The organism is Streptomyces spororaveus, assembly GCF_016755875.1.
In the GTDB taxonomy this organism is placed as follows: Bacteria; Actinomycetota; Actinomycetes; order Streptomycetales; family Streptomycetaceae; genus Streptomyces; species Streptomyces spororaveus.
In genome coordinates, this window is the sequence record NZ_BNED01000005.1 from 6,591,893 (window position 1) to 6,648,991 (window position 57,099).

51 protein-coding genes and 1 tRNA gene (2 of these 52 only partly in view) are annotated in these 57,099 nt (G+C 71.6%); 26 read left to right on the forward strand and 26 right to left on the reverse strand.

What is annotated here, in order from left to right:
• Positions 1-197: the 5' end (the start) of a serine-threonine protein kinase gene (locus Sspor_RS32285; protein ID WP_237404124.1), read on the reverse strand. 1,177 nt of this gene lie to the left of the window's left edge; the window shows 197 of its 1,374 coding nt (coding positions 1-197); its start codon is at positions 195-197; its stop codon lies off the left edge, out of view.
• Between the two features lie 84 nt (positions 198-281).
• On the reverse strand, positions 282-1,535 hold the full coding sequence (locus Sspor_RS32290; protein WP_202202248.1) for an exo-beta-N-acetylmuramidase NamZ family protein: 1,254 nt from the start codon (positions 1,533-1,535) through the stop codon (positions 282-284).
• A 95-nt stretch (positions 1,536-1,630) separates the two neighbouring features.
• On the opposite strand from Sspor_RS32290, the gene Sspor_RS32295 reads away from it, so the two are divergent.
• The 3 genes from Sspor_RS32295 to Sspor_RS32305 all read left to right on the forward strand — a co-directional run bounded on the left by Sspor_RS32295 (position 1,631) and on the right by Sspor_RS32305 (position 4,772).
• Entirely contained in the window at positions 1,631-2,395 is a 765-nt protein-coding gene (locus tag Sspor_RS32295) for an SDR family oxidoreductase (RefSeq protein WP_372499606.1), read from the forward strand.
• Positions 2,380-4,098, forward strand: a complete 1,719-nt coding sequence (locus Sspor_RS32300) for a class I adenylate-forming enzyme family protein (RefSeq protein WP_202202250.1) — start codon at positions 2,380-2,382, stop codon at positions 4,096-4,098. The genes Sspor_RS32295 and Sspor_RS32300 overlap by 16 nt, the downstream gene beginning before the upstream one ends.
• A gap of 68 nt (positions 4,099-4,166) precedes the next feature.
• A complete protein-coding gene (locus Sspor_RS32305) occupies positions 4,167-4,772 on the forward strand; it encodes a TetR/AcrR family transcriptional regulator (RefSeq protein ID WP_202202251.1) in 606 nt (201 codons plus the stop codon).
• A gap of 86 nt (positions 4,773-4,858) precedes the next feature.
• On the opposite strand, the gene Sspor_RS32310 is transcribed toward Sspor_RS32305, so the two are convergent.
• From Sspor_RS32310 to Sspor_RS32345, 8 genes are all read right to left on the reverse strand, one after another.
• Positions 4,859-6,058: a S8 family peptidase gene (locus tag Sspor_RS32310; RefSeq protein ID WP_202202252.1), complete on the reverse strand. Its 1,200-nt coding sequence runs from the start codon at positions 6,056-6,058 to the stop codon at positions 4,859-4,861.
• A 189-nt stretch (positions 6,059-6,247) separates the two neighbouring features.
• Positions 6,248-7,480, reverse strand: coding sequence for an acyl-CoA dehydrogenase family protein (locus Sspor_RS32315; protein ID WP_202202253.1), 1,233 nt, complete (start codon positions 7,478-7,480; stop codon positions 6,248-6,250).
• Positions 7,481-7,491: 11 nt separating this feature from the next.
• Positions 7,492-8,559: a phosphotransferase family protein gene (locus Sspor_RS32320; RefSeq protein WP_202202254.1), complete on the reverse strand. Its 1,068-nt coding sequence runs from the start codon at positions 8,557-8,559 to the stop codon at positions 7,492-7,494.
• A 142-nt stretch (positions 8,560-8,701) separates the two neighbouring features.
• Positions 8,702-9,613, reverse strand: a complete 912-nt coding sequence (locus tag Sspor_RS32325; RefSeq protein WP_202202255.1) for an MBL fold metallo-hydrolase — start codon at positions 9,611-9,613, stop codon at positions 8,702-8,704.
• 127 nt (positions 9,614-9,740) lie between these two features.
• Positions 9,741-10,037: a hypothetical protein gene (locus Sspor_RS32330; RefSeq protein WP_202202256.1), complete on the reverse strand. Its 297-nt coding sequence runs from the start codon at positions 10,035-10,037 to the stop codon at positions 9,741-9,743.
• 86 nt (positions 10,038-10,123) lie between these two features.
• On the reverse strand, positions 10,124-10,441 hold the full coding sequence (locus tag Sspor_RS32335) for a DUF202 domain-containing protein (RefSeq protein WP_202202257.1): 318 nt from the start codon (positions 10,439-10,441) through the stop codon (positions 10,124-10,126).
• Positions 10,438-10,836: a YidH family protein gene (locus Sspor_RS32340; RefSeq protein WP_202202258.1), complete on the reverse strand. Its 399-nt coding sequence runs from the start codon at positions 10,834-10,836 to the stop codon at positions 10,438-10,440. Before Sspor_RS32340 ends, Sspor_RS32335 begins: the two co-directional genes overlap by 4 nt.
• A gap of 9 nt (positions 10,837-10,845) precedes the next feature.
• Positions 10,846-11,367: an NUDIX domain-containing protein gene (locus Sspor_RS32345; protein WP_202204011.1), complete on the reverse strand. Its 522-nt coding sequence runs from the start codon at positions 11,365-11,367 to the stop codon at positions 10,846-10,848.
• A gap of 85 nt (positions 11,368-11,452) precedes the next feature.
• Between Sspor_RS32345 and Sspor_RS32350 the strand changes: the two genes are divergently transcribed.
• Entirely contained in the window at positions 11,453-13,108 is a 1,656-nt protein-coding gene (locus Sspor_RS32350) for an FAD-binding dehydrogenase (protein WP_202202259.1), read from the forward strand.
• Between the two features lie 92 nt (positions 13,109-13,200).
• Here Sspor_RS32350 and Sspor_RS32355 read toward each other — a convergent pair whose 3' ends face one another.
• Entirely contained in the window at positions 13,201-13,626 is a 426-nt protein-coding gene (locus Sspor_RS32355; RefSeq protein ID WP_202202260.1) for an ASCH domain-containing protein, read from the reverse strand.
• 275 nt (positions 13,627-13,901) lie between these two features.
• On the opposite strand from Sspor_RS32355, the gene Sspor_RS32360 reads away from it, so the two are divergent.
• From Sspor_RS32360 to Sspor_RS32370, 3 genes are all read left to right on the forward strand, one after another.
• On the forward strand, positions 13,902-14,849 hold the full coding sequence (locus tag Sspor_RS32360; protein ID WP_202202261.1) for a hypothetical protein: 948 nt from the start codon (positions 13,902-13,904) through the stop codon (positions 14,847-14,849).
• A 104-nt stretch (positions 14,850-14,953) separates the two neighbouring features.
• On the forward strand, positions 14,954-16,498 hold the full coding sequence (locus tag Sspor_RS32365; RefSeq protein ID WP_202202262.1) for an APC family permease: 1,545 nt from the start codon (positions 14,954-14,956) through the stop codon (positions 16,496-16,498).
• A gap of 219 nt (positions 16,499-16,717) precedes the next feature.
• On the forward strand, positions 16,718-18,157 hold the full coding sequence (locus Sspor_RS32370) for an amino acid permease (RefSeq protein ID WP_373318915.1): 1,440 nt from the start codon (positions 16,718-16,720) through the stop codon (positions 18,155-18,157).
• A 145-nt stretch (positions 18,158-18,302) separates the two neighbouring features.
• On the opposite strand, the gene Sspor_RS32375 is transcribed toward Sspor_RS32370, so the two are convergent.
• Together Sspor_RS32375 and Sspor_RS32380 are read right to left on the reverse strand one after the other, a co-directional pair.
• Complete coding sequence (locus tag Sspor_RS32375; RefSeq protein ID WP_202202264.1) at positions 18,303-20,075, reverse strand: SpoIIE family protein phosphatase; 1,773 nt, start codon at positions 20,073-20,075, stop codon at positions 18,303-18,305.
• Positions 20,076-20,180: 105 nt separating this feature from the next.
• Positions 20,181-20,564, reverse strand: a complete 384-nt coding sequence (locus Sspor_RS32380; RefSeq protein WP_202202265.1) for a hypothetical protein — start codon at positions 20,562-20,564, stop codon at positions 20,181-20,183.
• A 121-nt stretch (positions 20,565-20,685) separates the two neighbouring features.
• Between Sspor_RS32380 and sigJ the strand changes: the two genes are divergently transcribed.
• Positions 20,686-21,648: an RNA polymerase sigma factor SigJ gene (gene sigJ / locus Sspor_RS32385; RefSeq protein ID WP_202202266.1), complete on the forward strand. Its 963-nt coding sequence runs from the start codon at positions 20,686-20,688 to the stop codon at positions 21,646-21,648.
• 125 nt (positions 21,649-21,773) lie between these two features.
• Here sigJ and Sspor_RS32390 read toward each other — a convergent pair.
• Positions 21,774-21,861, reverse strand: a tRNA-Leu gene (locus Sspor_RS32390).
• A gap of 165 nt (positions 21,862-22,026) precedes the next feature.
• On the opposite strand from Sspor_RS32390, the gene Sspor_RS32395 reads away from it, so the two are divergent.
• The 3 genes from Sspor_RS32395 to Sspor_RS32405 all read left to right on the forward strand — a co-directional run bounded on the left by Sspor_RS32395 (position 22,027) and on the right by Sspor_RS32405 (position 24,687).
• Positions 22,027-23,352, forward strand: a complete 1,326-nt coding sequence (locus tag Sspor_RS32395) for a M20/M25/M40 family metallo-hydrolase (RefSeq protein WP_030009121.1) — start codon at positions 22,027-22,029, stop codon at positions 23,350-23,352.
• Between the two features lie 130 nt (positions 23,353-23,482).
• On the forward strand, positions 23,483-23,716 hold the full coding sequence (chpH, locus tag Sspor_RS32400; protein ID WP_030723300.1) for a chaplin ChpH: 234 nt from the start codon (positions 23,483-23,485) through the stop codon (positions 23,714-23,716).
• Between the two features lie 167 nt (positions 23,717-23,883).
• On the forward strand, positions 23,884-24,687 hold the full coding sequence (locus Sspor_RS32405; protein ID WP_237404125.1) for a chaplin: 804 nt from the start codon (positions 23,884-23,886) through the stop codon (positions 24,685-24,687).
• A gap of 39 nt (positions 24,688-24,726) precedes the next feature.
• On the opposite strand, the gene Sspor_RS32410 is transcribed toward Sspor_RS32405, so the two are convergent.
• Complete coding sequence (locus tag Sspor_RS32410) at positions 24,727-24,915, reverse strand: DUF5703 family protein (RefSeq protein ID WP_030009118.1); 189 nt, start codon at positions 24,913-24,915, stop codon at positions 24,727-24,729.
• Between the two features lie 47 nt (positions 24,916-24,962).
• Between Sspor_RS32410 and Sspor_RS32415 the strand changes: the two genes are divergently transcribed.
• Complete coding sequence (locus Sspor_RS32415) at positions 24,963-25,619, forward strand: hypothetical protein (RefSeq protein ID WP_202202267.1); 657 nt, start codon at positions 24,963-24,965, stop codon at positions 25,617-25,619.
• Between the two features lie 75 nt (positions 25,620-25,694).
• On the opposite strand, the gene Sspor_RS32420 is transcribed toward Sspor_RS32415, so the two are convergent.
• Both Sspor_RS32420 and Sspor_RS32425 read right to left on the reverse strand, forming a co-directional pair.
• A complete protein-coding gene (locus tag Sspor_RS32420) occupies positions 25,695-27,935 on the reverse strand; it encodes a helix-hairpin-helix domain-containing protein (RefSeq protein ID WP_202204013.1) in 2,241 nt (746 codons plus the stop codon).
• Positions 27,920-28,903 carry an aldo/keto reductase gene (locus Sspor_RS32425; RefSeq protein ID WP_202202268.1) on the reverse strand — a complete coding sequence of 328 codons (984 nt, stop codon included), beginning with the start codon at positions 28,901-28,903 and terminating at the stop codon, positions 27,920-27,922. The genes Sspor_RS32420 and Sspor_RS32425 overlap by 16 nt, the downstream gene beginning before the upstream one ends.
• Before the next feature lie 101 nt (positions 28,904-29,004).
• Between Sspor_RS32425 and Sspor_RS32430 the strand changes: the two genes are divergently transcribed.
• Together Sspor_RS32430 and Sspor_RS32435 are read left to right on the forward strand one after the other, a co-directional pair.
• On the forward strand, positions 29,005-30,054 hold the full coding sequence (locus Sspor_RS32430; RefSeq protein ID WP_202202269.1) for an LLM class F420-dependent oxidoreductase: 1,050 nt from the start codon (positions 29,005-29,007) through the stop codon (positions 30,052-30,054).
• 212 nt (positions 30,055-30,266) lie between these two features.
• Complete coding sequence (locus tag Sspor_RS32435; protein ID WP_202202270.1) at positions 30,267-31,094, forward strand: ferritin-like domain-containing protein; 828 nt, start codon at positions 30,267-30,269, stop codon at positions 31,092-31,094.
• Here Sspor_RS32435 and corA read toward each other — a convergent pair.
• Complete coding sequence (corA, locus tag Sspor_RS32440) at positions 31,072-32,064, reverse strand: magnesium/cobalt transporter CorA (protein ID WP_202202271.1); 993 nt, start codon at positions 32,062-32,064, stop codon at positions 31,072-31,074. The genes Sspor_RS32435 and corA overlap by 23 nt on opposite strands.
• A 54-nt stretch (positions 32,065-32,118) precedes the next feature.
• Between corA and Sspor_RS32445 the strand changes: the two genes are divergently transcribed.
• From Sspor_RS32445 to mshC, 4 genes are all read left to right on the forward strand, one after another.
• A complete protein-coding gene (locus tag Sspor_RS32445; protein ID WP_202202272.1) occupies positions 32,119-32,838 on the forward strand; it encodes a histidine phosphatase family protein in 720 nt (239 codons plus the stop codon).
• Between the two features lie 77 nt (positions 32,839-32,915).
• Entirely contained in the window at positions 32,916-33,506 is a 591-nt protein-coding gene (locus Sspor_RS32450; protein WP_202202273.1) for a DUF3090 domain-containing protein, read from the forward strand.
• A complete protein-coding gene (locus Sspor_RS32455) occupies positions 33,470-34,318 on the forward strand; it encodes an SCO1664 family protein (protein ID WP_202202274.1) in 849 nt (282 codons plus the stop codon). Before Sspor_RS32450 ends, Sspor_RS32455 begins: the two co-directional genes overlap by 37 nt.
• A gap of 110 nt (positions 34,319-34,428) precedes the next feature.
• Positions 34,429-35,658 carry a cysteine--1-D-myo-inosityl 2-amino-2-deoxy-alpha-D-glucopyranoside ligase gene (gene mshC, locus Sspor_RS32460; protein ID WP_202202275.1) on the forward strand — a complete coding sequence of 410 codons (1,230 nt, stop codon included), beginning with the start codon at positions 34,429-34,431 and terminating at the stop codon, positions 35,656-35,658.
• A 147-nt stretch (positions 35,659-35,805) separates the two neighbouring features.
• Here the strand turns inward: mshC and Sspor_RS32465 are convergent, their stop codons facing one another.
• The 5 genes from Sspor_RS32465 to Sspor_RS32485 form a co-directional block, all read right to left on the reverse strand.
• Positions 35,806-36,801, reverse strand: a complete 996-nt coding sequence (locus Sspor_RS32465) for a PAC2 family protein (RefSeq protein ID WP_202202276.1) — start codon at positions 36,799-36,801, stop codon at positions 35,806-35,808.
• A 127-nt stretch (positions 36,802-36,928) separates the two neighbouring features.
• Positions 36,929-38,536 carry a glycerol-3-phosphate dehydrogenase/oxidase gene (locus Sspor_RS32470; RefSeq protein ID WP_202202277.1) on the reverse strand — a complete coding sequence of 536 codons (1,608 nt, stop codon included), beginning with the start codon at positions 38,534-38,536 and terminating at the stop codon, positions 36,929-36,931.
• A 41-nt stretch (positions 38,537-38,577) separates the two neighbouring features.
• Complete coding sequence (gene glpK, locus Sspor_RS32475; protein ID WP_202202278.1) at positions 38,578-40,104, reverse strand: glycerol kinase GlpK; 1,527 nt, start codon at positions 40,102-40,104, stop codon at positions 38,578-38,580.
• A gap of 81 nt (positions 40,105-40,185) precedes the next feature.
• Positions 40,186-40,968, reverse strand: coding sequence for an MIP/aquaporin family protein (locus tag Sspor_RS32480; protein WP_202202279.1), 783 nt, complete (start codon positions 40,966-40,968; stop codon positions 40,186-40,188).
• Positions 40,969-41,281: 313 nt separating this feature from the next.
• Positions 41,282-42,049 carry an IclR family transcriptional regulator gene (locus Sspor_RS32485; protein WP_202202280.1) on the reverse strand — a complete coding sequence of 256 codons (768 nt, stop codon included), beginning with the start codon at positions 42,047-42,049 and terminating at the stop codon, positions 41,282-41,284.
• Between the two features lie 279 nt (positions 42,050-42,328).
• Here Sspor_RS32485 and metH point away from each other — a divergent pair, with 279 nt between their 5' ends.
• From metH to Sspor_RS32505, 4 genes are all read left to right on the forward strand, one after another.
• Positions 42,329-45,841, forward strand: a complete 3,513-nt coding sequence (gene metH / locus Sspor_RS32490; protein ID WP_202202281.1) for a methionine synthase — start codon at positions 42,329-42,331, stop codon at positions 45,839-45,841.
• A gap of 112 nt (positions 45,842-45,953) precedes the next feature.
• Entirely contained in the window at positions 45,954-46,655 is a 702-nt protein-coding gene (locus Sspor_RS32495) for an HAD family hydrolase (RefSeq protein WP_202202282.1), read from the forward strand.
• 593 nt (positions 46,656-47,248) lie between these two features.
• A complete protein-coding gene (locus Sspor_RS32500) occupies positions 47,249-48,853 on the forward strand; it encodes an ABC transporter substrate-binding protein (protein ID WP_202202283.1) in 1,605 nt (534 codons plus the stop codon).
• 71 nt (positions 48,854-48,924) lie between these two features.
• Positions 48,925-50,508 carry an ABC transporter substrate-binding protein gene (locus Sspor_RS32505; RefSeq protein WP_202202284.1) on the forward strand — a complete coding sequence of 528 codons (1,584 nt, stop codon included), beginning with the start codon at positions 48,925-48,927 and terminating at the stop codon, positions 50,506-50,508.
• 97 nt (positions 50,509-50,605) lie between these two features.
• On the opposite strand, the gene Sspor_RS32510 is transcribed toward Sspor_RS32505, so the two are convergent.
• Both Sspor_RS32510 and Sspor_RS32515 read right to left on the reverse strand, forming a co-directional pair.
• Positions 50,606-51,277: a response regulator gene (locus tag Sspor_RS32510; RefSeq protein WP_202202285.1), complete on the reverse strand. Its 672-nt coding sequence runs from the start codon at positions 51,275-51,277 to the stop codon at positions 50,606-50,608.
• Between the two features lie 64 nt (positions 51,278-51,341).
• Positions 51,342-52,235 (reverse strand): RecB family exonuclease, encoded by an 894-nt coding sequence (locus Sspor_RS32515; protein WP_202202286.1) that lies wholly within the window; start codon positions 52,233-52,235, stop codon positions 51,342-51,344.
• Between the two features lie 221 nt (positions 52,236-52,456).
• Between Sspor_RS32515 and Sspor_RS32520 the strand changes: the two genes are divergently transcribed.
• From Sspor_RS32520 to Sspor_RS32530, 3 genes are all read left to right on the forward strand, one after another.
• Positions 52,457-53,590 carry a site-2 protease family protein gene (locus Sspor_RS32520; protein WP_202204014.1) on the forward strand — a complete coding sequence of 378 codons (1,134 nt, stop codon included), beginning with the start codon at positions 52,457-52,459 and terminating at the stop codon, positions 53,588-53,590.
• 18 nt (positions 53,591-53,608) lie between these two features.
• Entirely contained in the window at positions 53,609-54,505 is an 897-nt protein-coding gene (locus Sspor_RS32525; RefSeq protein WP_202202287.1) for a tRNA (adenine-N1)-methyltransferase, read from the forward strand.
• Between the two features lie 178 nt (positions 54,506-54,683).
• Positions 54,684-55,295, forward strand: coding sequence for a hypothetical protein (locus Sspor_RS32530; protein WP_202202288.1), 612 nt, complete (start codon positions 54,684-54,686; stop codon positions 55,293-55,295).
• Positions 55,296-55,299: 4 nt separating this feature from the next.
• Here Sspor_RS32530 and Sspor_RS32535 read toward each other — a convergent pair whose 3' ends face one another.
• Positions 55,300-55,620, reverse strand: a complete 321-nt coding sequence (locus tag Sspor_RS32535; protein ID WP_202204015.1) for a ferredoxin — start codon at positions 55,618-55,620, stop codon at positions 55,300-55,302.
• 264 nt (positions 55,621-55,884) lie between these two features.
• Between Sspor_RS32535 and arc the strand changes: the two genes are divergently transcribed.
• On the forward strand, positions 55,885-57,099 hold the 5' portion of the coding sequence (gene arc, locus Sspor_RS32540) for a proteasome ATPase (protein WP_202202289.1). Its footprint extends 552 nt past the window's final position; only the first 1,215 of its 1,767 coding nucleotides appear in the window; the start codon lies at positions 55,885-55,887; its stop codon lies off the right edge, out of view.

Genomic DNA, 57,099 nt, shown 5'->3' on the forward strand with positions numbered 1-57,099 from the left:
CCGTGCGCGAAGACCAGCAGGTCGGTCGCCTCCATCCGCGACACCGCCCCCTGCGTGACCCGGTCCACGTCGCCCTCGGAGTCGAAGGTCAGCTCCGCATAGGGCCCGACGCCTACGCCTACGCCTACGCCGAGCCCGACGCCGAGCCCGACCGTGCGTGCGACCCCGGTCCTGAATCCGCCACCGATGTCCGCCATGACGTCCCCCCTTCACGCCGCGCCTCCGGTGCAGCCAGCATCCTGCTGCCGCGCCCGCCCGGCCAGCCCCCCGACGCGGTCGGATCACGGATACAGCAGGTACTCCTCGCGTACCGCCCCGAAACGCGCCAGCCCCGCCGCCCAGTCACCCACGACCTCGTCGACGCCCGCCCCCGCGTCCACCAGCGTGCGCACCCGGTCCGAGCCGGTCAGCCGGTCGATCCAGTGGTCCGTCCGCCAGCCGAAGCCGCTCCACGACCGCCGCGCCGTGACCAGCAGCCCGACTCCGGCCCGTACCGGGTCGAAGGCCTCGCGGTCGTGCACGATCAGCCGGACCCCGCCGCACACCTTCCCCACGTGCTTGGAGAAGGCCGGAGTGAAGTACGCCTCCCGGAACCACACCCCGGGCAGCCCCAGCGCGTTCGCCGCCTCCACCCACCGCCGGTCGATCCCCTCCGCACCGATCACCTCGAAGGGCGTGGTCGTCCCGCGCCCCTCGGAGAGGTTCGTCCCCTCGAACAGGCAGGTGCCGGCGTACGCGAGGGCCGTGTCCGGGGTCGGCATGTTCGGGCTCGGCGGCACCCAGGGGAGCCCGGTGTCCCCGAAGAACGACCCCCGCCGCCACCCGGACATCGCCACCGTCCGCAGCCTGGCCGGGCGGTCCTTCAGGAATTCGCCGTTGAAGAGCCCGGCCAGTTCGGCCGCCGTCATCCCGTGCGCCAGCGCGATCGGCTCCCGGCCGACGAAGCTCGCGTACGGCCGCTCCAGCACGGGCCCCGCGGCCCGCCGGCCGCCCACCGGATTGGGCCGGTCCAGCACCACCACCGCCTTGCCGGCGAGCGCGGCGGCGCGCATGCAGTCGTAGAGCGTCCAGATGTAGGTGTAGAAGCGCGCCCCGACGTCCTGGATGTCGAAGACGACGGTGTCGATCCCGGCCGCCGTGAACACGTCGGCGAGCTTCTGTCCGCTCTTGTCGTACGTGTCGTACACCGGAAGCCCGGTCGCCGGATCCCGGGAAGCCCCCTCGGAACCGCCCGCCTGGGCCGTCCCGCGGAAACCGTGCTCGGGCCCGAACACCGCCACGAGGTCGACCCGTTCGTCCGCGTGCAGTACGTCGACCAGGTGCCGGGCGTCGGCGGTGATCCCGGTGGGGTTGGTGACGACGCCGACCCGCTGGCCGGCCAGCACGGCGTACCCGTCCGCGGCGAGCCGCTCGAAGCCGGTACGCACCCGGCCGCCCGCCGGTCCCGCGGACCCGGGCGCCGCGGCCGCACCCAGGGCGCCCGCCGATCCGACGGCCCCTGCCAGCCCCAGCACCCCGCGTCGCGACAGCGTCATCCGGACACGTTACGAGCCGCACCCCTTTCCTCCCGACATACCGACCGGTTAGTCTGCCCGCGATCCGGCATCCTGCCGCACGAGAGGTGGACCCCGTGAGCGCGTACCAGGACCAGCGAGTCGTCGTCACCGGCGCGGGCGGCGGCATCGGCGCCGCACTCGCCCACCGCTTCGCGGCCGAGGGCGCCACGGTGGTCGTCAACGACCTCGACCCGGCCAGGGCCGCCGCGGTCGCGGCCGCCATCGGCGCCCGGGCGATCCCGGTGCCGGGCGACGCCTCGGCGATCGTGGCCGAGGCCCGCGAGGCCCTCGGCGGAACGGTCGACGTCTACTGCGCCAACGCCGGGCTCGCCTCGGGCGGCGACGCCTTCGCCGACGAGGCCGTCTGGGAAGCGGCGTGGGACACCAACGTCATGGCCCATGTCCGCGCCGCCAGAGCGCTGCTGCCGGACTGGCTGGAGCGCGAGAGCGGCCGGTTCGTGTCCACCGTCTCGGCCGCAGGGCTCCTGACCATGATCGGAGCGGCCCCGTACAGTGTCACCAAGCACGGTGCGTACGCCTTCGCCGAATGGCTCTCGCTGACCTACCGCCACCGCGGGGTCCAGGTCCACGCCATCTGCCCGCAAGGGGTGCGCACCGACATGCTGACCGCCGCGGGCTCGGCGGGCGAACTCGTGCTCGCGCCGACCGCGATCGAGCCGGAAGCGGTCGCGGACGCACTGTTCGACGGCATGGAGAAGGGCCGGTTCTTGATCCTCCCGCACCCCGAGGTCGCCGATTTCTACGCCGCCCGCGCCACCGAACCGGACCGCTGGCTGAGCGGCATGAACCACCTCCAGCAGAAATGGGAGACCCGGTGACCTCCTCCCGGTACGCCGCCAAGCCGTGGCTCGGGCAGCTCGCCGCGGCCCAGCGGGCGCCCGTCGCACCGCCGCCCACCGTGCTGCACGCTTTCCGGGACGCCGTCGCCCGGGCCCCCGGGCGGACCGCCCTGTCGTACTTCGACGGCCGGATCGGCTACGCGGCGGCCGACGCGCTCTCCGACTCCGTCGCCGGCCACCTCGCGGCGTGCGGCGTCGGCCGCGGCGACCGGGTCGCCGTCATGCTGCAGAACACCCCGCACTTCGTGCTCGCCGTCCTCGCGGCCTGGAAGGCCGGGGCCGTCGTCGTCCCGCTCAACCCCATGTACAAGTCCGGCGAGGCCGGGCACATCCTGCGCGACTCCGGCGCCGCCGCGCTGGTCTGCGACGGCGGCGCGTGGACGGCGTACCTGCGCGAGGCCGCGCGGGACAGCGCCGTACGGACCGTGCTGACCGCGTCGGACCTGGACTTCCAGACGCGCAACGACCCCCGGGTCTTCGGCCCCGCGCCGCTGGGCACGGTGCCCGGCCCCAGGCGTCCGGCCGGACCGGGCGGAGCCGATCCCGCCGCCGGAGTCGCCGTCGCCGATCTCGCCACCGTGGCCCGCGGCGGGCGCCCCGCTCCCGGCGACCCGGGCCTCACCGCCACCGACACCGCTCTCATCAGCTACACCTCCGGCACCAGCGGCACCCCCAAGGGTGCGATGAACCCGCACGGCGCGCTCACCTACAACGCCGTCCGGCAGGTCACCTCCCACCCCCTCCCCGAGGGCGCCGCCTACTTCGCCCTCGCGCCCCTCTTCCACATCACCGGCATGGTCTGCGAGCTCGCCGCCTGCTTCACCAACGCCGGCACCCTGGTCCTCGCCCACCGCTTCGACGCCGGCGCCGTCCTCGACGCCTTCCTCGAACACCGCCCCGCCTACACCGTGGGACCGGCCACCGCCTTCATGGCCCTGGCCGCCCACCCCGGCGCCACCCCGGACCACTTCGCCTCGTTCCAGGTGATCTCGTCCGGCGGCGCCCCGCTCCCGCCCGCGCTCGTCGAGCGCCTGCGCACCGCCTTCGGCTTCTACCTCCGCAACGGCTACGGCCTCACCGAGTGCACCGCCCCCTGCGCCAGCGTGCCCGTGCACCTCGAAGCCCCCGTCGACCCCGTCTCCGGCACCCTCTCCGTGGGCCTGCCCGGCGCCGACACCGTGGTCCGCATCCTCGACGAGGAGGGCGCCGAGGTCCCCTTCGGCGAGACCGGCGAGATAGCCGTCCGCGGCCCCCAGGTGGTGCCCGGCTACTGGGGCCTGCCCGCGGAGTCCGCCGAGGCCTTCCCGGACGGCGAACTGCGGACCGGCGACGTCGGATTCATGGACCCGGACGGCTGGCTCTACGTCGTCGACCGCAAGAAGGACATGATCAACGCCTCCGGCTTCAAGGTCTGGCCGCGGGAGGTCGAGGACGTGCTCTACACCCACCCCGCCGTCCGCGAGGCCGCCGTGGTCGGCGTCCCCGACGCCTACCGCGGGGAGAGCGTGAAGGCGTACGTGAGCCTGCGTCCGGGCACCTCGGTGGAGCCGGCGGAGCTCGCCGCCCACTGCGCCGAGCGCATCGCCGCGTACAAATACCCGCGCCAGGTCGAGATCCTGCCTGTCCTTCCGAAGACGACCAGTGGCAAGATCCTGCGACGGGAACTGCGCGATCGCGGCTGAAAACAGTCGGACGGTCGTACAGCTGGTCGCGGTGACCAGGCAGGAACGAGGAAGGGAAGGTCAGCGCCATGGCGGCACGGACCACGGAACCCGCAGGCACGCACGAGGCCCCGGTACCGCAGCGGCTGCTGGCCGTCGCCACCCGGCTGTTCGCCGAGCGCGGCTACGACCGCACCTCGGTCCAGGAGATCGTCGAGGCGGCCGGCGTCACGAAGGGCGCGCTCTACCACTACTTCGGGTCCAAGGACGATCTGCTGCACGAGGTGTACGCGCGGATGCTCCGGCTCCAGCAGCAGCGCCTGGACGCGGTGGCCGATTCCGACGCCCCCGTCGAGGAGCGGCTGCGGGCCGCGGCCGCCGACGTGGTCGTCACGACCATCGAGAACCTCGACGACGCGATGATCTTCTTCCGGTCGATGCACCAGCTCAGCCCGGAGAAGTCCAAGCAGGTACGGGCGGAGCGCCGGCGCTACCACGAGCGCTTCCGGGCGCTGGTCGAAGAGGGCCAGCGCACGGGGGTGTTCTCCGCCGCCACCCCCGCCGACCTGGTGGTGGACTACCACTTCGGGTCCGTCCACCACCTGTCCACCTGGTACCGGGCGGACGGCCCGCTCACGCCGCAGCAGGTCGCCGACCACCTCGCCGACCTGCTGCTGCGCGCGCTGCGCCCGTAGCACAGCGCGAACGGGGCCCCCGCCGCGTACGGATCCCCCTGGTCCGTACGCGGCGAGGGCCCCTCGGGGCACCTACGGAGCCACCGTCACTCGGCGATCTTCAGGAGCTTGTTCGCCGTGCCCGCCGACGGGTTGGTGATGGCGCCGGACGTGGCGGCCCCCGTCAGCGCCGCGGCCGCCTGGGCCGGAGTCGCGGACGGGTGCCCCGCCAGGTAGACCGCCGCGGCACCGGCCGCGTGCGGGGCCGCCATGGACGTCCCGGAGATGGTCTTCGTCCCGGTGTCACTGTCGTTCCAGGCGGACGTGATGTCCGAACCCGGCGCGTACAGGTCCACCACGGAGCCGAAGTTCGAGAACGAGGACTGCTGGTCGTCGATCGTGCTCGACGCCACCGTGATCGCCTCCGTGACCCGGGACGGCGAGCCCTGACCGGCGTCGGCCGACTCGTTGCCCGCCGCCAGGGTGAAGGTGACACCCGAGGCGACGGCCCGGCGCACCGCCTCGTCGAGGGCCTCGTCGGCGCCGCCGCCCAGGCTCATGTTGGCCACCGAAGGGCCCTTGTGGTTCTGGGTGACCCAGTCGATGCCCGCGACCACCTGCTCGGTGGTGCCGGATCCGTTGTCGTCCAGCACCCGCACCGCGACGACCTTCGCCTTCTTGGCGACGCCGTGGGAGGTTCCCGCGATGGTGCCGGCCACGTGCGTGCCGTGGCCGTTGCCGTCGTCGGCGCTGTCGTCGTTGTCCACCGCGTCGAAGCCGGACGTCGCGCGGCCGCCGAAGTCCTTGTGGGTGGTGCGCACGCCGGTGTCGATGACGTACGCCGTCACGCCCTCGCCGCCGCCGTCGGGGTAGGTGTACTTCTTGTCGCCCGCCTGCGCGGTCTGGTCGATCCGGTCCAGCCCCCATGAGGGCGGGTTGGTCTGGGTGGCGTTGATGGTGAACTTCTTGTTCTGCACGACCTTGCCGACGGCCGGGTCCGCGGCGAGCCGCTTCGCCTCCGTCTCGCTGAGACCCGCGGCCGAGAAGCCGTTGACCCCGGAGCCGTAGGAGCGCTTCAGCTCGCCGCCGTACTTGCGGGCGAGCTGTTCCTTGTTCGCGGATGCGTCGAGTATGACGACGTAACTTCCGCTGATCGCGCCGGGCGCGCCGAGGCCGTAGACCGTGCCTTCGGGCGGTGTCGCCGCCCCCGCGAGGGGGGTGGCGAGCAGGGCCACGGCGGCCGCCGTGGCCGCTCCCGTGCCGACTGCCGCGTACCGGAAGCCGCGCGAGCGCTTGTGAGTTGCCATCTGGAGGGTTCTCCTCGTGTTGACGTGTGGGGCGTCAGACCTTCTGGAGAACCCTCTTCCGATTGACAGGCGCAAATCAAGGACGCCTTGGGGTTGAGGGGTTGTTCAACAAGGTTTCTTAAACGGTCCCCCGCACCGCCTTCACCTCGCACACAGGTTCATATGAACTCCCGCACGATTCCCACACGTTCACGAACGGCCGACCGCGTATCCCTTCAACTCCCGCCGCGCCAGGGAGCGCTGGTGCACCTCGTCCGGTCCGTCGGCCAGCCGAAGGGTCCGCGCGGCCGCCCACAGTTCGGCCAGCGGGAAGTCCTGGCTGACCCCGCCCGCGCCGTGCAGCTGCACCGCGTCGTCCAGGATCCGCACCACCGCCCGCGGGGTCGCGATCTTGATGGCCTGGATCTCGGTGTGCGCGCCGCGGTTGCCGACCGTGTCCATCAGCCAGGCCGTCTTCAGCACCAGCAGCCGCAGCTGCTCCACCGTCACCCGGGCGTCGGCGATCCAGTTCTGTACGACGCCCTGCGCGGCCAGCGGCTTGCCGAAGGCGGTACGTTCCACCGCGCGCCGGCACATCAGCTCGATGGCCCGCTCCGCCATCCCGATCAGCCGCATGCAGTGGTGGATACGGCCCGGGCCGAGCCGGGCCTGGGCGATGGCGAAGCCGGTGCCCTCCTCGCCGATCAGGTTCGCCGCCGGGACCCGGGCCCCGTCGAAGACCACCTCGGCGTGGCCGCCGTGGTCGTGGTCCTCGTACCCGTACACCGTCATGGCCCGGCGCACCTCGACCCCCGGGGTGTCGCGCGGCACCAGGATCATCGACTGCTGGCGGCGCGGATCGGCGCCCTCCGGGTCGGTCTTGCCCATCACGATGAAGATCCTGCAGTCCGGGTTCATCGCCCCGGAGATGAACCACTTGCGGCCCGTGACCACGTACTCGCCGCCGTCCGCCGAGCGCTCGATCCGCGTCTCCACGTTCGTCGCGTCCGAGGAGGCCACCTCGGGCTCGGTCATCGCGAAGGCGGACCGGATCTCCCCGGCCAGCAGGGGCTCCAGCCACTGCTTCCGCTGCTCCTCGTTCCCGAACTGGGCGAGCAGCTCCATGTTCCCGGTGTCCGGAGCCGCGCAGTTGGTGGCCGTCGGTGCCAGGTGCGGGCTGCGGCCGGTGATCTCCGCGAGCGGTGCGTACTGGAGGTTCGTCAGGCCGGCGCCGTGCTCCGCGTCCGGCAGGAAGAGGTTCCACAGGCCCTGGCGGCGCGCCTCGGCCTTCAGTTCACCGAAGACGGCCGGGGTGTCCCAGGGCGAGGCCAGCCGTGCGCGCTGCTCGGCGGCGACGGGCTCCGCCGGGTAGACGTACTCCTCCATGAACGCGAGCAGCCGCTCGCGGAGTTCCTCGGTCCGGGCGTCGAATGCGAAATCCATGGGCGGGTTCCTCAGCCTTCCTGGCGGGTCTGGCGCGTCTGGCGGTCCTGGAGCGTGGTCAGTCCGTGCTCGATGAAGACCGGGACCAGCTCACCGATCCGGTCGAAGCCCGCACCGACGGTCTGCCCCAGCGTGTAGCGGTAGTGGATGCCTTCGAGGATCACGGCGAGCTTGAACCAGGCGAAGGCCGTGTACCAGGCGATGGACCCGGTGTCCCGGCCCGAGCGGGCCGCGTACCGTTCGACGAGCTCGTCCGGCGTCGGATGGCCCGGTGCTCCGCTCGTCGTACTGACCGGCGACCCGGTCAGGCCCAGGTCGGAGCTGTACATCACCAGCAGTCCGAGGTCGGTCAGCGGATCCCCGAGCGTGGACATCTCCCAGTCCAGCACCGCCCGAATGGTGTCGGTGCCGGACGGGGATCCGCCGATCAGGACGTTGTCGAGCCGGAAGTCGCCGTGCACCACCGTCGGGGTGGGGGAGTCGGGCAGCCCGCGGCCGAGCGCGCCGTGCAGCTCGTCGATCCCGGCGAGCTCCCGGCCCCGGGAGGCCGCGAGCTGCTTGCCCCAGCGGCGCAGCTGCCGGTCCAGGAAACCCTCGGGCCGGCCGAAGTCGCCCAGACCCACCGCGTCGGGGTCCACCGCGTGCAGGTCGACCAGGGTGTCCACCAGGCCCAGCACCGCCCGCCGGGTCCGCTCCGGGCCGATCTCCGCGAGCTGCTCGGCCGTCCGGTACGGCACCCCGTCCACGTACTCCATGACGTAGAACGGCGCCCCGAGCACGGCCTCGTCCTCGCACAGGAGCACCGGCTCGGGCACCGGCACGGCCGTGCCGTGCAGCGCCGCGATGACCCGGTGCTCGCGCCGCATGTCGTGCGCGGTGGCCAGTACGTGGCCCAGCGGCGGGCGGCGGACCACCCAGCGGGCGGTCCCGTCGGTGATCTCGTACGTGAGATTCGACCGGCCGCCCTCGATGAGCCGGCCGCGCAGCGTCCCGGCCACGAGTCCCGGCCGTGCCCGGTCGAGATGACCGCGCAGCCGCTCCAGGTCCAGGCCGCGCGGGTCGGCCGGGTCTGAGGTCATGGTGCGCACCTCCGTGCGAGTCGACGAGGGGAAGAGCGATGGTGCGTCGGAGCACCGTCGCGAGCCATCATGCCGACCAGTCGGTATGTCGTCCAGAGTGCGGACGGAACCAATCCCCTCCGCCCGGCCGGATCCGGCCGTGTCAGGCGTGGCAGAGGATCGGTGTACCGCCGTTCATCACGGTCATGTCCGTCAGGACCGCCAGGATGTCCAGCGGCGCGCCCTCCGGCCGGCCGGCCAGTTCCGCGTACGCCCGGTGCACGTTCGCCACCAGCCGCTCGCTCTCCCGCCAGGCGCCGAACTCGCCGAGATCGGCCTGCTGGGCCACCTCCAGCGGGGAGAGCCCCTTCGTCCGGCCCTCCCGGGCCAGCTCGGCCACGTACCGCAGGTAGCGCTCGGTGGAGTCGTAGGCGGAGGGGTCGGTCAGGGGTCCGTGGCCCGGTACGACGGTCTCCGCGTCCAGCGAGCGCAGCAGCTCCAGCGCCCGCAGCGAGCCCGCGAGGGAGCCCATTGCCAGGAACGGCGTCCCGCCGGCGAAGACCAGGTCGCCGGTGAACACCACCCGCTGTCCGGGCAGCCACACGACCGAGTCCCCGGTGGTGTGCGCGACGCCCGGGTGGATGACCCGCACCTCCGTGGCGCCGACGTGCAGCGTCGCCCGGTCGCTGTAGGTGAGGTCGGGCGGGACGATGTCGACCGCGCCGAAGTCCGTGGACGGCCAGATCATCTCCAGCTGGTGCCCGGCGGCGAGCTGCTCGGACCGGGCGTTGTCGTGCCCGAGGATCAGCGCCTCGGGGGCGAAGACGCCGTTCCCGTACGTGTGGTCGCCGTGGTGGTGGGTGTTGACCACGGTGCGGGGGAGCGGCACCCCGGCCGCCACGACCGCGTCCCGCAGCGCCAGGGCCCGCCGCTCGGTGGCAGCGGTGTCCACGAGCAGGGTGCGGCCCCCGTCGGTCACGAATCCGGCGTTGTTGAGGCACCAGCCGCCGTCCGGCTGGACGTAGGCGTACACCCCCGGCGCGGGCTGGACGAGGTACGGTTCTTCGACGGACATCTGGATTCTCCCCGGGTCGCTGCGGCGAACGGTCGGCATCCTGCCAGCCGTTGCCGCGCCGGGGGAGGGCGGGTACCGCTCCCGGCCGGATCTCCGGCCGGCGGCGGTCCGGCCCGAGGCGGTCCGGTCAGTGATCGTCGTAGTGTCCGTCGTGCTCCGCGTGCCGGTGCCCGTCGTGCAGGTAGTCCACGTGGTCCCCGTGCCGGACCGTCTCGTGCCCGCAGTCCGAGCCGTGCGCGTGCGCGTGGCCGTCGTGCGTGGTGTGCCCGCCGGGCTCGCATTCGTCCCAGTGCCCCGAGTGCTCGCGGTGCAGATGGCCGTCGTGGGCGTAGTCGACGTGGTCGCCGTGCCGGACCGCCTGGTGCCCGCAGTCCGCGCCGTGCGTGTGCTGGTGCGTGGGGTGTTCGTGGTGCAGGGTCGTCATGGCGCCGAGGTTAGTGTGAATTGCCCGGTATCGCCCGTTGTGTCGCAGTGGCGCGGCGAAGCGCGATCATCACACCGGCCGACGGCTCAGAGGATCACCGTCATCGCGAAGAGCGCCAGCGCCACCGTGCACGCCACCACCGCCAGAGCCGCCCGCGGCGCGAGCCGCCGCGGCGGGCCCGCCGCCAGCGCCCGGATCCGCCGGTGGGCCACCCACAGGAACGCCAGCCAGACCAGCGCGATGGCCGCCGCCCCGGCCATCTCCACCGGCGCACCCGACCCGCGCAACGCCTGCCGCAGCGCCAGCACCGCCACGACCGAGGAGGCCAGCGTCGTACGCCGCCACGCGAGCCGGGTCCGCTCGGGCTGCAGCCCGGCGTCACGGTCCGCGCCCGAGCTGCTCACCGCCCCGACGTCCAGCCCAGGAGCACGACCACCACCATCGCCACCGCCACCAGCCCGACGCCCAGGCTCAGCAGCACCGGGAAGCGCGACAGCGGCAGGTCCTCGCCCCGCCGCATCGCCCGCTCGCACCGCACCCAGTGGTTCACCGCCCGCAGCGCACAGGCCGCACCCACCGCGAGCAGCGTGAAGGCCATCCCGACCCGCACCCCCCAGCGCAGGTCCGGCAGGAACTGGTCGACGGCGAAGCCGCCGCCCACCAAGGCCAGCGAGGTCCGGATCCAGGCGAGGAAGGTCCGTTCGTTGGCCAGTGAGAAGCGGTAGTCCGGGGTCTCGCCCTCGTCCCTCAGCCGCGAGGGTGCGAACCAGAGGCGCACGTCCTTGACGAAGTCGATCACCCGATCAATCTACAAGCGGGATTCCCGATGCGCGCGCAGCCGCCGGTAGGCCTCCAGCCCGTCCGGTACCCAGGCCCAATCCCCGCCGCCCACCCGCAGGTCCAGCTCCTCCTGCGTCAGGTACGTGAACCAGTCGACCTCGGAGACCTGCGGGGCCACGGGCAGCTCGCACCGCACCTCGTGCACGTACGACCACCAGGCCCCGCCCGGACCCTCGTACAGGAACTTGAACAGCGGCTCCGGCTGCGCCAGCCCCCGTACCCCCAGCTCCTCCTCGGCCTCGCGCAGCGCGGCCCGCGCATAGCTCTCGCCGGCGCCCAGTACCCCGCCCACGAACATGTCGTAGTGCGCGGGGAAGACCAGCTTCGAGGCGGTCCGCCGATGCACGAAGATCCGCCCCTGCGCGTCCCTGGCCTGCACGAACACACAGCGGTGGAGCAGTCCCCGGGCGTACACCTCGCCCCGTGGGGCCTGTCCGACGACCCGGTCGTCCCGGTCCACCACGTCCAGTACTTCATCAGCGGCACTCACAAGGGTCATCCAACCACCGCTGTTGACTGGTTACCGCTCCGTAGCCAAGGATCTGCCCCACCACCGACGGAGGACGGGTAACCGCATGACGTACGACGCAGACGTGATCGTGATCGGGGCCGGGCTCGCGGGGCTCGTGGCCACCGCCGAGCTCGTCGACGCGGGCCGCAAGGTCATCCTGCTCGACCAGGAACCGGAGCGGTCCATCGGCGGCCAGGCGCACTGGTCCTTCGGCGGGCTGTTCTTCGTGGACTCGCCCGAGCAGCGCCGGATGCGGATCAAGGACAGTCACGACCTCGCCCTCCAGGACTGGCTGGGCACCGCCGGGTTCGACCGCGAGGAGGACGCCTGGCCGCGCCGCTGGGCCGAGGCCTACGTCGACTTCGCGGCCGGCGAGAAGCGCTCCTGGCTGCACGCGCAGGGCGTCCGCTTCTTCCCGGTGGTCGGCTGGGCGGAGCGCGGCGGCTACGACGCCAACGGCCACGGGAACTCCGTCCCCCGCTTCCACATCACCTGGGGCACCGGCCCCGGCCTGGTGGAGCCCTTCGAACGGCGGGTCCGGGCCGGTGTGGCCCGCGGGCTGGTGCGGTTCGCGTTCCGCCACCGTGTCACCGGGCTCTGCGCCACGGCCGGCGCGGTGGACACCGTGACCGGCGAGATCCTGGAACCCTCCGACGCCGTACGCGGCACCGCCAGCAGCCGTGAGGTCACCGGGACCTTCACCCTGCGGGCCCAGGCCGTGATCGTCACGAGCGGCGGCATCGGCGGCAACCACGCCCTCGTCCGCGCGCAATGGCCCGCCCGGCTCGGCACCCCGCCGCAGCGGATGCTCTCCGGGGTCCCGGCGCACGTCGACGGCCTGATGCTCGGCATCGCGGAGCGGGCGGGCGCCAGCCACATCAACAAGGACCGGATGTGGCACTACACCGAGGGCATCCAGAACTGGGACCCGATCTGGGCCCGGCACGGCATCCGCATCCTGCCCGGCCCCTCCCCGCTGTGGCTGGACGCGACGGGCAGGCGCCTGCCCGTACCGCTCTTCCCGGGCTTCGACACCCTCGGGACCCTCGACCACATCATGAAGACCGGCCACGACCACACCTGGTTCGTGCTCAACGAGCGCATCATCGGCAAGGAGTTCGCCCTCTCGGGCTCCGAGCAGAACCCGGACCTCACCGGCAGGTCGATCCGGGACGTCTTCACCCGCGCGCGCCAGGCCGTACCCGCCCCGGTCCGGGCCTTCATGGACAACGGGGCCGACTTCGTCGTCGAGCGGGACCTGTCCGCGCTGGTCCGCGGGATGAACGCGGTCACCAAGGAGGACCTCCTCGACGAGGCCACCGTCCGGGGCGAGATCGTGGCCCGCGACCGGGAGATCGCCAACCCCTTCACCAAGGACCTCCAGGTCACGGCCATTCACGGTGCCCGCAGATACCTCGGCGACAAGCTCATCCGCACCGCCGCCCCGCACCGGATCCTGGACCCGAAGGCCGGGCCGCTGATCGCGGTACGGCTGTCGATCCTGACCCGCAAGTCCCTGGGCGGCCTGGAGACCGACCTCTCCTCGCGCGTCCTGACCGGCACCGGCGAGCCGCTGCCGGGCGTCTACGCGGCGGGCGAGGCGGCCGGATTCGGCGGTGGCGGGGTGCACGGGTACCGGGCCCTGGAGGGCACCTTCCTCGGCGGGTGCATCTTCTCGGGCCGGGCGGCGGGCCGCGCCGCGGCCCGGGCCGTCGCCTGATCGCGCCCGTCGCCCGCTCTGCCCCTGCTGTCGGCTGCCCGGCCCGGCGTGGCCCGGCGTGGCCCGGCGCGGCCCGGCGCCGCGCCGCGCCGTCAGACCAGCCGTTCGGTGACCCGGAACCGCTCCGCGATGACGAGGGTGTCGTCGTCGACCGTGAACCCCGGGTCACCGATTGCTCCGCGCACCGGCTCGCTGTGCCAGAACTCCTCGTGTGCCGTACGCCATTCGGCCACCGACGTGTAGCCCTCGCCCTCGTCGAGCGCGTGCCGCAGCCCGACGTCCCCCAGGCGCAGCACCTCCACGGCGGTCACCTCCACCACCGCCACCCCGCGCTCCGCGGAATCCACCAGCAGGGACCGGGCGCCGGGCCGCGGCAGCGGCTCGTCCTCGGCCTCGTACTCCGCGAGCAGGCCGGTGGTACTGGTCTTCGCCCCGCTCAGCACGGCCGCGACCAGCTGGTCGCGCAGTGGCCCGGGGAACCCCAGCAGATACGGGGGAAGATCGTCGTAGGTGGTCATGCGGCCACCCTACGAGACGGCGCGGACACGCACAGAACCAGCCACTCCTACCCAACTCGCACCACGTTTACAGCAGTTGAAACCCGCCACGCAGTGGACTGGACCTTGACGCGGAGCTGGGCGTACCGCTTTGCTGTGCGTGATCACCGACGCGCTCACCGTCGCGATCCCCCGCCACACCCGGCCGTCCCCCCACGCGTGCGCCTCGCGCGCGCGGCGGGAATCCGGCCGCCGCCGACCCCCGTCCGCCCGCGTCCTGGAGGGAAACCCCGCGGATGTCCCCGCCTCCGCCGCCCCTCGGCCGCGCCCGCAAGCGGGACGCCCAGCTCTTCGACCCGGCCCTGTGCGACGCCGAACTCGTCGACGTACGGTCCCAGTTCACCCAGGGCCGGTGGTCCCGGGCCCGTTCCCTCCTCGTCGGCACCGGCGACGACTGGGACCGCCGCGGCCACCGCGTCGTCGTCCTCGCGCAGACCCCTGCGGCCACCGCCTGGGCCCGTGAGTGGCTGCTCGCCGAACCGCAGAGCGCCGACGCCGCCACTCTCCTCGCCTGCGCCACCGTCTTCACCGCCCTGCGCCAGAAGGGCACCCCGGCCGCGGCGGAGGAGGCCTGCCGCCGGGCCGCCGCCCTGTTCCCGGCGGACCCGACGCCCTGGCTCGGGCTCCTCCTCCTCTCCCGTGCCTTCGGCAGCGAGGAGGAGTTCAGCCGCCACTTCGACCAGGTCCGGGCCCGCCACCGCGAGCACCACCACGCCCACCACCTGATGGTCGCCAGGCTGGCCGAGCGCGCCCTCGCCTCCGGCCAGGACCCGCTCCACGAGGTCTACGACTTCGCGTCCTGGGCCGCCGAGGAGTCCCCGGCCGACTCCCCGCTCGCGGTCCTCCCCGTCGTCGCCCACGCCGAGCGGTACCGGGTACTGGCCGCCACGCACGGGCACTCGCCCGAGTCGGCCGCCGCCCACTGGGCCGGCCGCCGCGCCCGCCAGGTCCTGCGCTCCGCCTTCGACTGGTGGCTGGAGTGGGAGCGCGAGGACCACCCCCGCAACCGCGTCGACCTCAACTTCCTCGCCCACGCCAAACTCTGCGAAGGCCGCCCCGCCGAGGCCGCCGCCCTCTTCCACCGCATCGGCAGCCACGCCACCCGTGCCCCCTGGTCCTATCCCGACCGGGACCCGCAGAAGGCCTTCCTCGCCGCCCGCGGTGTCGCACTCGGCACCGCCTGACCGCGCCGGCCGAGGACGCCCCCCCCGCACCACCCGTACGCACCCCCGCCACCCCCCACCGAGCGCCCATCCCCCGAGCGCAACGCCCCCGAAAGGACGCCGCCATGCCGACGGGCAGATCCTCCACGCTCCAAGACCCGGCCGAGATCCGTACGTACAAGGGCCAGGACCGGGCCCTGCGCGCCGGCCGCCTCGGCACCGCCGGCCTGCTCCTGTCCGTGCTCGCCGCCAGCGCGCCCCTGATGGTCGTCGCCGGTGTCATGCCCACGACCTTCGGGGTCATGGGCGTCGTCGGCCAGCCCCTGCTCTTCGTCATCCTCGGAGCCGTCCTCGCGCTCTTCAGCGTCGGCTACGCCGAGATGAGCCGCCACGTCCACAACGCCGGCGCCTTCTACGCGTACATCGCCCGCGGCCTCGGCCCCACCGCCGGCGCGGGGGCCTCCCTCGTCGCCCTGGTCGCGTACAGCGCCATGCAGGTCGGCGTCTTCGGCATCCTCGGCTTCGAGATGTCCGGCCTCTTCGCCACCTACCTCGACATCGAGCTCAACTGGTGGATACCGGCCCTGCTGGCCGTCGCCGTCACCGGCGCGCTCGGCTGGCTCAAGATCGACCTCAACGCGAAGGTCCTCGGGGTCCTCCTCCTCGTCGAGTGCGTCCTCGTCGTCGTCTTCGACGTCGCCGCCCTCAGCAAGCCCGCCGCCGAAGGCCTCTCGCTCCACGCCTTCAACCCCGAGACCCTCGGCGGCGCCGGCTTCGGCACCGCGCTCTGCTTCTGCATCGCCGCCTTCGTCGGCTTCGAGCAGTCCCCGGTCTACGCCGAGGAGACCAGCAAGCCGCACATCGTCGTCTCCCGCGTGATGTTCCTCGCCGTCGGCTTCGTCGCCCTCTTCTTCGCCGTCAGCGCCTGGGCCCTCACCGTGGCCACCGGCCCCTCCGAGGTCGTCAAGACCTCCGCCGAGGCCGGCCCCGCCCTGCTCTTCCAGCTCACCGAGAGCCGGCTCGGCGCCACCTTCACCGACGTCCTGCACGTCCTCTTCGTCACCGGCATGTTCGCGGCCATGCTCAGCTTCCACAACGTCGTCGCCCGCTACGCCTTCGCCATGGGCCGCGAGGGCCTGCTCCCGGCCGCCTTCGGACGCACCAACGCCGGAACCGGTGCCCCCGCCACCGGCTCCCTGCTGCAGACCGGCGTCGCCGCCCTCGTCGTGACCGCCTTCGCGGTCTCCGACGACAAGCCGGCCGGTGACCCCACCACCCCCGTCCTGCACCTGTTCACCTGGATGGGCAGCGTCGGCGCCCTCGGCGTGACCCTTCTCATGGCCGCCGCCTCCTTCGCCGTCATCGCCTTCTTCGTCCGCCGCGGCACCGCCGGCGCCCAGGTCTGGCGCCTCGTCGCGGCCGGCAGCGCCGGCCTCGCCCTGCTCGCCATCGCCGTCTACACCGTCAAGGACTTCGGCGTCCTGGTCGGCGCCGAGAAGGGCTCCGCGCTCAGCTGGCTCCTGCCCGGCATCATCGGCGCCGCCGTCGTCACCGGCCTGGTCTACGGAGCCGTGCTGCGCCGCAGCCGCCCCGAGGTGCACGCCCGGATCGGCCTGGGCAACGAGGCCTTCCGCCTCGACCAGGCGGCGGAGGGCACCCCCGGCGGCTGACCTCGCTTTCCAGCTCTTAAGAAGCCCCCGACACCCGTTTCCAAGGTCGTCGGGGGCTTCGACGTGCAGGGGGTGCTTTTGGAGGGGAGCGGAGCCTCATGGTCTCCTGTTGCGACCAAACCACCCGGATCGCAGCACAGGGGACACCACCCGGCTCCCTGCGCGGCCGTCAGGGCCTGCCTTGTCCCACCCACGAAGGCGAAGTTCCACATGAGTGACCTGAGTGACCGCACCTTGACCGAGGCACCCGCCCCGGCGTCGACCCGCCATGTCGACGCAGGTGACGAGGGCTACAGCAAGGACCTCAAGTCCCGCCACATCAACATGATCGCGATCGGCGGGGCCATAGGCACCGGCCTCTTCCTCGGCGCGGGCGGCCGCCTCGCCGACGCCGGCCCCTCCCTCGCGATCGCCTACGCGGTGTGCGGAGTCTTCGCCTTCTTCGTCGTCCGGGCGCTCGGCGAGCTCGTCCTCTACCGCCCCTCCTCCGGAGCCTTCGTCTCCTACGCCCGCGAGTTCATGGGCGAGAAGGGCGCCTACACGGCCGGCTGGCTGTACTTCCTGAACTGGTCCACGACCACCGTCGCCGACATCACGGCCGCCGCGACCTACGCGCACTTCTGGTCGCTGTTCACCGACGTCCCCCAGTGGGTCCTCGCCTTCATCGCCCTCGCGATCGTCCTCACCGCCAACCTGATCTCGGTGAAGTACTTCGGCGAGATGGAGTTCTGGTTCTCGCTCGTCAAGGTCGCGGCCCTGGTCGTCTTCCTGGTCGTCGGCATCTGGCTCGTCGCCACCAGCCACGACATCGGCGGCAGCACCCCCGGCCTCGCCAACATCACGGACAACGGCGGCATCTTCCCCTCCGGCGTCCTCCCGATGCTCCTGGTCATCCAGGGCGTCGTCTTCGCGTACGCCTCCGTCGAGCTCTGCGGCGTCGCCGCCGGCGAGACCGAGAACCCCGAGAAGATCATGCCGAAGGCGATCAACTCGATCATGTGGCGCGTAGGCCTCTTCTACGTCGGCTCGGTCGTCCTCCTCGCCGTGCTCCTGCCCTACACCTCCTACAGCTCGGACCAGAGCCCCTTCGTCACGGTCTTCGACAAGCTCGGCGTCCCCGGCGCCGCGGGCATCATGAACCTCGTCGTCCTGACGGCCGCGCTCTCCAGCCTGAACTCCGGCCTCTACTCCACCGGCCGCATCCTGCGCTCGATGTCCCTGTCCGGCTCCGCCCCGAAGTTCACCGGCGTCATGAACAAGGGCAAGGTCCCCTACGGCGGCGTCCTGTTCACCGCCGCCTTCGGCCTCGCCGGCGTCGGGCTGAACGCCCTCATGCCGAAGGACGCCTTCGAGCTCGTCCTCAACTTCGCCTCGCTCGGCATCCTCGGCACCTGGGCGATGGTCATGATCTGCTCGCTGTTCTTCTGGCGCCGCGCCCAGGACGGCCTCGTGGAGCGCCCCGCGTACCGCCTGCCCTGGGCCCCGTACACCCAGATCATCACCCTGGTCTTCCTGCTCACCGTGCTGGTGCTGATGTGGTGCGACGGCGGCGTCGGCCGCACCACGGTCCTGTTCGTCCCGGTCATCGGCGCCGCCCTGGTCGGCGGCTGGTACCTGGTCCGCGGCCGCGTCTCCGCCCTCGCCGCCACCCGCCACTGACCCGGCCACCACTCCCGGGGCCCCGCGCCGGACTCCTGTCCGGCGCGGGGCCTCGGGCCGTACGGGCTCCCCGGCCTCCCTGACTCCCCGAACCACGTGACTCAAGCCGGCCGGCCACCGAAGGGACGGCCGTCCCGCCGACGCCCTAGGAGGGGCCCGGCCGTTCGGCGGTGCGGGCGGCCAGGACCGTGACGTCGTCCTCCGCGTCGGTGACCCGCAGGGCCGCCAGCACGGTGTCGATGACCTCGTCCAGGGCTCCGCCCACCGGCAGCGGGATGCCGGTGAGCCGTCGCAGCGAGGCATCGATGTCCTCGCCCCGGCGTTCGACCAGGCCGTCGGTGAACAGCATCAGCACGCAGCCCGGCCGGAGCGCGAAGGACGCGGCCTCGTACCCGCCGAAGCCGGTGCCCAGCGGCGGACCCACCGGGACCGGCGCCAGGAACGGATCCTGCCCGCGGCCGATGACCATGGCGGGCAGGTGCCCGGCGCTCGCGTGGACGCAGGTCCCGGCGGCGTGGTCGACCAGCACGAGCAGACAGGTCGCGACCCGGTCCAGACCGCCCGCGAAGACCACCTGGTCCGCCTCGCACAGGACGTCCGCCGGCGGATGCCCGGACGCGGCCAGCGCGCGGATGAGGGAGCGGTAGTGACTCATGGCGACCGCCGCCTCGACCCCGTGGCCCATCACGTCGCCCATCACCAGCAGGGTCCGTCCACCGGGCAGCGCCAGGCAGTCGAACCAGTCCCCGCCCACCAGGACACCGGTGCCCGAGGGAAGGTAGCGGGAGGCCACCTCCAGATCGCCGTGCGGGAAAGTGGGCTCGGACAGCAGCGCCAGCTGCAGCTCCAGGGCCATTCCCTGCTCCCTGGCGAAGCGCTCCGCCTTGGCCAGGCTGCCGGCCGCCCGCTCGGCCAGGGTCCGGGCCACGACGACGTCCTCGCGCCCGAAGGCGGGCGAGTCCCCGGCCCGCACCAGGGTGAGCGTGCCGATCGGACGGTCCTGGGCGATCAGCGGGACCACGACGCCGGAGTGGATGCCCGCCTCCCGGTACGCGGAGACCCGGTCCGCGCTCGGCGCCGCCCGGCTGAAGGCCTCGTCGGAGGAGAAGTTCCCCAGCCACGGCTCGCCGCTCTCCAGGCACTGCCGGACCGCCGATCCGGGCTGGTAGTGCAGGTCCTCCCCGGCCGCGCCGAGCGCCCGCACCCGCGCCGCGAGCTCCCGTACCGAGGTCACCGCGACCCGCCGCAGCCGCAGGGCCCCGCCGTCGGGCAGCTCCCCGCCCGGCCCCTCCCGCGGGATGAGCTCCACGCTCGCCGCGTCGGCCAGCCCCGGAACCAGGAACTCGGTCAGCTCACGGCAGGTGGTGTCCACATCGAGGGTGGTGCCGACCCGCACCGCGGCGGTGTCCAGCAGGAGCAGGCGCCGGTTGGTGCGCGACAGCTCCCGCTGCCGTTGCCTCGGCGCGCTGACCTCCAGGCCGATGCCCACCAGCCCCAGTACCCGCCCGTCCTCCTCCAGCCGGTGGTACGTCCCCCGCCACACCCGCGACTCGTACGGGGAATCGGCCAGGGTCCGGCCCTCCAGGAGCAGCTCCCGGGGCCGCCCGTCGCGCAGTACCTCGTGCAGCACCTCGTCGGGACGCTCGACGTCCGGCAGCACCTCGTTCAGCGTCCGCCCCAGCAGCGCCTCGCCGGGCAGGCCGTTCATCACCGCCATGTGCGGGCTGACGTACAGGTAGCGCAGATCGGTGTCGAGCAGGGCGATCCCCGCCCGGGCCCCGTCGACGATCTGCCGCAGCAGCCGGTACTCGCGCACCAGCCGGTCCAGGTCCTGCGGATCGCCCGCCAGGGCGGCGGCCACCACCTCGTCCGCGTCCTCGCCGAACAGCGGACGCGGGCCGGCGCCCTCAGCCCACATCACGGGACCTCCCTCGGCCGGTCTGCCCCACCGATGTGCTCCCAACATAACAACAGGGCAGGTCAGAGCGATATTGCGTCGCTCTGACCTGCCCTGTTGCACCGATCAGGCCCGGCGGGCCGACGGCCTGCGGCTCAGTGCCAGCAGACTCAGGGCAAACATCAGGACGCCCAGGGGGACATGCACTGACGGCACCCGCGCGATGCCCAGGACCACCTGCACCGAGGCGAGGACGAGGAAGCCCGACGAGTACAGGACGGGCCGGGGCGATCCGCCGCCCGGCCGCCACGCCAGCACCGCCGCGATCACGTACAGCATCGTCGCCCCGTACATCACGCGCGCGCCGATGCCGTGCAGCAGTTCGCCGTGGGACGAGGACAGCAGCACCCCGGCGGTGACCGCCTGGAAGAAGATGGCCAAGGTCTGCAGGCCGACGGTGACCTGCAGGAACGTGAAGGTACGCGGCTTCTCCGTCGTCAGTGTGGCCATGGTGGCGTCCCCTCTTCTGCCTCACGGCGTAGATCGATAAGGTCTCGGTAGTCCGACGATGTGGGCCCGCGAAATGTGAGGCGAGGCGCCGGGAGGCGGACCAGGGGGAGCGGTCGTGAGCATGAGTACGTCGTCAGACGCGGACGCGGCCGCCGACGCGGACGCCGACGCGGGCCTGGACGCGATCGTCGGGGAGCGGGGACACCTCACCAACCTCGCCTACCGGCTGCTGGGTTCGCTGGCCGAGGCCGAGGACGCGGTACAGGAGACCTACGCGCGCTGGTACGCGATGCCGAGCCGGAAGCGGGAGGCCGTCGAGTCGCCCGGCGCCTGGCTGACGACGGTCGCCGGCCGCATCTGCCTGGACCTGCTCGGCTCGGCGCGGGCGCGCCGTGAGCGCTACGTCGGCGAATGGGTCCCCGAGCCGCTGCCCGACCGCACGGAGTGGATCGGCGGGGCGGCGGTCGGCGGCGGGACCCGGCCCGTCGACCCGGCCGACCGGGTCACCCTGGACGAGTCGGTCAACATGGCCTTCCTCGTCGTACTGGAGTCGATGACACCGGCCGAACGCGTCGCGTTCATCCTCCACGACGTCTTCCGCTACCCCTTCGCCGAGATCGCCCGGATCGTCGGCCGGACCCCGGCGGCCTGCCGCCAGCTGGCGGCCTCGGCCCGCCGACGGGTGAGCGCCGCACAGGTCCCGACGGCCGCGACGCCCGGACAGGCCCCTCTGGTACGGCACTTCAAGGAGGCGTGGGAGGCCAGGGACATCAAGGCCCTCGTCGGTCTCCTGGCCCCCGACGCCACGATGATCGCCGACGGCGGGGGACTGGTCGGCGCCGCCCTGCGCCCGGTCGAGGGCGGCGCGCGCATCGCCGAGTACCTGATCCAGATCGCCGACAGGGCGCCCGGCCTGAAGCTCCTGGAACGCTCGGTCAACGGCCGACCCGGCCTGGTCGCGCAGCACACCGGGGTCACCGTGACCGTGGCGGCGTTCGAGCTCGCCGACGACCGCGTCACCCGCATCTGGGCCGTCCGCAATCCGGAGAAGCTCGGCCCGTGGGTGGCGGACGAGCAGAACTGACCGGGCGCGCCCGCGGCGCGGGGCCGTGGGTCCGGCCCCGCGCCGCGGGCGCGCCACAGGACGACGAAAGAGCCGGCCAGTGCGACTCGCGTCGCTCTGACCGGCTCTTCCAGGTCGTTTGACCATGGTGTCCGAGGGGGGACTTGAACCCCCACGCCCGATAAAGGGCACTAGCACCTCAAGCTAGCGCGTCTGCCATTCCGCCACCCGGACAAGGTGTCTGTCTCGCGTCCCTCGCGGGCCGTTCCGACGTGGAAAACATTACCAAACATTCCGGGGTCCTCGATCACACCCCCCGACGACCGGGGATCGCCCTTGGGGAGAGCGGCTCGGAGCGGGAGGATGGGGGTTCGGTACTGATCAGTGGGAGGAAGCAGCGTGAGCGAGTCGAGCACGGGCAGGACCGTCTCCGGCGAGGACGAGGTGGTCGACCTCTGCCGGGACCTCATCCGGATCGACACCAGCAACTACGGGGACCACTCGGGCCCCGGGGAGCGCAAGGCGGCGGAATGGGTCGCCGAGAAGCTCGCCGAGGTCGGGCTGGAGCCGCAGATCTTCGAATCGCACAAGGGGCGTGCCTCGACCGTGGCGCGCATCGAGGGGGAGGACCCCTCGCGGCCGGCGCTGCTGATCCACGGGCACACCGACGTGGTTCCGGCCAACGCCGCCGACTGGACGTACGACCCCTTCGCGGGCGAGATCGCCGACGGCTGCGTGTGGGGCCGCGGTGCCGTCGACATGAAGGACATGGACGCGATGACGCTGGCCGTCGTACGCGACCGGATGCGCAGCGGGCGCAAGCCCCCGCGTGACATCGTGCTGGCCTTCCTCGCCGACGAGGAGGCGGGCGGCATCTACGGCGCCCGGCACCTCGTCGACAAGCACCCGGGCCTGTTCGAGGGTGTCACCGAGGCGATCGGCGAGGTCGGCGGGTTCTCCTTCACCGTGAACGAGAACCTGCGGCTCTACCTCGTGGAGACCGCCCAGAAGGGCATGCACTGGATGCGGCTCACGGTGGAGGGCACCGCGGGCCACGGTTCCATGACCAACAGCGACAACGCCATCACGGAGCTGTGCGAGGCCGTGGGCCGGCTCGGCCGCCACCAGTGGCCGGTCCGCGTGACCAAGACGGTACGCAGCTTCCTGGACGAGCTCTCCGACGCGCTCGGGACCCCCCTGGACCCGGACAACATGGACGCGACGCTCGCCAAGCTCGGCGGCATCGCCAAGATGGTCGGCGCGACGCTGCGCAACTCGGCCGCCCCGACGATGCTCGGCGCCGGCTACAAGGTCAACGTCATCCCCGGCCAGGCGACGGCCCATGTCGACGGCCGTTTCCTGCCGGGCTACGAGGACGAGTTCTTCGCCGACCTGGACCGGATCCTCGGTCCGCGCGTGAAGCGGGAGGACGTGCACGGCGACAAGGCGCTGGAGACGGACTTCGACGGCAGGCTGGTGGACGCCATGCAGGGCGCCCTGAAGGCCGAGGACCCGATCGCGCGGGCGGTCCCGTACATGCTCTCGGGCGGTACGGACGCCAAGTCCTTCGACGACCTCGGCATCCGCTGCTTCGGCTTCGCGCCGCTGCAGCTGCCGCCGGAGCTGGACTTCGCCGGGATGTTCCACGGTGTGGACGAGCGGGTGCCGGTCGACGGACTGAAGTTCGGCGTGCGGGTGCTCGACCGGTTCATCGACAACGCCTGAGATTCGAGAAGGTGTGCGCATTCCACTGAGAAGAGTGAATGCACTCATACGCTCGTAGCCCCGGTGATCCCTCCTCGTTACAGGTGTTGCGGTCCGCGGCTGGGACCGCAATTGCCTACTAGGAGGAACAATGATCAAGAAGGTTGTCGCCGCTGCGGCTGCCACCGGTGGCCTGGTTCTCGCGGGTGCGGGTCTGGCTGCCGCCGACGCGGGTGCTCAGGGTGCGGCCATCGGCTCGCCCGGTGTCCTGTCCGGCAACGTGCTCCAGGTCCCCGTCCACGTTCCCGTGAACGTCTGCGGCAACACGGTCTCGGTGATCGGCCTGCTGAACCCGGCCTTCGGCAACACCTGCGTCAACGCCTGACGCGTCTGAAGTCTTCGGCCCCGGAGCGCATCCCAGCGCTCCGGGGCCACCGGGCTTTCAGGCCCGGATCTCTCTCACTTCCGGCGTTCCAGGCGGGGGAGCCAGGACGGCCGGGCCGTCGGACAACGGACGACGGCCGATACGTACACACCAGGGGACGAGTACAGATGCGACGACCGGCACAGGTCACCAGGAAGACCCTGATCACCATGGCGGCCGCGGGGGGTGTCCTCGCGATGGGCGGGGGCTACGCACACGCGGATTCCGGCGCCTCGGGGCATGCCACGAACTCTCCGGGCCTGCTGTCCGGGAACAACCTGCAGGCGCCCGTGGACGCGCCGGTGAACGTCTGCGGGAACACGATCTCGGTGGTGGGGGCCCTCAACCCGGCCTTCGGCAACCACTGCGCGAACGGATCGGGCCAGGCCAAGCCCAAGCCGCCGAAGCCCCCGAAGCCGGAGCACCCGGGCCACGACGAACCGTGCGACGACCACCCGGGCAACCCCGGTGGTCCAGGCAACCCGGGCGGGCCGGGTACCCCCGGCAACCCGGGTGGTCCGGGTACCCCTGGCAACCCGGGTGGGCCCGGTACGCCCGGCAATCCGGGTGGGCCCGGTACGCCCGGCCACCCCGGCGGGCCCGGTACGCCCGGCAACCCCGGCGGGCCCGGTACCCCCGGCAATCCGGGTGGTCCGGGTACCCCCGGCAACCCTGGCGGTCCGGGTACCCCCGGCAACCCGGGTGGTCCCGGTACGCCGGGCAACCCCGGTACCCCCGGCAACCCGGGCGGTCCCGGTACGCCCGGCAATCCGGGTGGGCCCGGTACGCCCGGCAACCCGGGTACTCCGGCGCACCCCGGCGGCCTCGCCGCCACCGGGTCCGGTGACGTCCTCACCGCCGGGCTGCCGCTCGCGGGCGGCCTGCTGCTCGCCGGCTCCGTCCTCTACCGGCGCGCCCGCAACGCCGCCTGACGGATGCTCACGGCGCGGGCCCCGCCCCCGGGGCCCGCGTCACCAGGTCGCGCGGACCTGACGGATGATCCGGCGGCGCAGTCGCACACGGCGGCTGCCGTCCCGGTACAGGCTCAGCCGGTCGAGTTCCCAGTTCCCGTACTCGGCATGATCGGTCAACAGGCGGGTCGCCTCCTTGCGAGGGACACCGCGGGGCACGTACACGTCGACAAATTCGTATTCCGGCATCGCATCTATTGTGCGGGCAGACCCCTGCTACGGATAGCGTCTGCTCTATGTCTGATGCCGATCTGCCCACTGTTGCCGAGGTACGCGCCGCCGCCGAGGCGGTCAAGGCCGCGCTCGACCGCCACCTCGCCGCGGTCGAGCGCAGGATCGGGGACGAGGACCCGGACGTCTACGCCGCGTTCAACGAACTCGCCGCCGCGGCCGAGGTGTACGACGAACTCCTCTACGACCGCTACGACGAGGTCACCCCCTTCGAGATCCCCACGCCCGAGGACGGCGTCCCGTACACCGGGCCCGCCGAGCCGGCCGCCTTCAGCGTGCTCATCCGCCGCGACTACGCCGTGGTCGAACCGGCCCGGCTGATCGCCCAGGCCGAGCGGGTCGCCGCGCACGACCGGGACGCCGAGTTCGTCCAGGACGGCGGGACCGCCGACGCGCTGGGCGTGCTCTTCGGAGAGTACGAGCCCGACGAGATCGCCTCCCGCTACAAGGACTTCGGGCTGGAGGAGGGCGACTCCACGCTCTGGATCGCGGCCTCGGAGGAGGTGCCGGAACCGGGGGAGTGGCTGGGCTCGCCCTTCGGGCACATCGATCCGCAGGACGTGCTGCACCGGTTCGACGTCAGCTCCGTCTTCGACGAGGAGACCGACCAGTTCGACGAGGACGAGGAGGAGGCCGCGGCGCCGGGTCTGACCCCGGCCTGACCCCGGCCCGCCCCCGGCCCCGCAGTGCCCGGCACCGTGGCCCCCCGCCCTTCCGGGCCGGGGGCCACGGCCGGTTCACTCCGGCTGCGCGCCCGCCGTCGCGAGGGCCGTCAGGAGACCCGTCAGCCGGGTCGTACGCGGCTTCGCCGGTACCTGGGCCACCGCGTGCGGCAGCGCCTGGTCGACCCCGTGCACCACGGACAGGTGCCGCTCGCCCCGCCCGAACGCCGTGTAGACCCAGTCCCGCGAGAGCGCCTGCGCCGCGTCACCCGGCAGTACGACGACCACCGCCGGCCAGCGCGTGCCCACCGCCTGGTGCGCCGTCACCGCCCAGCCGTGCCGCACCTGGGATTCGACGAGGTCCTTCGGTACGACGATCCGCGCGCCCGCCCGGTCCAGATGCAGGCCCTCGGCGTCGGCCGACACCACCCGGGCCGGCAGGGCCCGCCCGGCGGACGGCACGTGCACGACCCGGTCACCGGGGTCGAAGCCGCCGAAGCGGCCCGGACCCGGGTTCAGCCGCTCCTTCAGGGCGGTGTTCAGCGCCCGGGTGCCCGCCGAGCCGCCGTGGCCCGGGGTGATCACCTGCACGCTGTCCGCCGGGATCCCGAAGGCCCGCGGCACCGACTCCGCCACCAGCTGCACGGCCCGGTGCACGGCCTCCCCGGCGTCCTTCACCGGGACGATGACGACCTCCTTGCCGGGGGCGTCGACCTGGTTCAGCTCCCCGATGCCGACCCCGGAGACGAGCTCCCCGAGAGGACCCGGGTCGGGCGTACGGGAGACCAGCTGCGGGCAGGTGCGGGCCGCCAGCAGGTCGGCGAACACCCGCCCGGCCCCGGCGGATCCGAGCACGCCGGGGTCCCCGGAGAGCACCAGCCGGGCCCCGTCCGGGACGGACTCCACCAGCGCGGCCGCGGTCTCCACATCCAGCTGGGGCGCGTCCAGCACCACCAGCAGGTCCAGCGCGAACTGCCCGTCCGCGTCCCGCCCGGGCCCCTCGGCCCCGGACAGCAGCCCCGCCACGGTCACCGCGTCCCGGCCGCCGCCGGGGGCGTGCGCGGCGACGCAGGCCCGCAGACCCAGCTCCCGGGCCGCCGCGGCCAGGGCGACCGGTTCGGCGCGGGCGGCCTCGCCACCGGTGTGGGTGACCAGGCCGTGGCCCGCGACCGCGCGGACCAGCTCGGCGGCGGAGGGGCTCGGCGCCGCGGCGGCGGCCCGCTCCCAGTCCCCGGGCTCGTCGAAGACACCGGCGGCGAGCCGGGCCAGGCCGTCGGCCAGGCTCTCCTCGGCCATGGCGGCGCCCTCCAGGCCCACCAGCACACGTACGGGCTGCTCGGCGTCCTCGCCGTCCTCGCCGTTCGCGGTGTCCTCGCCGACCGGCGGCCCCAGGGGCTCGTGGAAGACCAGCACCGAGCCTTCGGCGATGGCCTGTTCCAGCGCTCCGGCCGGATCCGGTACGCCGTACTGGGCGAGCGCCTTCTCCAGCACCGGGGCCTCCAGCGCGGTGTGCCCCTTCAGCCCGGCCTGGGCCAGCAGCCAGCCCACCAGGGCGGAGGTGCGGCGCTCGTCCCCGGGGCCCGCCTCGGCGCCGAGCAGGGCCCGGGCGAAGCCGTCGGCCTGGGCCGGACGTACGGCGGGGAGCGACAGCAGCCGCCACGGGTTCTCGCCGAGCTGCCCGGCGGCGTCCTCGCCCAGCGCCGCCGCGGCGGGGCCGGCCAGTGCCTCGGGGGCGCCACCGCGGGCCAGTACGGCCCGTACGCCCTCGACGGCGTCGGCGGAGGGCGCGGCCACCGCCGCCGGGGCGGCGGGGCGTGGTGCCGGGGGCTCGGCGGGGGCCTTGCGGGGCGCGGCGGGAGCCTCGTCGAAGTACTGGGCGGGCTTCGCACCGCTCTCCACGGCCCGTACGGCGGCCAGCAGGTCGGCGGCCTTCCCGCTGAGCTTCGCCCCGGCCTCGACGGGCGCCTCCCGCTCAGCCTTGCGCCGGGCGATCCGCTCCCGCTCGATCTTCTGGGCGGCCAACTCCGCCTGGGCCTCGCTGAGGGCGGGCGCCGCCTGGGCCTCGGCGGCCGGCTCGACGGTGTCCTCGGAGCCGGCGCCGGCCTCGGCTTCAGCCCCGGAGCCGTCCGGCCCGGCTTCAGCCCCGGAGCCGTCCGGCCCGGCTTCAGCCCCGGAGCCCTCCGGCCCGGCCTCCGGCTCCGCGGCCCGTGCCTCGTCGGGTCGGTTCTGGTCCGCGTCGGCCGGCGAGGCCTCGGCGGCCGGTTCCTCGGCGGCAGCGGGCTCGGCTTGGCGGTCCGTACTCACAGCGTGCTCCAGTCCTGATCGGGGTAGCGGTGCACCGGAGCCGAAACATCGTCCAGCGCCCGGCAGATCTCCTCCGGAAGACTAAGGGCCTCCACCGACAGTGCCGCCGCGAGCTGCGCGGACGTCCGCGCGCCCACGATCGGCGCCACCACCCCCGGCCGGTCCCGGATCCACGCCAGGGCCACCTGGAGCGGGGTCACGGCCAGCCCCTGGGCCGCCGTCGCCACCGCGTCCACGATCCGGCCCGCCGCCTCGTCGAGGTACGGGTCCACCAGCGCGGCCAGGGACTCCGAGGCGCCCCGGGAGTCGGCCGGGGTGCCGTCCCGGTACTTGCCCGTCAGCACCCCGCGGCCCAGCGGCGAGGAGGGCAGCAGACCGATCCCCAGGTCCAGCGCGGCCGGCAGCACCTCGCGCTCCACCCCGCGCTGGAGCAGGGAGTACTCCATCTGCGTCGAGGCGATCCGGGTGCGCACCCCGGGGGCGGCGAGCTGCCAGGTCGCCGCCTTCGCCAGCTGCCAGCCGCAGAAGCCCGCCAGCCCCGCGTACCGGGCCCGGCCGCTGCTCACCGCCAGGTCCAGCGCCTGCAGGGTCTCCTCCAGCGGGGTCGCGGGGTCGAAGGCGTGCACCTGCCAGAGGTCGACGTAGTCGGTGCCCAGCCGGTCCAGCGAGGCGTCGAGGGCGGCGAGCAGGTGCCCGCGCGAGCCGTCGAACCTCCGGTCGGGGTCCGGCACGCTGCCCGCCTTGGTCGCGATCACCAGGTCCCGGCGCGGCACGAGCCCGCCCACCAGCTGCCCGAGGAGGTACTCCGCCTCACCGCCGCCGTACACGTCGGCGGTGTCGACGAGCGTGCCGCCCGCCTCCCAGAACGTCTTCACCTGCTCGGCGGCGGCTTCCTCGCCGGTGTCGCGGCCCCAGGTGAGGGTGCCGAGGCCGATCCGGGAGACGCGCAGTCCGGTGCGGCCGAGATGCCTCTGCTCCATGACCGCTGAGACTACTGGGGCGCTGACGCGGAGGACCTTGGCGCGCTACAGTCCCCGCACACCAACGTTACTGATCGGTAAACCGGTAAGGGGACGAACACATGCGGCTCGGCATCAATCTTGGTTACTGGGGCGCGGGCATGGACGCCGACAACCTCGCCGTCGCCCAGGAGGCCGACCGCCTGGGTTACGACGTCTGCTGGGCCGCCGAGGCCTACGGCTCCGACGCCCCGACCGTGCTCGCCTGGGTCGCCGCCCAGACCGAGCGCATCGACGTGGGTTCGGCGATCCTCCAGATCCCGGCCCGCCAGCCCGCGATGACCGCCATGACCGCGGCCACCCTCGACTCGCTGACCAAGGGCCGCTTCCGGCTCGGCCTCGGCGTCTCCGGCCCCCAGGTCTCCGAGGGCTGGTACGGCGTCAAGTTCGACAAGCCGCTGGCCCGCACCCGCGAGTACGTGGAGATCGTCCGCAAGGCCATGACCCGCGAGCGGCTCTCCTACGAGGGCGAGCACTGGACCCTGCCGCTGCCGGGCGGTCCGGGCAAGCCGCTGAAGCTGACCGTGCACCCCGAGCGCGAGCACATCCCGCTCTACATCGCCGCCATCGGGCCGAAGAACCTGGAGCAGACCGGCGAGATCGCCGACGGCGCCCTGCTGATCTTCCCGGCCGCCGAGCACCTGGAGGCCACCGCCCTCACCCACATCCGGGCGGGCCGCGAGAAGGCCGGGCTCACGATGGAGGGCTTCGACGTCTGTCCGACCGTGCCGCTGGCCCTCGGCGAGGACGTGAACGCGCTCGCGGACATGTTCCGCCCGTACACCGCCCTGTACGTGGGCGGCATGGGCAGCCGGAAGCAGAACTTCTACAACCAGCTGGCCCAGCGCATGGGCTACGAGAAGGAAGCCGCCGAGATCCAGGACAAGTACCTGGCCGGCGACAAGAACGGCGCGGCCGAGGCCGTCCCGCACTCGCTGATCGACTCGACGACGCTGCTCGGTCCGGTCGCGCGGATCGCCGACGGGATGCGGGCCTACGCGGAGGCCGGGGTCACCACCCTCACGCTGGCCCCGGCCGGATTCACGCTGGACGAGCGGATCGCCGCGCTGCGCGCCGGCACCGAGGCCATGGAGCTGGCGGGCCTCGCCTGATCCGGGAGGCCGGCGCGGGGTCCGCGCCGGCCCGGGGTTCTGCGGCCGTGGTGGGGGCTCGGGGGGTCTTCCCCGCCACGGCCGACACAGCGAACAACGCCGCGGACGCCCGCCGGGTTACGCGCGGCGGCCCAACCCCCGATTTCGTTCATTCGGGCGAGTCGTGCGACCCATCGGTTGCCCGCCCCGCCCACCGGCGTTTGACTCGTCCCATGCTCTCTGCCCGCAGCCTGTTCCAGGAGATCGTCGACAACGACGACTCCTTCCAGCTGTTCTGCTCCATCGCCGCCAGCGGGGAGACCCAGGGCGGCTGGGAGAACGCCCGTATCGCGGCCCTGGTGCCGGACGGCATGCGCCACCTCGCGCCCAAGATCACCCGACACGGCGCCGACGAGGACAAGCACGGCCGGATCTTCCACGCCCTGCTCCGCAAGCGCGGGCTGCCCGCGGTCCCGGTACCCCCGGAGACCGACTACACGATGCTGCTGGAGCGCCGCGGCATCGGCCTCGCGCACGAGAAGCTGCGCCGCGAGGCGGCGCTGACCGAGCAGGACATCGTCGTCTACCTCGCGCACAGCCGCGTCACCGAACAGCGCGCCGCCGACCAGATGGAGATGCTGGTCAGGTACTTCGGCGACCACCCCGAGGTCGGCAAGGCGATCCACATGATCAGCCACGACGAGGACAACCACCTCGCCTACTGCCACGAGGAACTGCTGCGCCTCGCCCGGGCCGGACACGGCCGGGCCATCCAGCGGGTGCTCCGTGAGAGCGCCCTCGCCGAGATCTCCGTCTACCGGGACGTGAGCCTCGCCGTCATGGGCCACATGGGACGGCTGCTGCACTGGTCCGCCCCGAAGGCGGCCGCGCTCGCCGCCGGCATCCGCGCGATGTACGCGTACGAGCGGTTCAGCGGCTGGCACCGGATGGTGAACCTGCGGCTGCCGGAGCACCTGGACGCACTCGGCGGGCCGCCGGCCGCCGCCGGGTTCGCCCACGCGCCCCGCGAGCGGGAACTCAGAGCCAGCCCCGGCGCTTGAACATCCGGTGCAGGCCCAGACACGCGGCCGCCATCACCACCAGCACCGCCGGATAGCCCCAGACGTGCCCGAGCTCCGGCATGTGCTCGAAGTTCATGCCGTAGATCCCCGCCACCATCGTGGGCACGGCCGCCATCGCCGCCCAGGCCGAGATCTTGCGCATGTCGTCGTTCTGCCGCAGCCCCATCTGCGCGAGGTGCGCGGCGAGGGCGTCCGACAGCAGCCGGTCCAGGCCCTCGATGTACTCGTTGGCCTTGGTCAGGTGGTCCGCGACGTCACGGAAGAACGGCTGGGCGTGATCGTGGACGAAGGGCACCTCCCCGAAGGCGAGCCGGTCCATCGGCTGGAGCAGCGGGCTCGTCGCCCGCCGGAACTCCAGCACCTGCCGCTTGAAGCCGTAGATCCGGGCGGCGGTGTTCTTGGTGTCCGAGGCGCTCGGGGCGAAGACCTCGGCCTCCAGCTCTTCCAGGTCCGCCTGGAGCTCGGCCGCCACCTCGATGTAGTGGTCGACCACCGCGTCGGACACCGCGTACAGCACCGCCGTCGGGCCGTGCCGCAGCACGTCCGGCTCCTGCTCCAGCCGGTGGCGCACGGCGGCCAGCGGGGCCCCCTCGCCGTGCCGGACCGTGACGACGAACGAGTCCCCTATGAAGACCATCAGCTCGCCCGCCGTCACCGTGTCCGTGCCCTCGTCGTAGAGCACCGGCTTGAGGACGACGAACAGCGAATCGTCGTACACCTCCAGCTTCGGACGCTGGTGCGCGGTCAGCGCGTCCTCCACCGCCAGCGGGTGCAGGCCGAACTCCTGGCTGACGTGGTCGAATTCCTTCGCCGTCGGCTCGTGCATGCCGACCCACAGGAAGGCGTCACCGGCGGCCCGGGCCTCGTCGAGGGCGTCCGAGAAGTCGTCCGGTCCCTCGGTACGGCGGCCGTCCCGGTAAATCGCGCAGTCGACAATCACGCGGGGCATTCTTCCCTGCCCGCGGCCCGCACGCACACCCGCGGCAGCGCATACGCTGGCCCCATGGCCACGCTGATCCTCGTACGACACGGGCGGTCCACCGCCAACACCGCCGGGCTGCTCGCCGGATGGACCCCCGGAGTGGGCCTCGACGAGCGCGGCGCGGAGCAGGCCGCCGCGCTGCCCGGCCGACTGGCGGGGGTGCCGCTCGCCGCCGCCGTCACCAGCCCGCTGCAGCGTTGCCGGGAGACCCTCGCGCCCCTGCTCGCCGCCCGGCCGGAGCTGGAGCTTCACACCGACGAGCGGATCGGGGAGTGCCACTACGGCGAGTGGTCCGGCCGCAAGCTGTCCGAGCTCTCCGACGAACCGCTGATGAAGATCGTCCAGCAGCACCCGTCGGCCGCGGCCTTCCCCGGCGGCGAGTCCATGCGCGCCATGCAGGCGCGCGCCGTGGACGCCGTACGCGACTGGGACGCGCGGGTCGAGCAGGAACACGGCAGCGACGCCGTCTTCCTGATGTGCTCGCACGGCGACATCATCAAGTCCCTCGTCGCGGACGCCCTGGGCATGCACCTGGACCTCTTCCAGCGCATCCACGTCGACCCCTGCTCGGTGACCGCCATCCGGTACACCACCACCCGGCCGTTCGTGTTCCGGCTCGGCGACACCGGCGACTTCGGCTCGCTCGTCCGGCGCCCGGCCGCACCGGAGACCGTCGCCTCGGACAAAGACACCGAAGACGCCGGGAACGCCGTCGTGGGAGGCGGCGCGGGCGCGGCTTGATCGCCCGGCGCAGTAGGGTGGACGGGCCAACACAAGGGCGCAGACCTGCCCCTGCCGCCGAGACTTGGAGACTGGACGTGCCCCGTCAGGTGTTCCTCTACGACCCCCCGGACCGCTTCGTGGCCGGCACGGTCGGTCTGCCGGGACGCCGTACGTTCTTCCTGCAGGCCTCCGCCGGCCCCCGCGTCACCAGCGTTTCCCTGGAGAAGACCCAGGTAGCGGCGCTGGCCGAGCGGATGGACGAGCTGCTGGACGAGGTCGTACGGCGGACCGGCGGCAATGCCCCGGTCCCGGCCGTCGCCCCCGCCGAGGCCGCCGACACCGCGCCGCTGGACGTCCCGGTCGACGAGGAGTTCCGCGTCGGCACCATGGCCCTGGCCTGGGACGGCGAGGAGCAGCGCATGATCGTCGAGGCCCAGGCGCTGGTCGAACTCGACGCCGACTCCGACGAGGACCTCGCCGACGCCGAGGAGCGGCTGCTCCAGGACGAGGAGAACGGCCCGCCGATGCTGCGGGTCCGCCTCAGCGGCGCCCAGGCCCGGGCCTTCGCCAAGCGGGCCCTGGACGTCGTCAACGCCGGCCGCCCGCCGTGCCCGCTGTGCAGCCTCCCGCTGGACCCCGAGGGGCACGTGTGCCCGCGCCAGAACGGCTACCGGCGCCAGGTGTGACGGACATGGGGGAGCTGGAGGAACTGCTCGCCAAGGGCGAGCTCACCGTCATCGGCAGGATCCGGGAGGCGTCCAACGCCGTCCTGCTGTGCAGCGTCACGTACGGGGGCGTGAGCGCCGACTGCGTATACAAGCCGGTCAAGGGCGAGCGGCCGCTGTGGGACTTCCCCGACGGGAACCTCGCCCGCCGGGAGGTCGCCGCCTACCTGATCTCCGAGGCCACCGGGTGGGGACTGGTCCCCGCCACCGTGCTGCGCGACGGACCCTACGGCGAGGGCATGGTCCAGCGGTGGATCGAGGCGGAGCGGCCGGACGAGGAAGCCCCGCTGGGCGCGCTCCTCGGGCTCGTCGACGGCGAGGAGGCGGGGGAGGGCTGGAAGGCCGTCGCGCTCGCCGAGGTCGGCGAGGGCCGCACCGCGCTGCTCGTGCACGCCGACGACCCCCGGCTGCGCCGGCTCGCCGTACTCGACGCCGTGATCAACAACGGCGACCGCAAGGGCGGCCACCTGCTGCCCGCGCCGGACGGACGGCTCTACGCCATCGACCACGGAGTGACCTTCCACACCGAGGACAAGCTGCGCACCCTGCTGTGGGGCTGGGCGGGCGAGCCCCTGACCGGCGAGGCGCGCGAGGTGCTGGCCGCGCTGGCCGCCGGACTGGCCGACGGAGCCCCGCTCGCCACCCGGCTGGCCGAACTGATCACGCCGGTCGAGCTGGCCGCCGTACGGGCCCGGGTGGAGCACCTGCTGCGCACGGGCACCCATCCCGAGCCGTCCGGGCAGTGGCCGGCGATCCCCTGGCCACCGGTCTGAATCGGCCACCGGCCATACGCACAGATCCGGCCAGACCGCAAGAGTGCCGATCAAGACAACAGTGCAGGTCCAGTTCGTTTCCGGAACATCCGTCCGGTTAGGCTCGACACATGCATGCCTGGCCCGCTTCTGAGGTCCCCGCCCTTCCTGGCAAGGGCCGCGACCTCCAGATCCACGACACCGCGACCCAGGGGACGATCACCCTCGCCCCCGGTCCCGTCGCCCGTATCTACGTCTGCGGCATCACTCCGTACGACGCGACCCACATCGGTCACGCGGCGACCTACAACGCGTTCGACCTCGTACAGCGCGTGTGGCTCGACACCAAGCGGCAGGTCATCTACGTCCAGAACGTGACGGACGTGGACGATCCACTGCTGGAGCGGGCGCTGCGCGACAACCAGGACTGGACCGAGCTGGCGGAGCGCGAGACCGCGCTCTTCCGCGAGGACATGACGGCCCTGCGGATGCTGCCCCCGCAGCACTACATCGGAGCCGTCGAGGCCATACCCGGCATCGTGCCGCTCGTCGAGCGGCTGCGGGACGCCGGTGCCGCCTACGAGCTCGACGGCGACACCTACTTCTCCGTCGAGGCCGACCCGCACTTCGGCGGGGTCTCGAACCTCGACGCCGAGGCGATGCGGCTGCTCTCGGCGGAGCGGGGCGGCGACCCCGACCGGCCGGGGAAGAAGAACCCGCTGGACCCGATGCTGTGGATGGCCGCACGTCCGGGCGAGCCGAGCTGGGACGGCGGCTCGCTGGGCCGCGGCCGGCCCGGCTGGCACATCGAGTGCGTGGCGATCGCCCTCGACCACCTGGGCATGGGCTTCGACATCCAGGGCGGCGGCTCCGACCTGGCGTTCCCGCACCACGAGATGGGCGCGTCGCACGCGCAGGCGCTGACGGGCGAGTTCCCGATGGCCAAGGCGTACGTGCACGCGGGCATGGTCGCGCTGCACGGCGAGAAGATGTCGAAGTCGAAGGGCAACCTCGTCTTCGTGTCCGCGCTGCGGCGCGCCGGGGTGGACCCGGCGGCGATCCGCCTGGCGCTGCTCTCGCACCACTACCGGGCCGACTGGGAGTGGACGGACGAGGTCCTCGCCGAGGCCGTGGCCCGGCTGGAGCGCTGGCGTGCGGCCGTGTCCCGGCCGGACGGCATCCCGGCCGACGCGCTGGTCGAGGAGGTCCGCGAGGCCCTGGCGAACGACCTGGACGCCCCTGCGGCGCTGGCGGCCGTGGACCGCTGGGTGGAGCTCCAGAACGCCACCGACGGCGACGACGAGACGGCCCCGGGCCTGGTCTCCCGGACCGTGGACGCCCTCCTGGGCGTGGCCCTCTAGCCACCCCCGCACCCTGCTGCCGATGCCCCCGGCCCCCGGCCGGGGGCATCGCCCGTTCCCGGGCCTCCGCCCCGGACCCCGGGCAGGGCCCGGGGAACGGTCGAAGGGCGGGTGGGCGATGGCCCCGCGCGGCGGCGGGGCCCGCGGTCAGGACTGCGGCGGGGTGTCGTTCTCGTCCGGCTCCGGACTCTCGTCCGACGGGCCCGGTTCGGTGTCCGGCTTGCGCTTCGGCGGACGCGTCAGACCGCTCGACGTGTCGCGGAGGTACGAGCCGTCGCCCGGCTCGGCCGAGGGGCCCGCCGCCGGGTCCCGCCGCCGCAGGTACCGCTCGAACTCCCGGGCGATCGCGTCGCCCGACGCCTCCGGCAGATCGGCCGTGTCCCGCGCCTCCTCCAGCGTCTGGACGTACTCCGCCACCTCGCTGTCCTCGGCGGCCAGTTGGTCCACGCCCAGCTGCCAGGCCCGCGCGTCCTCCGGCAGCTCGCCCAGCGGGATCCGGATGTCGATCAGATCCTCCAGCCGGTTCAGCAGGGCCAGCGTCGCCTTCGGGTTCGGCGGCTGGGAGACGTAGTGCGGCACCGCCGCCCACAGGGACACCGCCGGGACACCCGCGTGCGTACAGGCCTCCTGCAGGATGCCCACGATGCCCGTCGGGCCCTCGTACTTCGTCTCCTCCAGGTCCATCGTCCGCGCCAGGTCCGCGTCCGAGGTGACCCCGCTCACCGGCACGGGCCGCGTGTGCGGGGTGTCCCCGAGCAGCGCGCCCAGGATGACCACCATCTCCACGCCCAGCTCGTGCGCGAAACCGAGGATCTCGTTGCAGAACGACCGCCACCGCATGGACGGTTCGATGCCCCGGACCAGCACCAGGTCCCGTGGCTTGGCACCGCCGATCCGGACCACCGACAGCCGCGTCGTCGGCCACGTGATCTTCCGTACCCCGTTGTCCAGCCACACCGTCGGCCGGTTGACCTGGAAGTCGTAGTAATCCTCGGCGTCGAGTGCCGCGAAGACCTCGCCCTTCCACTCCCGGTCCAGGTGTGCGACCGCACCGGAGGCCGCGTCACCCGCGTCGTTCCAGCCCTCGAACGCGGCCACCATGACCGGGTCGATCAGCTCGGGCACGCCCTCAAGCTCGATCACCCAGGTCTCCTTCCGAAGTTCCCTTGCGTACGTGGGTCAGCCTAAGCCTTGACGAGGCACCGGCCACAGCCCACGACAGAGGGGCGGTTCCCCTCGGAACCGCCCCTCTTCCCCACCTGCGTACGAGCTATGCCTTACGGCCCAGCATCTCCTCGACGCGGGCACGGACCGACTCGTCGTCCAGGCCGCGGACCGTCACCGTCGTACGGCGGCGCAGCACGTCGTCGACCGTCTCGGCCCACTCGTTGTCACGGGCGTAGGCGACCTGCGCCCAGATCTCCGGACCGTCCGGGTGGATCCGCTCGGCCAGCGCCGGGTCCTCGTTCGCGATGCGCGCGATGTCGAAGGCCAGCGAGCCGTAGTGGGAGGCCAGGTGGCGGGCCGTCAGCGGGTCCATGCGCGTACCGGGCTCCCGGTCCACCAGCAGCCGGTGCGCGACCGCGTTCGGGTTGGCGACACCGGGCAGCGCGATCCGGCGCACCAGCGACTTCACCGGCTCCATGTCCTCGGTCAGCGGGCTGCCCGGGAGCTTCGCCAGCTTGTCCATGACCACACGGCCGATGTGACGGTACGTCGTCCACTTGCCGCCGGCCACCGACAGCATGCCGCCGGCGCCCTCGGAGACGACCGTCTCGCGCTTGGCCTTCTCGACGCCGCCGGGGCCGCCGGGCAGCACCCGCAGGCCCGCGAAGGCGTACGTCATCAGCGAGCGGTCCAGGTCCGCGTCCTTCACCGAGAAGGCCGCCTCGTCCAGGATCTGCGCGATGTCGGACTCGGTGGCGCGCACGTCCGCCGGGTCGCCCTCGTACACCTCGTCGGTGGTGCCGAGCAGCAGCTGGTCCTCCCACGGGAGGGCGAAGGTGATGCGGTACTTGTCGATCGGGGTGGCCATGGCGGCCTTCCACGGCGACTTGCGCTTCATGACGATGTGCGCGCCCTTGGAGAGGCGGATCGACGGCATGGAGTGCTTGTCTTCCATGCGCCGCAGGTGGTCCACCCACGGGCCGGTGGCGTTGAGCACGACGCGCGCGTCGACCCCGAACTCGGTGCCGTCGAGACGGTCCTTGAGCTCGGCGCCGGTGACCCGGCCGCGCGTCTTGCGCAGTCCGGTGACCTCGGCGTGGTTCAGGACGACCGCGCCCGACTCGACGGCCGCGCGGACCGTCATGACGGCGACGCGGGAGTCGTTCATCTGGTGGTCGTAGTAGACCGCGACGGCCTTGAGGTTGTCCGTCTTCAGACCCGGGTTGTCGGCGGCGGCACGGGCCGGGGATATGACCTTGCCCATGCCGTCGCCGAAGGCCGAGAGGGCGGAGTAGGCGAAGACGCCCGCGCCCAGCTTGGCCGCACCCACCGGACCGCCCTTGTAGACCGGCAGGTAGAAGGTGAGCGGGTTGACCAGGTGCGGGGCCACGTCCTTGGCCAGCACCCGCCGCTCGTGGTGGTTCTCCGCGACCAGCTTGACCGCGCCGGTCTGCAGGTAGCGCAGACCGCCGTGGACGAGCTTGGAGGAGGCCGAGGAGGTGGCGCCGGCGAAGTCGCCGGCGTCCACCATGGCAACCCGCAGGCCCGACTGCGCGGCGTGCCACGCCACGGAGGTGCCCAGGATTCCACCACCGATGACCAGCAGGTCGTACGTGGCCTTCGACAGCTGCTCACGGGTCTGGGCGCGGCTGACGTTGGCACCGGCGGTCGGGTGCGTGCCCAGTGCGGGAACGCTCTGCAGGCTGCTCATATCTCTCTTAGCTCCTCGTCGATTGACTCAGCTGAGTGCGGTCAGCTGGCGTCTTCGTCGTCGACCCAGCCCATGGAACGCTCCACGGCCTTGAGCCAGCTCTTGTACTCGCGGTCCCGCTGCTCGGCGGGCATCCGCGGGGTCCACTCCGCCGCGCGGCGCCAGTTGGCGCGCAGGGCGTCGGTGTCGGGCCAGAAGCCGACGGCCAGGCCGGCGGCGTAGGCGGCGCCGAGGCAGGTGGTCTCGGCGACCATCGGGCGCACCACGGGGGCGTCCAGGAAGTCCGAGAGCGTCTGCATCAGCAGGTTGTTGGAGGTCATGCCGCCGTCGACCTTGAGGGCGGCGAGCTCGACGCCCGAGTCCTTGGTCATGGCGTCGGTGATCTCGCGGGTCTGCCAGGCGGTGGCCTCCAGGACGGCACGGGCGATGTGCGCCTTGGTGACGTACCGGGTGAGGCCGGCGATCACACCGCGGGCGTCGGAGCGCCAGTACGGGGCGAACAGGCCGGAGAAGGCCGGCACGAAGTAGGCGCCGCCGTTGTCCTCGACCGAGGAGGCCAGCGTCTCGATCTCGGCCGCGGACTTGATCAGGCCCATCTGGTCGCGCATCCACTGGACGAGCGAGCCGGTGACGGCGATGGAGCCCTCCAGGGCGTAGACCGGCTTCTGGTCGCCGATCTGGTAGCCGACCGTGGTCAGCAGGCCGCTGTAGGAGTTGATGATCTTGTCGCCGGTGTTCATCAGCATGAACGTTCCGGTGCCGTAGGTGGACTTCGCCTCGCCCTCGGCGAAACAGGTCTGGCCGAAGAGGGCGGCCTGCTGGTCACCGAGCGCCGAGGCGACCGGGACACCGGCGAGGACGCCGTCCTTGACGTGGCCGTAGACCTCGGCGGAGGACTTGATCTCGGGGAGCACGTTGAGCGGGACGCCCATCGACTCCGCGATCTTCTCGTCCCAGGCGAGGGTGTGCAGGTTCATGAGCATGGTGCGCGAGGCGTTGGTGACGTCGGTGACGTGCGCGCCGCCCTGGGCGCCGCCCGTGAGGTTCCAGATGACCCACGAGTCCATGGTGCCGAAGAGGATGTCGCCGGCCTCGGCGCGCTCGCGCAGGCCCTCGACGTTGTCGAGCAGCCAGCGGACCTTCGGGCCGGCGAAGTAGCTCGCCAGCGGCAGGCCGGTCTCGCGGCGGAAGCGGTCCTGGCCGACGTTGCGGCCGAGCTCCTTGCACAGGGCGTCGGTGCGGGTGTCCTGCCAGACCAGCGCGTTGTGGACGGGCTCGCCGGTGTGGCGGTCCCACAGCAGGGTGGTCTCGCGCTGGTTGGTGATGCCGATCGCCTTGACGTCGGCGGCGGTGATCTCGGCCTTGGCGATGGCGCCGGCGACGACCTCCTGGACGTTGGTCCAGATCTCGGTGGCGTCGTGCTCGACCCAGCCCGGCTTCGGGAAGATCTGCTCGTGCTCCTTCTGGTCGACGGCGACGATGCGGCCGTCGCGGTCGAAGACGATGCAGCGGGAGGAGGTGGTGCCCTGGTCGATCGCGGCGATGAAGGGGCCGGTGCTGGTGGTCATGTTGGCTGCTCCTGGCAGGTCTGGTGAGTAGGCGGAATCAGGAGGGCGGTGCGGATCTTACGATCTTGCCGGTACTGCTGATCAGGCGAACGCGATGTTGTAGAGACCGCCGGCGAGCGCGGCACCGACGAGCGGGCCGACCACCGGGATCCAGGAGTAACCCCAGTCGGAGCCGCCCTTGTTGGGCAGCGGCAGCAGGGCGTGCACGATACGCGGACCGAGGTCGCGCACCGGGTTGATGGCGTAGCCGGTCGGGCCACCGAGCGAGAGACCGATGCCGACGACCACGAACGAGGTGATCAGGACGCCGATGACACCGAGGCCCTTGCCGCCGTCCTGGAGGCCCTGGGTCAGGATCGCCAGGATCAGGACCGCGGTACCGATGATCTCGGTCGCCAGGTTCTGTACGACGTTACGGATCTCGGGGCCCGTGGAGAAGATGCCGAGCACCGGACCGGCCACATCGTGCGGGTGCGGGTCCTCGGGACCGAGCTTGGCGTCGCGGATGTGCTCCGGGTCGGCCAGGTGGACGCGGAACTGCCCGTAGTAGGTGATCCACATCAGGACCGCGCCGATCATCGCGCCCAGCAGCTGGCCCGCGAAGTAGACCGGGGTGTCACCCCACTCGCCGGTCTTGACGGCGATGCCGACCGTGACCGCCGGGTTGAGGTGCGCACCGGAGAGCGGCGCGGAGACGTAGGCGGCGATCAGTACGGCGAAACCCCAGCCGAACGTGATCGCGAGCCAGCCCGCGTTGCGGGCCTTGGAGCTCTTGAGAGTCACTGCGGCGCAGACGCCACCGCCGAGCAGTGTGAGCAGGGCGGTACCGATGGTCTCGCCGATGAAGATGTCGGAGCTGGACACCCGCGACTCCTTTGTACGTCCAGGGGTGGGCGGACACCGGGTCCCTCCGGTGGTTCCGCGCACTCGGTGAGTGCTGCACCGGTCCGTGGCCTTGTCGCATCCTAGCGCGTATTGCCGGTAGGTGTTCGACAATGCCGACCGATGAACGGCAGTTTTCCGCCCAAGTGAAGAACGCGTCAAGGGTCGGCCAGGCCAAAGTGTCGGATCGTTACCCATAGGTGCGATCAACCAAAACCAGCCATCTCAAGGCCGGGATGTGGCGAAAAACAGGCATAAAGGGGCCAGGGTGTGGCCAGGACCTGTTAAAGGAAGCTCAGAACCGGCCTGCGCCGAGATCGCGTGAAACCGCACGCGCACAGTCCCGCACCGACGCCACGAGGGCCGCACGGGGTTCTCCGGACTCGCCGCAGACCCGTTCCACGGCACCCGCGACCGCCACCGCGCCCACCGGCATCCGGCGCCGGTCGTGGATCGGCGCCGCCACCGAGGCGACGCCCTCCCAGGTCTCCTCGACGTCGGAGGCCCAGCCGCGGGCCCGGGTCAGGCTCAGGATCTCCTCGAAGCCGGTGCCGTCCGTGACCGTGCGGGGGGTGAACGCCTCGCGCTCGACCTCGTGCGCCTGGGTGTGCGCCACGGGGTCGTAGGCCGACAGCACCTTGCCCAGCGCGGTGGAGTGCAGCGGCTGCATGGCCCCGACCTCCAGCACCTGACGGCTGTCGTCCGGCCGGAACACGTGGTGCATGATGAGCACCCCGCTCTGGTGCAGCACGCCCACGTAGACGCTCTCGCCGCTCGCCCGGGCCAGGTCGTCCGTCCACACCAGGGCGCGGGCGCGCAGCTCGTGCACGTCGAGGTAGCTGTTGCCCAGGCGCAGCAGCTCCGCGCCCAGCTGGTACCGGCCGGAGGCCGGGTCCTGCTCCACGAAGCCCTCGGCCTGCAGGGTGCGCAGGATGCCGTGGGCCGTGCCCTTGGCCAGGCCCAGCGAGGACGCCACGTCCGAGAGTCCCAGCCGGCGCTCGCCGCCGGCCAGGAGTCGCAGCATCGCAGCGGCTCGTTCGAGCGACTGGATGTTCCGTGCCATCGTGCAGCCTCCTGCAGACCTTCGGTATTTACTGACCATCTTGACGCGGTTCGACAATGCTGAACAGTATCGGTCGATGCCGACCTCGCGCACCGTCGGACAGCTGTTCGCCGTACCACGCCCGGGACACCCGCCCCGGAAAGTCCCCGCCACAGAATGCAGTCCGCCACGTGGGACACCCACACCGGGGCGGCTGCCTCGCGGTTACCCTGGCCGCGTGCACCCTTGACACAGAGGGGGTGCAAAGCCGACAGCCGTCGCATCCCAGGGAGCACAACCATGGCTTCGTTGCCCAACCCGCCCGCTGACACCCAGACCCGGGCCGATGCCCTCCGGGAGGCGCTCGCGACCCGCGTGGTCGTCGCCGACGGAGCCATGGGAACGATGCTCCAGGCGCAGGACCCCACCATGGAGGACTTCCAGCAGCTCGAAGGCTGCAACGAGGTCCTCAACATCACCCGCCCCGACATCGTGCGCTCCGTCCACGAGGCGTACTTCTCGGTGGGCGTGGACTGCGTCGAGACCAACACCTTCGGCACGAACTACGCGGCCCTCGCCGAGTACGACATCGCCGACCGCAACTTCGAGCTGTCGGAGGCCGGCGCCCGCATCGCCCGCGAGGTCGCCGACGAGTTCACCGCCTCCACCGGACAGCAGCGCTGGGTCCTCGGCTCCATGGGCCCCGGCACCAAGCTGCCCACGCTCGGCCACATCACCTACGCCCAGATCCGCGACGCCTACCAGGTCAACGCCGAGGGCCTGCTCTCCGGCGGCGCCGACGCGCTGCTCGTCGAGACCACCCAGGACCTCCTGCAGACGAAGTCCTCCATCATCGGCGCCCGCCGGGCCATGGAGGCACTCGGCGTCACCGTCCCGCTGATCTGCTCCGTCACCGTCGAGACCACCGGCACGATGCTCCTCGGCTCCGAGATCGGCGCGGCCCTGACCGCGCTGGAGCCCCTCGGCATCGACATGATCGGCCTGAACTGCGCCACCGGCCCCGCCGAGATGAGCGAGCACCTGCGCTACCTCGCGCGCAACGCCCGCATCCCGCTCTCCTGCATGCCCAACGCCGGCCTGCCCGTCCTGACCAAGCAGGGCGCGCACTACCCGCTCAGCGCCCCCGAGCTGGCCGACGCCCAGGAGACCTTCGTCCGCGAGTACGGGCTCTCCCTGGTCGGCGGCTGCTGCGGCACGACCCCCGAGCACCTGCGCCAGGTCGTCGAGCGGGTCCGCGGCACGGCGGTCACCGAGCGCAGCCCCCAGCCCGAGCCCGGCGCCGCCTCGCTCTACCAGACCGTGCCCTTCCGCCAGGACACCTCGTACATGGCGATCGGCGAGCGCACCAACGCCAACGGCTCCAAGAAGTTCCGCGAGGCCATGCTGGAGGCTCGCTGGGACGACTGCGTGGAGATGGCCCGCGACCAGATCCGCGAGGGCGCGCACATGCTCGACCTCTGCGTCGACTACGTGGGCCGCGACGGCGTCGCCGACATGGAGGAGCTCGCCGGCCGCTTCGCCACCGCCTCCACCCTGCCGATCGTCCTGGACTCCACCGAGGTCCCCGTCATCCGGGCGGGCCTGGAGAAGCTCGGCGGCCGCGCGGTCATCAACTCCGTGAACTACGAGGACGGCGACGGCCCCGAGTCCCGCTTCGCCAAGGTCACCCGTCTGGCCCAGGAGCACGGCGCCGCGCTCATCGCGCTGACCATCGACGAGGAGGGCCAGGCCCGCACCGTCGAGCACAAGGTCGCCATCGCCGAACGGCTCATCGACGACCTGACGGGCAACTGGGGGATCCGCGAGTCGGACATCCTCATCGACACCCTGACCTTCACGATCTGCACCGGACAGGAGGAGTCCCGTAAGGACGGCATCGCCACGATCGAGGCGATCCGCGAACTCAAGCGGCTCCACCCGGACGTCCAGACCACCCTCGGCCTGTCCAACATCTCCTTCGGCCTCAACCCGGCCGCCCGCGTCCTGCTGAACTCGGTCTTCCTCGACGAGTGCGTCAAGGCCGGCCTGGACTCCGCCATCGTCCACGCCTCCAAGATCCTCCCGATCGCCCGCTTCGACGAGGAGCAGGTCACCACCGCCCTCGACCTCATCTACGACCGCCGCGAGGGCGACTACGACCCGCTGCAGAAGCTGATGGCCCTCTTCGAGGGCGTCAACACCAAGTCGCTCAAGGCCGGCCGCGCCGAGGAACTCCTCGCCCTGCCGCTGGACGAGCGGCTGCAGCGCCGCATCATCGACGGCGAGAAGAACGGCCTGGAGACCGACCTCGACGAGGCCCTGCAGACCCGCCCGGCCCTCGACATCGTCAACGACACCCTCCTGGAGGGCATGAAGGTCGTCGGCGAGCTCTTCGGCTCCGGCCAGATGCAGCTCCCCTTCGTCCTCCAGTCCGCCGAGGTCATGAAGACGGCCGTCGCCTACCTCGAACCGCACATGGAGAAGACGGACGACGAGGGCAAGGGCACGATCGTGCTCGCCACCGTCCGCGGCGACGTCCACGACATCGGCAAGAACCTCGTCGACATCATCCTCACCAACAACGGCTACAACGTCGTCAACATCGGCATCAAGCAGCCCGTCTCCGCGATCCTCGAAGCCGCGCAGGAGCACAAGGCCGACGTCATCGGCATGTCCGGCCTCCTCGTGAAGTCGACCGTGATCATGAAGGAGAACCTGGAGGAGCTGAACCAGCGCAAGCTGGCCGCCGACTACCCGGTGATCCTCGGCGGCGCCGCCCTCACCCGCGCTTACGTCGAACAGGACCTCCACGAGATCTACGAGGGCGAGGTCCGCTACGCCCGCGACGCCTTCGAGGGCCTGCGCCTGATGGACGCCCTCATCGCCGTCAAGCGCGGTGTCCCCGGTGCCTCCCTGCCCGAGCTCAAGCAGCGCCGGGTCGCCAAGCGCGACACGCCGGCCATCGCGGTGGAGGAGGCGGAGGAGCCCGGCGGCCGCTCGGACGTGGCCGTCGACAACCCGGTCCCCACCCCGCCGTTCTGGGGCACCCGCGTCGTCAAGGGCATCCCGCTCAAGGACTACGCCTCCTGGCTCGACGAGGGCGCCCTCTTCAAGGGCCAGTGGGGCCTCAAGCAGGCCCGCGCGGGCGGCGCCACGTACGAGGAGCTCGTCGAGAGCGAGGGCCGTCCGCGCCTGCGCGGCCTCCTGGACAAGCTGCACACCGAGAACCTGCTCGAAGCCGCGGTCGTCTACGGGTACTTCCCCTGTGTCTCCAAGGGCGAGGACCTGATCATCCTGGACGAGCAGGGCAACGAACGCACCCGCTTCACCTTCCCGCGCCAGCGCCGCGGCCGGCGCCTGTGCCTCGCCGACTTCTTCCGTCCCGAGGAGTCCGGCGAGACCGACGTCGTCGGCCTGCAGGTGGTCACCGTGGGCTCGAAGATCGGCGAGGCGACGGCCAAGCTGTTCGAGTCGGACTCCTACCGCGAGTACCTGGAGCTGCACGGCCTCTCGGTCCAGCTCGCCGAGGCCATGGCCGAGTACTGGCACGCCCGCGTCCGCGCCGAGCTCGGATTCGGCGGCGAGGACCCGGCGCAGGTCGAGGACATGTTCGACCTCAAGTACCGGGGCGCCCGCTTCTCCCTCGGCTACGGAGCCTGCCCCGACCTGGAGGACCGCGCGAAGATCGCGGACCTGCTGCAGCCGGAGCGCATCGGCGTCCACCTGTCGGAGGAGTTCCAGCTGCACCCGGAGCAGTCCACCGACGCGATCGTGATTCACCACCCCGAAGCGAAGTATTTCAACGCACGCTGAGCTCCGCCGACGTACACTTGTCGGTCCCATACAGGCCGGTCGCCTGTTCCGAGGGTTCGTATGCCCCCGGAAGAGGTGACCGGCCTTCTCGTCCCTTCTGAGAGGCATGCGCATGACGAGCACCGTTCCCGCCCCCGTCGCCCGTACGGCCGACGGTTCTGCCCTGCAGGCGGTGCTGCTCGACATGGACGGCACCCTGGTGGACACCGAGGGCTTCTGGTGGGAGATCGAGGCGGAGATCTTCCAGGAGCTCGGGCACCGGCTGGAGGACGCGTGGCGGGACGTGGTCGTCGGCGGTCCGATGAGCCGCAGCGCCGCCTTCCTGATCGAGTCGACCGGCGCCGCCATCGGGCTCGCCGAGCTGAGCGTCCTGCTCAACGAGCGCTTCGAGGCCCGCATCGCCGACCGGGTGCCGCTGATGCCCGGTGCCGAGCGCCTGCTCACCGAGCTGGCCCGGCACAACGTGCCCACCGCCCTCGTCTCCGCCTCCCACCGCCGGGTCATCGACCAGGTCCTGCTCACGCTCGGCCGCGACCGCTTCACGATGACGGTCGCCGGTGACGAGGTGGCCCGTACCAAGCCGCACCCCGACCCGTACCTGTTCGCCGCGCGCTCGCTGGGCGCGCACCCCTCGCGGTGCGCGGTCATCGAGGACACCCGCACCGGCGTGGCGGCCGCCGAGGCGGCCGGCTGCCGGGTCGTGGCCATCCCCTCGGTCGGCGTGATCGAACCCGCCCCGGGACGTACGGTCGTCCGCTCGCTGGAGGACGTGGATCTGGCGTTCCTGCGTTCGCTCATCGCCCCGATGAACTGAGAGTGACGACCCCGCCTTCCGGTCGGGCCCGCACCCCACTGCACCCCACCCAAGCGGACACATCGGCATGCACTGACTCACATCGGTATGCATTGCCACGCACCGAAACGCTCCGAGCACGCTCCGTGCCGAACGGAACGCCGTCCGACCGCGCCCTGACGGAAGGATCTTCCGTGTCGGGCCCCGGAGGCTGAAATTCCACCCTCCCCAGGGCCGTTGCGGAGGGTGACCTTGGTCACCCTCCGCACCCCCCACGGGCCTACCCCGGGGGCTCCACGGCTTCCAATGTGTCCACATTGATCAGCCCCTGACCGAATCTGCGCGACCCTGCGCGTGAACAGGCAGTTCGCTCCGATCACGGTGCGATTACGCCCCAAGTCCGGTCAGTTCCAGCCGTCCCGTCCCGGACCACTAATGTCGATGTGGGCACTACGCCGCACCCTCAGCCGTCCCCGGCGCACACCCCTGTGCCGGGACCGCGTGGACCGATCGTCACTACACCGGCCCGATCGTTCCGCCCTGAACGGGCGACCGCCGCGAAGTGCCCTCTACGCCGCTTTGAACAAGTGCCGGTTACAGGGAGTACTTCCAGCATGAACCGCAAGACCATGGTGCTGACGGCCGCGGCCGGACTGCTCACCCCCGCGCTGGCCGCCTGCGGCAGCGCGAGCGGCGGAGGAGCAGGATCCGGAGCGATCGTCGTTGGAACCACCGATCGGTTCGAGGCCGCCGACTACGCTCCCGCCCCCTTCGACCCGGCCTACGCCTACGACGCCGGCGCCTGGAACATCCTGCGCCAGACCGTCCAGACCCTGATGCACACCCCGCGCGGCGGCGGCCAGCCCGTCCCCGAAGCGGCCTCCGCCTGCCGCTTCACCGACGCCGGCAACGAGAGCTACCGCTGCACCCTGCGCCCCGGTCTGAAGTTCGCCGACGGTGAGCCCCTCACCGCCAAGGACGTCAAGTTCTCCATCGACCGCGTCCGCGCCATCAAGGACGAGAACGGCCCCTCCTCGCTGCTCTCCACCCTCGACAACGTCGAGGTCAACGGCACCGACACCGTCGTCTTCCACCTGAAGACCCCGGACGCGACCTTCCCGTTCAAGCTCTCCACCCCCGCCGCCGGCATCGTCAGCGAGAAGAACTACGACGCCAAGAAGCTCCGCGAGGGCTTCGCCGTGGACGGCTCCGGCCCGTACACGATGAAGGCAGAGGTCAAGGGCAACCGGCTGGTCCGCGCCGTCTTCACCAAGAATCCGCACTACAAGGGCGACATCAAGCTGCAGAACGACAAGGTCGAACTGCGCACCTTCGCCGACTCCCCGGCCATGGGCAAGGCACTCACCGACGGGAAGATCCACATGGTCTCCCGCACCCTGTCGCCCGCCCAGATCACCGAGTTCAGCGCCCAGCCGCCCAAGGGCGTCAAGCTGGTCCCGATGCCCGGCCTGGAGATCCGCTACATCGGCTTCAACACCGACGCCCCGGTCGTCAAGGACAAGGCCGTACGCCAGGCCCTCGCCGCCGCCGTCGACCGCGGCCAGCTCATCACCAAGGTCTACGGCAAGGCCGCCCAGCCGCTCTACTCGCTGGTCCCCACCACCGTGACCGGCCACGTCAACTCCTTCTACAACAAGTACGGCGACGCCAACACGCCCAAGGCCGCCGCCCTGCTGAAGGACGCCGGGATCAAGACCCCGGTCAAGCTGACCCTGAACTACACCAGCGACCACTACGGCGACGGCACGGCCGCCGAGTTCGAGGCCCTCAAGGCCCAGCTGAACTCCACCGGCCTCTTCGACATCACCGTCCAGGGCAGCGAGTGGGCGGACTTCCGCCCCGCCCAGAAGAAGGGCGACCACGCCGCCTACGGGCTCGGCTGGTTCCCCGACTACCCGGACGCCGACAACTTCCTCGCCCCGTTCCTGGAGCAGGACAACTTCCTGGGCACGCCGTACGCCAACAGCGCGGTGCGCACCAGGCTCATCCCCGAATCCCGGCGGGCGGTCGACCGGACCGTCGCCGTCCCCGCGATCACGGAGATGCAGGACATCGTCGCCGAGGACGTGCCCGTCCTGCCCCTGTGGCAGGGCAAGCAGTACGTCGCCGCACGCGACGGGATCACCGGAGTGGAGTGGTCGGTCAACGCCATCTCCGACCTCCAGCTGTGGGAGCTCGGCCGCGGCGTAAGCGGCTGAGCAAGGCAACGACCGGCAGCGGAAGTCGCGGGCCGGACCAACGAAACAGTTCGACTGTGAAGGACGTTCGCGTGAATCGACGTAACCAGTGGCTGGTGGCCCCGCTCGGCGCAGCCACCGCCGCCGCGCTGCTCAGCGGTTGCGGTTCGACCGATGGCTCCAATGCCGGCAGCGGCAAGGGCGTGGTCATGGGCATATCCGACAAGGTGAAGTCCACCGACCCGGCGTCCGGCTACGACCCGGGCTCCTGGCTGCTGTTCAACAACGTCTTCCAGTCGCTGCTGAGCTTCCCCAAGGGCGGCACCACCCCCGAGCCCGACGCCGCCCAGTCCTGCGGCTTCGAGGGCGGCGACAGCAAGCTCTACAAGTGCACCCTGCGCGACGGCCTGAAGTTCAGCAACGGCCACAGCCTCACCTCGAAGGACGTCAAGTTCTCCTTCGAGCGCACCCTGAAGATCAACGACGCGAACGGTCCGGCCGTCATGCTCGCCTCCATCGCGAGCATCGACGCCCCCGACGACAAGACCGTCGTCTTCAAGCTCAAGACCTCCGACGCCACCTTCCCCAGCAAGATCGCCTCGGGCGCCGGCTCCATCGTCGACCACTCCGAGTACCCGGCCGACAAGCTGCGCACCGACAACAAGGCCGTCGGCTCGGGCGTCTACAAGCTCGACTCCTACGGCGAGAAGAGCGCCTCCTTCTCCGTCAACGAGTCCTACAGCGGCAAGGCCAAGGCCAAGAACACCGGCGTCACGCTGAAGTTCTTCAACGGCGACCAGGCCGGCCTCAAGACCGTCCTGGAGAGCGGCGACGTCGACTTCGCGTTCCGCGGCCTCGCCGCCAAGGACATCGCCGCCCTCGCCTCCAGCAAGACCGGCGACAACAAGGTCGACGTCGTCCAGGGCACCGGCGCCGAGGTCGAGCACATGGTGTTCAACGTCAACGACCCCGTCGTCGGCAAGCTCCCCGTGCGCAAGGCCATCGCCTACCTCATCGACCGCGAAGCCCTCGTCCGCGACGTGTACGCGGGCACCGCCACCGCGCTCTACTCCATCGTGCCCACCGGCATCGCCGGCCACACGACCCCGTTCTTCGACCGCTACGGCGGCAGCCCCCAGCTCGACAAGGCCAAGGCCGTCCTCAAGGCCGGCGGCATCAACGGCAAGGTCAAGCTGACCCTGTACTCCACCCCGTCCCGCTACGGCCCCTCCACGGACCAGCAGTTCGAGGTCATCGCCAAGCAGCTCAACGACAGCGGCCTCTTCGACGCCGACGTCAAGTCCGTCGAGTACGAGCAGTACGAGAAGGACATCCAGGCCGGCAAGTACGGCGTGTACGTCAAGGGCTGGGTGCCCGACTACCCGGACGCCGACAACTTCACGCAGCCGTTCTTCGGCCCGGACAACGTCCTGAACAACAACTACGACAACAAGGAGATCACCGGGACCATCATCCCGTCGACCTCCGCGAAGTCCGACCGCACCGCGGCCAACACGGACTACAACCGCCTCCAGGACATCGTCGCCGACGAGCTCCCGCTCATCCCGCTCTGGCAGGGCAAGCAGTACGCCGTCACCCGCCAGAACGTCTCCGGCCTGCAGTGGTCCCTCGACGCCTCGACCGTCTTCCGCTTCTGGGAGATCAGCAAGGGCTGATGCCACCGGAGCCGGGCCCGCCCCACGGCGGGCCCGGCACCACGCCAAAGGGGGCCCGCGCACACGCGCAGGCCCCCTTTCGCGTACCCGCGCCGCCTCACTGGGCCCCGGGACGGACCAGACCGCTCTCGTACGCGTACACCGCCGCCTGGACCCGGTCCCGCAGCCCCAGCTTCGTCAGCACGTGCCCCACATGCGTCTTGACCGTCGTCTCGCTCACGAACAGATCCGCCGCGATCTCGGCATTCGACAGCCCCCGGGACACCAGCTTCAGCACCTCGACCTCACGCTCGGTCAACGTCCCCAGCGTGTTCGGCAGGCTCTCCTCACCCGACGGCAGATGCACCGCGTACTTGTCCAGCAGCCGCCGCGTGATGCTCGGAGCCAGCATCGCCTCACCCGCCGCGACCACCCGGATCGCCTGCACCAGCTCGACCGCCGGCGCGTCCTTCAACAAGAACCCGCTCGCCCCCGCCCGCAGCGCCTCCACCACGTACTCGTCCAGATCGAACGTCGTCAGCACCAGCACCTTCGCCGGCCCGTCCCGCTCCGGACCGGTGATCTGCCGGGTCGCCTCCACCCCGTCCATCCGCGGCATCCGGATGTCCATCAGCACCACATCGGGCTGCAGCGCCCGCACCTGGTCCAGCGCCTGCAGACCGTCCCCGGCCTCACCGACCACCGCCAGATCCTCCTCCGCCTCCAGAATCATCCGGAAACCGGTGCGCAGCAGCGGCTGGTCGTCGACCAGAAGGACGCGGATCGCCACGGGGTCTACCTCGTATTCGTCGGACGGCTACGGCGGGCCCGACCATTCTGCCCTGACGGCAAGATCAGGACTCCGCCGGGAGCTCCGCCCCCGGCCGCGGGATCACCACCAGCGGATACGGCGGGGGAGTACCGCCGAACTCCGGACACACCGCCCGATGATCACACCAACCGCACAGCTTCGTCGGCCGCGGCCGCCACTCACCCGTCTCCGTCGCCTCCCGGATCGCCTCCCACAACGCGAGCAGCTTGCGCTCCACCCGCTCCAGATCCGCGACCACCGGGTCGTACGTCAACACGTCCCCACTGCCCAGGTACACCAGCTGCAGCCGCCGCGGCACCACCTGCTTCAGCCGCCACACCACCAGCGCGTAGAACTTCATCTGGAACAGCGCACCCTCGGCGTACTCCGGCCGCGGCGCCTTCCCCGTCTTGTAGTCGACGATCCGCACCTCACCCGTCGGCGCCACGTCCACCCGGTCGATGATCCCCCGCAGACGCAGCCCCGACTCCAGCTCCGTCTCCACGAAGAACTCCCGCTCCACCGGCTCCAGCCGCGTCGGGTCCTCCAGCGTGAACCACCGCTCGACCAGCGCCTCGGCCTCCGTCAGCCACCGCGCCAGCCCCGCCCCCTCGTCACCCTCCGGAAACAGCTCCGTCAGCTCCGGCTTCGCCTCCAGCAACCGGTCCCACTGCCCCGGAAGCAGCGCCTTCGCCCGCGGCGCCGTCCGCTCCGCCGCCGGATGATCGAAGAGCCGCTCCAGCACCGCGTGCACCAGCGTCCCCCGCGTCGCCGCCGCACTCGGCTTCTCCGGCAGCCTGTCGATCACCCGGAACCGGTACAGCAGCGGGCACTGCATGAAATCGCTCGCCCGCGAAGGGGAGAGCGAGGAGGGCGCCACAGCGCCCCGCGCATCGGCATCGGCTGCGCCAGGCACAGCACCGGGGCTCGTCGTCATGGACAAAACCCTACGACCCACCGCCGACAGCACGCGCATACCATCGACGACAAGCCCCCTCGCACTGCATGATCGGAGCATCACAACCCGCAACCGCACCATCGCGCACACGAACAGAACACACTGGAAACACCAGCAACGAACGAAGGACAGCCGTGGCAGACACCGACGAAACCGGCGAGCGCGCAGGCCGCCGCTCCGGACCGGGCGGCGGACTCCTCATGGGCCGCCCCTTCGGCGTACCCGTCTACGTCTCGCCCAGCTGGTTCCTCGTCGCCGCACTCATCACCTGGGTCTTCGGCGACCAGCTCGACCGGGTCCTGCCCGACCTCGGACCCGTCCGCTACCTCGTCTCCCTCTTCTTCGCCGTGGCCTTCTACGCCTCCGTCCTGGTCCACGAACTCGCGCACACCGTCGCCGCCCTGCGCTTCAAGCTCCCCGTGCGCCGCATCCAGCTCCAGTTCTTCGGCGGAGTCTCCGAGATCGAGAAGGAATCCGAGACACCCGGCCGCGAATTCGTCCTCGCCTTCGTCGGCCCCCTGCTCTCGCTCCTCCTCACCGGAGCCTTCTACCTCGGCATGAAAGCCGTCGACCCGGCCACCGTCCCCGGCGTCCTCCTCGCCGGCCTGATGATCTCCAACCTCCTCGTCGCCGCCTTCAACCTGCTCCCCGGCCTCCCCCTCGACGGCGGCCGCATGCTCCGCGCCGTCATCTGGGGCATCACCGGCAAACCGATGGCCGGCACCGTCGCCGCCGCCTGGGTCGGCCGCGGCCTCGCCATCGCCGTCCTCCTCGGCCTCCCCCTCCTCACCCACACCGGAGTACTCGGCAACCGCACCGAGGAAATCGGCGGCATGAACACCGTCATGGACGCCCTCCTCGCCGCCATCCTCGCCGGCATCATCTGGACCGGCGCCGGCAACAGCCTCCGCATGGCCCGCCTGCGCGAACACCTCCCCGAACTCCGCGCCCGCACCCTCACCCGGCGCGCCATCCCCGTCGAGAACGCCACCCCCCTCTCCGAAGCCCTCCGCCGCGCCAACGAAGCCGGCGCCCGCGCCCTCGTCGTCGTCGACGGACAAGGCGACCCCACCGCCATCGTCCGCGAGACCGCCATCGCGTCCGTCCCCGAACACCGCCGCCCCTGGGTCGCCGTCAGCACCCTCGCCCAGGACCTCACCGACGGCATGAAGGTTTCAGCAGACCTCACCGGAGAAGAACTCCTCGACCACCTCCGCGCCACCCCCGCCACCGAGTACCTCGTCCTCGAAGCCGCCGGCACCATCTACGGCGTCCTGTCCACCCTCGACGTCGAAAAGGCCTTCGTGAAGGCCATGGCACGGCCCCAGTCCTGAAGCCAATACACTGGTCACATGTCCGAACCGACCGGTGCCGCCCGCCGACGCGGGCCCTTCGAGGTCGGGGACCAGGTACAGCTCACCGACCCCAAGGGCCGCCACTACACGTTCACGCTCGAAGCAGGGAAGAATTTCCACACCCACAAGGGTTCCTTCCCGCACGACGAGCTGATCGGTGCTCCCGAAGGCAGCGTTGTCCGCACCACGGGCAACGTCGCATACCTCGCGCTGCGACCCCTGCTCCCCGACTATGTCCTGTCCATGCCCCGCGGCGCCGCCGTGGTCTACCCCAAGGACGCGGGCCAGATCCTGGCCTTCGCCGACATCTTCCCCGGCGCACGCGTCGTGGAAGCGGGAGTGGGCTCCGGCTCCCTGAGCAGCTTCCTGCTGCGCGCCATCGGCGACCAGGGCATGCTCCACAGCTACGAGCGCCGCGCGGACTTCGCCGAGATCGCCACCGCCAACGTCGAACGCTACTTCGGCGGACCCCACCCGGCGTGGAAGCTGACCGTCGGCGACCTCCAGGACAACCTGGACGAGACCGACGTCGACCGCGTCATCCTCGACATGCTCGCCCCCTGGGAGTGCCTCGAGGCGGTCAAGAAGGCCCTGGTCCCCGGCGGCATCCTCTGCTGCTACGTGGCCACCACCACCCAGCTGTCCAAGACCGTCGAGTCCATCCGCGAGATCGGCTGCTTCGCCGAGCCGCAGCCCTGGGAATCGATGATCCGCAACTGGCACGTGGAAGGCCTCGCCGTCCGCCCGGACCACCGGATGATCGGCCACACCGGCTTCCTCGTCACCGCCCGCCGCCTCGCGGACGGCGTCGAGCCCCCGATGCGCCGCCGCCGCCCCGCCAAGGGCGCCTACGGCGAGGACTACGACGGCCCCGGCAGCGACCGCTCCGCGTAACGGCCCCGCAGACCCAACACGAAGGCGCTGTGGCGCAGTTCCCCGAACCACCCGGGAACTGCGCCACAGCGCCTTTTCGTTGTCCCGTGCACCAGCCCCGGACCCAGCCGTACCGCCACCCTGTGAGGTGTGGCACGATGCTGGCTCCTCGTCACCCTTCGCACAGGAGACACCCCGCGTGCCGCACAGCCACGCCGAGACGGCCCCGCTCCCGCACACCCTGGAGCACAGCCGCACCAGGCCCGTCCACTGGCTCGCCACGGCCACCGCCATGGCCGCCGTCATAGCCGCCGCAGGACTCGTACAGCCCGCCACCGGCACCCCGGCCACCGGCACCACCGCCAGCGCCGGAGAACCCCCCGCGAAGGGCCCCCAGGCCACCGCACCCGACCCGGCCGGGGCCACCTACCCCCTCGACTGCAAGGGCGCCCCCCAGACGGTCACCGCCGGCGCCCAGGGCGACCTCGACGGCGACGGCCGCCCCGAGACCGTGGCCGCCGTCCGCTGCGACGCCGGCTCCGGCACCCCGCCCCACGCCCTCTACGTACTCACCCAGGACCGCACCGAAGCCGCCCGCCCCCGCGTGGTCGCCACCCTGCTCGACACCGCGAGACGACAGACCGTCACCGATCTCACCGTGCGCGACGGCCTCGTCACGGCCACCCTCGTCGGCTACTCCTCACCCGACGTACCCCGCTACAGCCCCGACACGAAACAGCTCGCCAAGTGGCGCTGGCGCGACGGAAAATTCCGCCAGGAGCTGACGGACTCGGCCGCCGGGAGTGTTTGAAACGTCACTCGGCGTCGGGACCGAAGACTTCCACCCTGTCCGAAACGCGCCTTACGTGAATGCAGTCCCCCGGACATTCCTTCGCCGAGTCGACCACGTCCTGGAGCAGCGTCAGCGGAACCGGAGTGGTAGCCCCCGCGTCCTGCAGCAGCTCGTCCTCCGGGCTCTTCACATACGCCAGACCATCGATGTCCAGCTCGAACACCTCAGGCGCGTACTGCACGCAGATGCCGTCCCCGGTGCACAGGTCCTGATCGATCCAGACCTCAAGCGGCTCGCCGGCATCGCCGCCGCCGCCCGTCGGAGCCTCCTGCTGCACGGTCATATCTCCTGCCGTTCCCTGCGCTGAGTGATCCATCCCGGTCACGACCCGCAGCAAGTCGCGCGAGCCCTGACGGGTGTTGAACAGTTCGACCTTACAACCGGCTGCTTCCCGAGTTTGATGGGTGGGTATTTCCTTGGCGTGAGGGAGTACGCAAGGGTGAAGATCGGACACACCTCTACCGTCTTTGTGATCTAGGGGTTTCAATCACCACCAGCCCAGGTAGGGTCAGGAAGCGTCCAGCTCCCCTTGGAGGAGGTGAGGACCGTGGCAGCCCACGACGACGACATCAACCGCGGCATCCGGCCCGCGCGAGGGTCCGAGGACCCCGCCGGCCAGGTTGCCTATCTCGAGCAGGAAATCGCCGTCCTGCGACGAAAGCTCGCCGACTCTCCGCGACACACGAGGATTCTCGAAGAGCGGATCGTCGAGCTCCAGACAAATCTGGCCGGCGTATCCGCACAGAACGAACGACTCGCGAATACCCTCCGTGAGGCCCGAGACCAGATCGTGGCCCTCAAGGAAGAAGTCGACCGGCTCGCACAGCCGCCGGCCGGTTTCGGTGTCTTCCTGCAGGCGAACGAGGACGGCACCGTCGACATCTTCACCGGAGGCCGAAAGCTCCGCGTGAACGTCAGCCCCAGCGTCGACCCGGAAGACCTCCGGCGCGGCCAGGAGGTCATGCTCAACGAGGCCCTCAACGTGGTCGAGGCCATGGAATTCGAGCGGGCCGGGGACATCGTCACCCTCAAGGAGATCCTCGAGGACGGCGAGCGCGCCCTGGTCGTCGGGCACACCGACGAGGAGAGGGTGGTGAGGCTCGCCGAGCCGCTCCTGGACATCACCATCCGCCCCGGCGACGCCCTCCTGCTCGAACCCCGCTCCGGCTACGTCTACGAGGTCGTCCCCAAGAGCGAGGTCGAGGAACTCGTCCTCGAAGAGGTCCCCGATATCGACTACGACAAGATCGGCGGCCTGGGCGACCAGATCGAGCTGATCCGCGACGCCGTCGAGCTCCCGTACCTCTACCCCGACCTCTTCAAGGAACACGAACTGCGGCCCCCGAAGGGCATCCTGCTCTACGGCCCGCCCGGCTGCGGCAAGACGCTCATCGCCAAGGCCGTCGCCAACTCCCTTGCCAAGAAGGTCGCCGAGGTGACCGGCCAGCCCGCAGGAAAGTCCTACTTCCTGAACATCAAGGGCCCCGAACTCCTCAACAAGTACGTCGGCGAGACCGAGCGGCACATCCGCCTCGTCTTCCAGCGTGCCCGCGAGAAGGCGAGCGAGGGCACCCCCGTCATCGTCTTCTTCGACGAGATGGAATCCCTCTTCCGCACCCGCGGATCCGGAGTCAGCTCGGACGTGGAGAACACCATCGTCCCCCAGCTGCTCGCCGAGATCGACGGCGTGGAAGGCCTGGAGAACGTCATCGTCATCGGCGCCTCCAACCGCGAGGACATGATCGACCCCGCCATCCTGCGC

Bases quoted from the DNA above. Each gene is read 5' to 3' on its own strand.
- Sspor_RS32535 (WP_202204015.1), bottom strand. From the start codon at position 55,620: ATGACCGTGCAGCAGGAGGCTCCGACGGGCGGCGGCGGCGATGCCGGC.
- Sspor_RS32445 (WP_202202272.1), top strand. From the start codon at position 32,119: ATGGCCACGCTGATCCTCGTACGACACGGGCGGTCCACCGCCAACACC.
- Sspor_RS32365 (WP_202202262.1), top strand. From the start codon at position 14,954: ATGCCGACGGGCAGATCCTCCACGCTCCAAGACCCGGCCGAGATCCGT.
- Sspor_RS32350 (WP_202202259.1), top strand. From the start codon at position 11,453: ATGACGTACGACGCAGACGTGATCGTGATCGGGGCCGGGCTCGCGGGG.
- glpK (WP_202202278.1), bottom strand. From the start codon at position 40,104: ATGACCACCAGCACCGGCCCCTTCATCGCCGCGATCGACCAGGGCACC.
- mshC (WP_202202275.1), top strand. From the start codon at position 34,429: ATGCATGCCTGGCCCGCTTCTGAGGTCCCCGCCCTTCCTGGCAAGGGC.
- Sspor_RS32360 (WP_202202261.1), top strand. From the start codon at position 13,902: ATGTCCCCGCCTCCGCCGCCCCTCGGCCGCGCCCGCAAGCGGGACGCC.
- Sspor_RS32470 (WP_202202277.1), bottom strand. From the start codon at position 38,536: ATGAGCAGCCTGCAGAGCGTTCCCGCACTGGGCACGCACCCGACCGCC.
- Sspor_RS32500 (WP_202202283.1), top strand. From the start codon at position 47,249: ATGAACCGCAAGACCATGGTGCTGACGGCCGCGGCCGGACTGCTCACC.
- Sspor_RS32330 (WP_202202256.1), bottom strand. From the start codon at position 10,037: ATGACGACCCTGCACCACGAACACCCCACGCACCAGCACACGCACGGC.
- Sspor_RS32485 (WP_202202280.1), bottom strand. From the start codon at position 42,049: ATGGCACGGAACATCCAGTCGCTCGAACGAGCCGCTGCGATGCTGCGA.
- Sspor_RS32435 (WP_202202270.1), top strand. From the start codon at position 30,267: ATGCTCTCTGCCCGCAGCCTGTTCCAGGAGATCGTCGACAACGACGAC.
- chpH (WP_030723300.1), top strand. From the start codon at position 23,483: ATGATCAAGAAGGTTGTCGCCGCTGCGGCTGCCACCGGTGGCCTGGTT.
- Sspor_RS32325 (WP_202202255.1), bottom strand. From the start codon at position 9,613: ATGTCCGTCGAAGAACCGTACCTCGTCCAGCCCGCGCCGGGGGTGTAC.
- Sspor_RS32425 (WP_202202268.1), bottom strand. From the start codon at position 28,903: ATGGAGCAGAGGCATCTCGGCCGCACCGGACTGCGCGTCTCCCGGATC.
- Sspor_RS32375 (WP_202202264.1), bottom strand. From the start codon at position 20,075: ATGTGGGCTGAGGGCGCCGGCCCGCGTCCGCTGTTCGGCGAGGACGCG.
- Sspor_RS32525 (WP_202202287.1), top strand. From the start codon at position 53,609: ATGTCCGAACCGACCGGTGCCGCCCGCCGACGCGGGCCCTTCGAGGTC.
- Sspor_RS32355 (WP_202202260.1), bottom strand. From the start codon at position 13,626: ATGACCACCTACGACGATCTTCCCCCGTATCTGCTGGGGTTCCCCGGG.
- Sspor_RS32430 (WP_202202269.1), top strand. From the start codon at position 29,005: ATGCGGCTCGGCATCAATCTTGGTTACTGGGGCGCGGGCATGGACGCC.
- Sspor_RS32300 (WP_202202250.1), top strand. From the start codon at position 2,380: ATGGGAGACCCGGTGACCTCCTCCCGGTACGCCGCCAAGCCGTGGCTC.
- Sspor_RS32320 (WP_202202254.1), bottom strand. From the start codon at position 8,559: ATGACCTCAGACCCGGCCGACCCGCGCGGCCTGGACCTGGAGCGGCTG.
- Sspor_RS32305 (WP_202202251.1), top strand. From the start codon at position 4,167: ATGGCGGCACGGACCACGGAACCCGCAGGCACGCACGAGGCCCCGGTA.
- Sspor_RS32415 (WP_202202267.1), top strand. From the start codon at position 24,963: ATGTCTGATGCCGATCTGCCCACTGTTGCCGAGGTACGCGCCGCCGCC.
- sigJ (WP_202202266.1), top strand. From the start codon at position 20,686: ATGAGTACGTCGTCAGACGCGGACGCGGCCGCCGACGCGGACGCCGAC.
- Sspor_RS32520 (WP_202204014.1), top strand. From the start codon at position 52,457: ATGGGCCGCCCCTTCGGCGTACCCGTCTACGTCTCGCCCAGCTGGTTC.
- metH (WP_202202281.1), top strand. From the start codon at position 42,329: ATGGCTTCGTTGCCCAACCCGCCCGCTGACACCCAGACCCGGGCCGAT.
- corA (WP_202202271.1), bottom strand. From the start codon at position 32,064: ATGCCCCGCGTGATTGTCGACTGCGCGATTTACCGGGACGGCCGCCGT.
- Sspor_RS32380 (WP_202202265.1), bottom strand. From the start codon at position 20,564: ATGGCCACACTGACGACGGAGAAGCCGCGTACCTTCACGTTCCTGCAG.
- Sspor_RS32310 (WP_202202252.1), bottom strand. From the start codon at position 6,058: ATGGCAACTCACAAGCGCTCGCGCGGCTTCCGGTACGCGGCAGTCGGC.
- Sspor_RS32315 (WP_202202253.1), bottom strand. From the start codon at position 7,480: ATGGATTTCGCATTCGACGCCCGGACCGAGGAACTCCGCGAGCGGCTG.
- Sspor_RS32405 (WP_237404125.1), top strand. From the start codon at position 23,884: ATGCGACGACCGGCACAGGTCACCAGGAAGACCCTGATCACCATGGCG.
- Sspor_RS32515 (WP_202202286.1), bottom strand. From the start codon at position 52,235: ATGACGACGAGCCCCGGTGCTGTGCCTGGCGCAGCCGATGCCGATGCG.
- Sspor_RS32495 (WP_202202282.1), top strand. From the start codon at position 45,954: ATGACGAGCACCGTTCCCGCCCCCGTCGCCCGTACGGCCGACGGTTCT.
- Sspor_RS32290 (WP_202202248.1), bottom strand. From the start codon at position 1,535: ATGACGCTGTCGCGACGCGGGGTGCTGGGGCTGGCAGGGGCCGTCGGA.
- Sspor_RS32410 (WP_030009118.1), bottom strand. From the start codon at position 24,915: ATGCCGGAATACGAATTTGTCGACGTGTACGTGCCCCGCGGTGTCCCT.